Source organism: Streptomyces olivaceoviridis, from assembly GCF_014650115.1.
GTDB classification, from domain to species: Bacteria; Actinomycetota; Actinomycetes; order Streptomycetales; family Streptomycetaceae; genus Streptomyces; species Streptomyces olivaceoviridis.
The window spans coordinates 1-56,335 of the sequence record NZ_BMUI01000011.1; the positions used below are offsets into that span (position 1 = coordinate 1).

At 72.5% G+C, this 56,335-nt stretch carries 50 protein-coding genes and 2 pseudogenes (1 of these 52 cut by a window edge); 20 read left to right on the forward strand and 32 right to left on the reverse strand.

The features are described 5' to 3' along the window. Window positions 1-483 precede the first annotated feature (483 nt). Window positions 484-1,509 carry a tryptophan--tRNA ligase gene (gene trpS / locus IE273_RS21260; RefSeq protein ID WP_189816771.1) on the forward strand — a complete coding sequence of 342 codons (1,026 nt, stop codon included), beginning with the start codon at window positions 484-486 and terminating at the stop codon, window positions 1,507-1,509. A gap of 91 nt (window positions 1,510-1,600) precedes the next feature. Here the strand turns inward: trpS and proC are convergent, their stop codons facing one another. From proC to IE273_RS21290, 6 genes are all read right to left on the reverse strand, one after another. After that, entirely contained in the window at window positions 1,601-2,413 is an 813-nt protein-coding gene (gene proC / locus IE273_RS21265; RefSeq protein WP_189816772.1) for a pyrroline-5-carboxylate reductase, read from the reverse strand. A 78-nt stretch (window positions 2,414-2,491) separates the two neighbouring features. Further along, window positions 2,492-3,298, reverse strand: coding sequence for an ABC transporter permease (locus IE273_RS21270; RefSeq protein ID WP_189816773.1), 807 nt, complete (start codon window positions 3,296-3,298; stop codon window positions 2,492-2,494). Beyond that, window positions 3,295-4,122, reverse strand: a complete 828-nt coding sequence (locus IE273_RS21275; protein WP_189816774.1) for an ABC transporter ATP-binding protein — start codon at window positions 4,120-4,122, stop codon at window positions 3,295-3,297. Before IE273_RS21275 ends, IE273_RS21270 begins: the two co-directional genes overlap by 4 nt. Before the next feature lie 99 nt (window positions 4,123-4,221). After that, a complete protein-coding gene (locus tag IE273_RS21280) occupies window positions 4,222-5,019 on the reverse strand; it encodes a class I SAM-dependent methyltransferase (RefSeq protein WP_189816775.1) in 798 nt (265 codons plus the stop codon). A 93-nt stretch (window positions 5,020-5,112) separates the two neighbouring features. Beyond that, a complete protein-coding gene (locus tag IE273_RS21285) occupies window positions 5,113-5,658 on the reverse strand; it encodes an EamA/RhaT family transporter (protein WP_189816776.1) in 546 nt (181 codons plus the stop codon). A 247-nt stretch (window positions 5,659-5,905) separates the two neighbouring features. Then, window positions 5,906-6,250 carry an SH3 domain-containing protein gene (locus IE273_RS21290; RefSeq protein WP_189816777.1) on the reverse strand — a complete coding sequence of 115 codons (345 nt, stop codon included), beginning with the start codon at window positions 6,248-6,250 and terminating at the stop codon, window positions 5,906-5,908. A 154-nt stretch (window positions 6,251-6,404) separates the two neighbouring features. Between IE273_RS21290 and IE273_RS21295 the strand changes: the two genes are divergently transcribed. Next, a complete protein-coding gene (locus tag IE273_RS21295; RefSeq protein WP_189816778.1) occupies window positions 6,405-8,600 on the forward strand; it encodes a serine/threonine-protein kinase in 2,196 nt (731 codons plus the stop codon). Window positions 8,601-8,823: 223 nt separating this feature from the next. On the opposite strand, the gene ilvD is transcribed toward IE273_RS21295, so the two are convergent. From ilvD to IE273_RS21315, 4 genes are all read right to left on the reverse strand, one after another. After that, window positions 8,824-10,677, reverse strand: coding sequence for a dihydroxy-acid dehydratase (gene ilvD, locus IE273_RS21300; RefSeq protein ID WP_189816779.1), 1,854 nt, complete (start codon window positions 10,675-10,677; stop codon window positions 8,824-8,826). A 95-nt stretch (window positions 10,678-10,772) separates the two neighbouring features. Beyond that, window positions 10,773-11,408: a TetR/AcrR family transcriptional regulator gene (locus IE273_RS21305; protein ID WP_189816780.1), complete on the reverse strand. Its 636-nt coding sequence runs from the start codon at window positions 11,406-11,408 to the stop codon at window positions 10,773-10,775. Beyond that, window positions 11,405-12,226, reverse strand: coding sequence for a sugar phosphate isomerase/epimerase family protein (locus IE273_RS21310; protein WP_058083965.1), 822 nt, complete (start codon window positions 12,224-12,226; stop codon window positions 11,405-11,407). Before IE273_RS21310 ends, IE273_RS21305 begins: the two co-directional genes overlap by 4 nt. Window positions 12,227-12,354: 128 nt before the next feature. Continuing rightward, window positions 12,355-13,287 carry a Ppx/GppA family phosphatase gene (locus IE273_RS21315; protein ID WP_189816781.1) on the reverse strand — a complete coding sequence of 311 codons (933 nt, stop codon included), beginning with the start codon at window positions 13,285-13,287 and terminating at the stop codon, window positions 12,355-12,357. 71 nt (window positions 13,288-13,358) lie between these two features. Here IE273_RS21315 and IE273_RS21320 point away from each other — a divergent pair, with 71 nt between their 5' ends. Next, window positions 13,359-14,189 (forward strand): DUF3109 family protein, encoded by an 831-nt coding sequence (locus IE273_RS21320; protein ID WP_189816782.1) that lies wholly within the window; start codon window positions 13,359-13,361, stop codon window positions 14,187-14,189. 50 nt (window positions 14,190-14,239) lie between these two features. Here the strand turns inward: IE273_RS21320 and IE273_RS21325 are convergent. Then, window positions 14,240-15,598, reverse strand: a pseudogene (locus IE273_RS21325) (BACON domain-containing protein); the annotation flags it as partial. A gap of 591 nt (window positions 15,599-16,189) precedes the next feature. Further along, a pseudogene (locus IE273_RS45480) lies at window positions 16,190-16,588 on the reverse strand (RNA polymerase sigma factor); the annotation flags it as partial. Window positions 16,589-16,809: 221 nt separating this feature from the next. Between IE273_RS45480 and radA the strand changes: the two are divergent. Together radA and disA are read left to right on the forward strand one after the other, a co-directional pair. Next, a complete protein-coding gene (gene radA / locus IE273_RS21335; RefSeq protein WP_189816785.1) occupies window positions 16,810-18,219 on the forward strand; it encodes a DNA repair protein RadA in 1,410 nt (469 codons plus the stop codon). Window positions 18,220-18,299: 80 nt separating this feature from the next. Continuing rightward, complete coding sequence (gene disA / locus IE273_RS21340; RefSeq protein WP_030981816.1) at window positions 18,300-19,424, forward strand: DNA integrity scanning diadenylate cyclase DisA; 1,125 nt, start codon at window positions 18,300-18,302, stop codon at window positions 19,422-19,424. A 103-nt stretch (window positions 19,425-19,527) separates the two neighbouring features. On the opposite strand, the gene IE273_RS21345 is transcribed toward disA, so the two are convergent. Beyond that, window positions 19,528-20,361, reverse strand: coding sequence for a hypothetical protein (locus IE273_RS21345; RefSeq protein ID WP_189816786.1), 834 nt, complete (start codon window positions 20,359-20,361; stop codon window positions 19,528-19,530). 181 nt (window positions 20,362-20,542) lie between these two features. On the opposite strand from IE273_RS21345, the gene IE273_RS21350 reads away from it, so the two are divergent. The 5 genes from IE273_RS21350 to cseC all read left to right on the forward strand — a co-directional run bounded on the left by IE273_RS21350 (window position 20,543) and on the right by cseC (window position 25,050). Next, window positions 20,543-21,418, forward strand: a complete 876-nt coding sequence (locus IE273_RS21350; RefSeq protein WP_308437052.1) for an HhH-GPD family protein — start codon at window positions 20,543-20,545, stop codon at window positions 21,416-21,418. Between the two features lie 273 nt (window positions 21,419-21,691). Continuing rightward, a complete protein-coding gene (locus IE273_RS21355; RefSeq protein ID WP_014674153.1) occupies window positions 21,692-22,231 on the forward strand; it encodes a SigE family RNA polymerase sigma factor in 540 nt (179 codons plus the stop codon). Further along, window positions 22,219-22,872: a hypothetical protein gene (locus IE273_RS21360; protein WP_229887319.1), complete on the forward strand. Its 654-nt coding sequence runs from the start codon at window positions 22,219-22,221 to the stop codon at window positions 22,870-22,872. The genes IE273_RS21355 and IE273_RS21360 overlap by 13 nt, the downstream gene beginning before the upstream one ends. A gap of 62 nt (window positions 22,873-22,934) precedes the next feature. After that, window positions 22,935-23,639 carry a two-component system response regulator CseB gene (cseB, locus tag IE273_RS21365; RefSeq protein ID WP_014674151.1) on the forward strand — a complete coding sequence of 235 codons (705 nt, stop codon included), beginning with the start codon at window positions 22,935-22,937 and terminating at the stop codon, window positions 23,637-23,639. A gap of 13 nt (window positions 23,640-23,652) precedes the next feature. Next, window positions 23,653-25,050 carry a two-component system sensor histidine kinase CseC gene (gene cseC / locus IE273_RS21370; protein ID WP_189816787.1) on the forward strand — a complete coding sequence of 466 codons (1,398 nt, stop codon included), beginning with the start codon at window positions 23,653-23,655 and terminating at the stop codon, window positions 25,048-25,050. 641 nt (window positions 25,051-25,691) lie between these two features. Here the strand turns inward: cseC and IE273_RS21375 are convergent. Further along, a complete protein-coding gene (locus IE273_RS21375) occupies window positions 25,692-27,287 on the reverse strand; it encodes an MDR family MFS transporter (protein WP_189816788.1) in 1,596 nt (531 codons plus the stop codon). 125 nt (window positions 27,288-27,412) lie between these two features. On the opposite strand from IE273_RS21375, the gene IE273_RS21380 reads away from it, so the two are divergent. Further along, window positions 27,413-28,012, forward strand: a complete 600-nt coding sequence (locus tag IE273_RS21380; protein WP_103817331.1) for a TetR/AcrR family transcriptional regulator — start codon at window positions 27,413-27,415, stop codon at window positions 28,010-28,012. Window position 28,013: 1 nt separating this feature from the next. Here IE273_RS21380 and IE273_RS21385 read toward each other — a convergent pair whose 3' ends face one another. Beyond that, window positions 28,014-28,565 carry a M23 family metallopeptidase gene (locus IE273_RS21385; RefSeq protein WP_189816789.1) on the reverse strand — a complete coding sequence of 184 codons (552 nt, stop codon included), beginning with the start codon at window positions 28,563-28,565 and terminating at the stop codon, window positions 28,014-28,016. 457 nt (window positions 28,566-29,022) lie between these two features. On the opposite strand from IE273_RS21385, the gene IE273_RS21390 reads away from it, so the two are divergent. Further along, window positions 29,023-29,646, forward strand: a complete 624-nt coding sequence (locus IE273_RS21390) for an HAD family acid phosphatase (protein WP_189816790.1) — start codon at window positions 29,023-29,025, stop codon at window positions 29,644-29,646. A 119-nt stretch (window positions 29,647-29,765) separates the two neighbouring features. Here IE273_RS21390 and IE273_RS21395 read toward each other — a convergent pair whose 3' ends face one another. Next, on the reverse strand, window positions 29,766-32,288 hold the full coding sequence (locus IE273_RS21395; protein WP_189816791.1) for an ATP-dependent Clp protease ATP-binding subunit: 2,523 nt from the start codon (window positions 32,286-32,288) through the stop codon (window positions 29,766-29,768). 448 nt (window positions 32,289-32,736) lie between these two features. On the opposite strand from IE273_RS21395, the gene IE273_RS21400 reads away from it, so the two are divergent. Then, a complete protein-coding gene (locus IE273_RS21400) occupies window positions 32,737-33,411 on the forward strand; it encodes an SCO3374 family protein (protein ID WP_229887320.1) in 675 nt (224 codons plus the stop codon). Here the strand turns inward: IE273_RS21400 and IE273_RS21405 are convergent. From IE273_RS21405 to IE273_RS21450, 10 genes are all read right to left on the reverse strand, one after another. Beyond that, on the reverse strand, window positions 33,390-33,725 hold the full coding sequence (locus IE273_RS21405; RefSeq protein WP_014674143.1) for a histone-like nucleoid-structuring protein Lsr2: 336 nt from the start codon (window positions 33,723-33,725) through the stop codon (window positions 33,390-33,392). The two genes, IE273_RS21400 and IE273_RS21405, sit on opposite strands and share 22 nt — an antisense overlap. A gap of 204 nt (window positions 33,726-33,929) precedes the next feature. Next, on the reverse strand, window positions 33,930-34,463 hold the full coding sequence (locus IE273_RS21410) for an amino-acid N-acetyltransferase (RefSeq protein ID WP_030651520.1): 534 nt from the start codon (window positions 34,461-34,463) through the stop codon (window positions 33,930-33,932). A gap of 9 nt (window positions 34,464-34,472) precedes the next feature. Further along, window positions 34,473-34,895 (reverse strand): BlaI/MecI/CopY family transcriptional regulator, encoded by a 423-nt coding sequence (locus tag IE273_RS21415; RefSeq protein ID WP_189816793.1) that lies wholly within the window; start codon window positions 34,893-34,895, stop codon window positions 34,473-34,475. A 268-nt stretch (window positions 34,896-35,163) separates the two neighbouring features. Beyond that, complete coding sequence (locus tag IE273_RS21420) at window positions 35,164-35,343, reverse strand: hypothetical protein (RefSeq protein ID WP_189816794.1); 180 nt, start codon at window positions 35,341-35,343, stop codon at window positions 35,164-35,166. Window positions 35,344-35,399: 56 nt separating this feature from the next. Continuing rightward, window positions 35,400-36,056 carry a hypothetical protein gene (locus tag IE273_RS21425; RefSeq protein ID WP_189816967.1) on the reverse strand — a complete coding sequence of 219 codons (657 nt, stop codon included), beginning with the start codon at window positions 36,054-36,056 and terminating at the stop codon, window positions 35,400-35,402. 178 nt (window positions 36,057-36,234) lie between these two features. Beyond that, complete coding sequence (locus tag IE273_RS21430) at window positions 36,235-37,032, reverse strand: type III pantothenate kinase (RefSeq protein WP_189816795.1); 798 nt, start codon at window positions 37,030-37,032, stop codon at window positions 36,235-36,237. 5 nt (window positions 37,033-37,037) lie between these two features. Further along, window positions 37,038-38,015 carry a carboxylating nicotinate-nucleotide diphosphorylase gene (gene nadC, locus IE273_RS21435; protein ID WP_189816796.1) on the reverse strand — a complete coding sequence of 326 codons (978 nt, stop codon included), beginning with the start codon at window positions 38,013-38,015 and terminating at the stop codon, window positions 37,038-37,040. A gap of 28 nt (window positions 38,016-38,043) precedes the next feature. Then, window positions 38,044-39,741: an L-aspartate oxidase gene (locus tag IE273_RS21440; protein WP_189816797.1), complete on the reverse strand. Its 1,698-nt coding sequence runs from the start codon at window positions 39,739-39,741 to the stop codon at window positions 38,044-38,046. After that, window positions 39,738-40,730 (reverse strand): pantoate--beta-alanine ligase, encoded by a 993-nt coding sequence (gene panC, locus IE273_RS21445; protein ID WP_189816798.1) that lies wholly within the window; start codon window positions 40,728-40,730, stop codon window positions 39,738-39,740. Before panC ends, IE273_RS21440 begins: the two co-directional genes overlap by 4 nt. After that, window positions 40,727-41,710, reverse strand: a complete 984-nt coding sequence (locus tag IE273_RS21450) for a Rossmann-like and DUF2520 domain-containing protein (RefSeq protein ID WP_189816799.1) — start codon at window positions 41,708-41,710, stop codon at window positions 40,727-40,729. The genes panC and IE273_RS21450 overlap by 4 nt, the downstream gene beginning before the upstream one ends. Before the next feature lie 239 nt (window positions 41,711-41,949). Here IE273_RS21450 and IE273_RS21455 point away from each other — a divergent pair, with 239 nt between their 5' ends. Beyond that, window positions 41,950-43,122, forward strand: coding sequence for a threonine aldolase family protein (locus IE273_RS21455; RefSeq protein WP_189816800.1), 1,173 nt, complete (start codon window positions 41,950-41,952; stop codon window positions 43,120-43,122). On the opposite strand, the gene IE273_RS21460 is transcribed toward IE273_RS21455, so the two are convergent. Next, the gene (locus IE273_RS21460) at window positions 43,119-43,346 is read right to left on the reverse strand and encodes a hypothetical protein (RefSeq protein WP_189816801.1); all 228 of its coding nucleotides are present in this window, start codon (window positions 43,344-43,346) and stop codon (window positions 43,119-43,121) included. The two genes, IE273_RS21455 and IE273_RS21460, sit on opposite strands and share 4 nt — an antisense overlap. Before the next feature lie 162 nt (window positions 43,347-43,508). Here IE273_RS21460 and IE273_RS21465 point away from each other — a divergent pair, with 162 nt between their 5' ends. Continuing rightward, complete coding sequence (locus tag IE273_RS21465; protein ID WP_189816802.1) at window positions 43,509-44,612, forward strand: DUF5937 family protein; 1,104 nt, start codon at window positions 43,509-43,511, stop codon at window positions 44,610-44,612. A gap of 193 nt (window positions 44,613-44,805) precedes the next feature. Here the strand turns inward: IE273_RS21465 and IE273_RS21470 are convergent, their stop codons facing one another. Continuing rightward, the gene (locus tag IE273_RS21470; protein ID WP_189816803.1) at window positions 44,806-45,477 is read right to left on the reverse strand and encodes a response regulator; all 672 of its coding nucleotides are present in this window, start codon (window positions 45,475-45,477) and stop codon (window positions 44,806-44,808) included. Between the two features lie 31 nt (window positions 45,478-45,508). Next, on the reverse strand, window positions 45,509-46,714 hold the full coding sequence (locus IE273_RS21475; protein WP_189816804.1) for a sensor histidine kinase: 1,206 nt from the start codon (window positions 46,712-46,714) through the stop codon (window positions 45,509-45,511). Between the two features lie 118 nt (window positions 46,715-46,832). Between IE273_RS21475 and IE273_RS21480 the strand changes: the two genes are divergently transcribed. Next, window positions 46,833-47,960: an SAM-dependent methyltransferase gene (locus tag IE273_RS21480; protein ID WP_189816805.1), complete on the forward strand. Its 1,128-nt coding sequence runs from the start codon at window positions 46,833-46,835 to the stop codon at window positions 47,958-47,960. A 24-nt stretch (window positions 47,961-47,984) separates the two neighbouring features. Here IE273_RS21480 and IE273_RS21485 read toward each other — a convergent pair whose 3' ends face one another. Continuing rightward, window positions 47,985-49,136, reverse strand: a complete 1,152-nt coding sequence (locus IE273_RS21485) for an NADH-quinone oxidoreductase subunit D (protein WP_189816806.1) — start codon at window positions 49,134-49,136, stop codon at window positions 47,985-47,987. Between IE273_RS21485 and IE273_RS21490 the strand changes: the two genes are divergently transcribed. Together IE273_RS21490 and IE273_RS21495 are read left to right on the forward strand one after the other, a co-directional pair. Continuing rightward, a complete protein-coding gene (locus tag IE273_RS21490) occupies window positions 49,135-49,671 on the forward strand; it encodes a PH domain-containing protein (RefSeq protein ID WP_506005257.1) in 537 nt (178 codons plus the stop codon). The two genes, IE273_RS21485 and IE273_RS21490, sit on opposite strands and share 2 nt — an antisense overlap. Further along, window positions 49,656-51,047 carry a PH domain-containing protein gene (locus tag IE273_RS21495; protein WP_506005259.1) on the forward strand — a complete coding sequence of 464 codons (1,392 nt, stop codon included), beginning with the start codon at window positions 49,656-49,658 and terminating at the stop codon, window positions 51,045-51,047. Before IE273_RS21490 ends, IE273_RS21495 begins: the two co-directional genes overlap by 16 nt. 99 nt (window positions 51,048-51,146) lie before the next feature. Here the strand turns inward: IE273_RS21495 and IE273_RS21500 are convergent, their stop codons facing one another. Both IE273_RS21500 and IE273_RS21505 read right to left on the reverse strand, forming a co-directional pair. Further along, complete coding sequence (locus IE273_RS21500) at window positions 51,147-52,424, reverse strand: coiled-coil domain-containing protein (protein WP_189816808.1); 1,278 nt, start codon at window positions 52,422-52,424, stop codon at window positions 51,147-51,149. Window positions 52,425-52,521: 97 nt separating this feature from the next. Beyond that, window positions 52,522-53,649, reverse strand: a complete 1,128-nt coding sequence (locus IE273_RS21505; protein WP_189816809.1) for an alpha/beta hydrolase — start codon at window positions 53,647-53,649, stop codon at window positions 52,522-52,524. A 227-nt stretch (window positions 53,650-53,876) separates the two neighbouring features. On the opposite strand from IE273_RS21505, the gene IE273_RS21510 reads away from it, so the two are divergent. Then, entirely contained in the window at window positions 53,877-55,691 is a 1,815-nt protein-coding gene (locus IE273_RS21510) for a phosphatidylglycerol lysyltransferase domain-containing protein (RefSeq protein WP_189816810.1), read from the forward strand. A 145-nt stretch (window positions 55,692-55,836) separates the two neighbouring features. Next, window positions 55,837-56,335, forward strand: partial view of a dihydropteroate synthase gene (gene folP / locus IE273_RS21515; RefSeq protein WP_189816811.1) — the 5' portion only. Its footprint extends 416 nt past the window's final position; only the first 499 of its 915 coding nucleotides appear in the window; it begins with the start codon at window positions 55,837-55,839; its stop codon lies off the right edge, out of view.

Genomic DNA, 56,335 nt, shown 5'->3' on the forward strand with positions numbered 1-56,335 from the left:
CGGTGTCTGATCCCCAGTCAGCGGGGGTTGTCCTCCCGGCCGTTGGGCCGTTCCGACGAGTGAGACTTTAGCGGATTCCTGGCTCCCGAGCTAATCGGGGGCCGGCGTCCTTTCGAACGCGGATTCCTCATTTCGCAAATACGCACGCCGAAGCAGCCGACACCGAAAGTGTCGATTGAGTGGGTGGTGCTCGCGGAATGGCTGTCCGGGGACCGACCGGGGTCGGCGCTCACGTCGGACAACTCGGAGAACACTACGTATCGGCGCGGGTCGTGTCAACTCGCCGCCGCGAGGCACTCCGGAGGCGTACCGTGGAGGGCGTGATGACGCGTACGTGTACCCAGCTCTGGTGGGCCGCCTGACGGCGGCCGTACTCACGTATGCACTCAACGGCCGCCGCTTCGGCGGCCGTTCTCGTCTCTCCCTCCGGGTCTCGGGGGCCGGCCGCAGGGGCGGCGGTCCCGACCAGAAGGTGGAGTGGAGATGACTCGGGTCTTCAGCGGGATTCAGCCGACCGGGCACCTGACCCTGGGCAACTACCTGGGGGCCATGCGGCGCTGGGCCGAGGTGGACCAGCATCGGGCGGAGTCGCTGTTCTGTGTGGTGGATCTGCACGCGCTGACCATGGACCATGATCCGGCGCGCGTACGCAGGCTCAGCCGGCAGACGGCGACCTTGTTGCTGGCGGCCGGGCTCGACCCCGACGTGTGCACGGTGTTCCTGCAGAGCCATGTCGACGAGCACACGCGGCTGTCGTACCTGCTGGAGTGCGTGGCGACCGACGGTGAGATGCGTCGGATGATCCAGTACAAGGAGAAGGCCGCGAAGGAGCGGGGTCGCGGTGGGAGTGTGCGGCTGTCGCTGCTGACGTATCCGGTCCTGATGGCGGCGGACATCCTGGCGTACGGCACGGACGAGGTGCCGGTCGGCGAGGACCAGGCGCAGCATGTCGAGCTGACCCGGGATCTGGCGGTGCGGTTCAACCAGCGCTATGGGCAGGCGTTCGTGGTGCCGAGGGCGACGCTTCCGCAGGTGGCGGCGCGGGTGATGAACCTCCAGGACCCGACGAGGAAGATGGGGAAGTCGGACGACTCGGGGGCGGGGGTCGTCTATCTGCTGGACGAGCCGGACGTGGTGCGCAAGAAGGTGCTGCGGGCCGTGACGGACAGCGGGCGGGACGTCGTCCACGACCGGGCGGAGCGGCCGGGCCTCGCGAATCTGCTGGACATTCTCGCTGCGTGCACGGGTGGGAACCCTGAGTCACTGGCAGACGTTTACGACTCGTACGGCTCTTTGAAGAAGGACACCGCGGAGGCGGTGGTGGAGGTGCTGCGGCCGGTGCAGGCCAGGCACCGGGAGCTGTGCGCTGATCCGTCGTATGTCGAGGGGGTGCTGCGGGATGGTGCGGAGAAGGCGCGGGCGTTGGCTCGGCCGACGGTCGATACGGCCTATAGGGCGATCGGGCTGCTGCCGCCCGTGGCGGAGCCTTCGCTGAGCGCCGCGCGTTAGCCGGGCGGCGGCCCGCGGGCGGCGCTCTGCCCGGGTCGGTCCGCGGGCGGTGGGTGGGCCGCCGCCCGCGGACCGGCGTGGGGCGGTCGGTTCAGTCCTTCTTGCCGGAGGCGAGTTCGCGGCTGCGGTCGCGGGCGGCTTCGAGGGCGGCGATGAGGGCGGCTCGTACGCCGTGGTTCTCCAGTTCGCGGATGGCGTTGATGGTGGTGCCGGCCGGGGAGGTGACGTTCTCCCGGAGCTTGACGGGGTGTTCGCCGCTGTCGCGGAGCATCACGGCGGCGCCGATCGCGGACTGGACGATGAGGTCGTGGGCCTTGTCGCGCGGGAGACCGAGCAGGATGCCGGCGTCGGTCATGGCTTCGACCAGGTAGAAGAAGTACGCCGGGCCGGAGCCGGAGAGCGCGGTGCAGGCGTCCTGCTGGCTCTCGGGGACGCGGAGGGTCTTGCCGACGCCACCGAAGATCTCCTCGGCGTGTGCGAGGTGCTGTTCGGTGGCGTGGCTGCCGGCGGAGATGACCGACATGGCCTCGTCGACGAGGGCGGGGGTGTTGGTCATGACTCGGACGACGGGAGTGCCCGTGGCCAGGCGCTCCTCGAAGAAGGAGGTGGGGATACCGGCGGCTCCGCTGATGACCAGGCGGTCGGCGGGGACGTGCGGGGCGAGTTCGTCCAGGAGGGTGCCCATGTCCTGCGGCTTGACCGTGAGGATCAGGGTGTCGGCGGTCTTGGCGGCCTCGGTGTTGGTGGCCGGGGTGACTCCGTAGCGGGTGCGGAGTTCTTCGGCGCGTTCGGAGCGGCGGGCGGTGACCAGGAGGTCGTCGGGGGCCCAGCCGGCCCGGATCATTCCGCTGAGCAGGGCTTCGCCGATCTTGCCGGTGCCGAGGACTGCGACTTTCTGGCTCATGCGGTTCAGTCTGGCACCGGGGTGGGGTGCGCGGGCGGTTTGTCCGGTGGGCGGGACGTCGGCCGGTGGGGCGCCCGGTCACGCCGTGCGCCGTCGTAGCGTCGCCGCACCCAGGCCCAGGACGAGCAACGCGCAGCCGGCCACGATCAGGACGTCGCGGACGAAGGTCGCCGTCATGTCGGCGTGGTGGAGGACCTGGTTCATGCCGTCGACGGCGTACGACATCGGCAGGACGTCGGAGACGGCCTCCAGGACGGGGTGCATGTCGGAGCGGGGGGTGAACAGGCCGCAGAGGAGGAGCTGGGGAAAGATCACCGCGGGCATGAACTGGACCGCCTGGAATTCCGAGGCCGCGAAGGCCGAGACGAAGAGACCGAGGGCCGTGCCGAGCAGGGCGTCGAGGAGGGCGACGAGGAGGAGCAGCCAGGGGGACCCGGTGACGTCGAGGCCGAGGAGGCAGACCGCGAGTCCGGTGGCGAGGGCGGACTGGACGATGGCGAGGGCGCCGAAGGCGAGGGCGTAGCCGGCGATGAGGTCGGCCTTGCCGAGGGGCAGGGCGAGGAGGCGTTCGAGGGTGCCGGAGGTGCGTTCGCGCAGGGTGGCGATGGAGGTGACCAGGAACATCGTGATCAGCGGGAAGATGCCGAGCAGCGAGGCGCCGGTGTTGTCGAAGGTGCGCGGGCTGGCGTCGAAGACGTAGCGCAGCAGGATCAGCATCAGGCAGGGGATCAGGACCATCAGCGCGATGGTGCGCGGGTCGTGGCGGAGCTGGCGCAGGACCCGGGCCGCGGTGGCGGTGGTGCGGGAGGTGTTGAGGGCGCTGGGGCCTGTGGCGGGGGCCACCGGGGTCGTCGTCTTCACCGTGGTCAGGGGGCTCGGGCTCATCGGGTGCTCTCTTTCGTGCGGCCCGCGGTGGCCTCGTCGACCAGGCGCAGGAAGGCGGCCTCGACGGTGTCGGTGCCGGTGCGGGTGCGCAGGGCGTCCGGGGTGTCTCCTCCAGCCTCCGGCCGGGAGGTGCCCCCGGCGAGGAACTCGCCCTCGCGCATGAGGAGGAGGCGGTGGCAGCGCTCGGCCTCGTCCATGACGTGGGAGGAGACGAGGAGGGTGGTGCCGCGGGTGGCGGCGAGATCGTGGAAGAGCTGCCACAGGTCCCGGCGGAGGACGGGGTCGAGGCCGACGGTGGGTTCGTCGAGGACGAGGAGTTCGGGGGTGCCGAGGAGGGCGACGGCGAGGGAGACGCGGCCCCGCTGGCCGCCGGAGAGGTTGCCGGCGAGGGCGTCGGCGTGGCGGGTGAGGTCGACGTCGGCGATGGCCCGGGTGACGTGCTGGTGGCGGCGGTCGGCGGCGGCGCGGCCGGGGTCGAGGATCGCGGCGAAGTAGTCGAGGTTCTGACGGACGGTGAGGTCGTCGTAGACGGAGGGGGCCTGGGTGACGTAGCCGATGCGGCTGCGCAGGGTGGGGTGGCCGGCCGGGTGGCCGAGGACGTCGAGGGTGCCGGTGACCTTGGCCTGGGTGCCGACGATCGCGCGCATGAGGGTGGATTTGCCGCAGCCGGAGGGGCCGAGGAGGCCGGTGATCCGGCCGCGGGGGACGGTGAAGCGGAGGTGGTGCAGGACCGTGCGGGGGCCGCGGGTGACGGTGAGGTCGTCGGCGTGGATCGCGGGGGTGGAGGCAGCGGGGGGTGGAGGGTCCGGCTCGTAATTCATCATGTGATGAATACTTGGGCTGGAGGGGTCGGCGCGTCAAGGGACGAGGGCGAAGAGGGCGAGGGTGGGAGCCGGTGAAGGGTGTGGGGGCGGGAGGTGGGGTCAGGGCTTGCGGGCGACCAGGAGCCGGACGTCGTAGGTCTCCTCGACCGTGCCGTCCGGGAAGACCTCCAGCAGGTGGGCGCGCTCCTCGGCGAGGAAGGCGGTGGTGCGCTCCTCGGGGCTGGTGAGGAAGGCCGAGTGGCTGCCGATGTTGGCGAGGTGGGTGTCGACCGGGACGCGACGGCTCCAGCGGACCGTGCGGCGGACGAAGTCCAACCGCCCGCTGGGGTCGGCCAGCTCGATGCGGTCACCGGCCTTGCGCGCTTCGGCGGCGACGTCGACGCCCAGGAAGCGGGAGACGCGGCGGGCGGCGTCGGCGATCCACCCGACGTCCAGCGCATCGGTGTTCCACCACAGCGCCAGCGCACCGCCCGGACGCAGCACGCGCAGCGCCTCCGGCACCGAGTGGGCCGGGTCGGTCCAGTGCCAGGCCTGGGCGCAGGTGATGAGGTCGGCGTGGGCGTCGGTGACGGGGAGGGCGTTGCCGTTGCCCCGGACGAGCGGGATGTGCGGGAGCGCGCGGCGGAACTCGGCGGCCATGCCCGCGCCGGGTTCGACGGCGAGGACGTCGGCGCCCCGGGCGTGCAGGAGGGCGGTGGCGATGCCGGTGCCCGCGCCGACGTCCACCGTCCTGGCGCCTTGGAGGGGGCGGCCGGCCAGTTCCTCGACGGCGTCGAGGAGGGCGGGCGGGTAGGAGGGCCGGTTCGCGGCGTACTGGGCGGCGGCGGAGTTGAAGGACGCGGCGCGGGCGGCGTGGGAAGCGTGCGGGTCGGCGGGCGACGGCTCGGTGACGGTCATGGGTTCCTGTCTACGGCATCGCCGCGCGCCTGCCGTACCCCTGTTTCCGTCCTGCCGTCGCGGTTCCACCGTTGCCGTTCCGCTGGTGCCGTCCTACCGGCGGCGCTTCTTCTTCGACGGGTTGCCGGTGCGGCGGGTGGTGCGGCGCGCGTGGGCCTCGCGGGCCTGCTCGTACTCCTCGCGGTGCAGCTTCTCGCCCGGTGCCTCGGTGAGGGCGCGGAAGAAGTAGGCGAGGAGGGTGCCGACGAAGCCGATGGCCAGCAGACCGCGCAGGGAGGCCTGGCGCTGCGGGTCGTGGCGCTTGCCGAAGCCCTCCCAGGTGTTGCGGAAGGCGAGCGCGCTACAGATCGCGAACATGGCGACGACCAGCACGGTCACGAAGGAGCCGGACTCGGCGATCCGGATGCCCTCGTAGGCGAGGCGCAGCACCAGACAGGAGACGGCGGCGGCGGCGAGGGAGCCGACGGCGACGCCGGCGCGGCGCGCCGCGTAGCCGTTGTCGTGGTTCACCCAGGAGGTGCCGAAGAAGCGCAGGGGCTCGGGGCGGGGGCCGCCACCCTGCGGCGGCGCGCCGTCGCCCTCGGCCGCGCGGCCGGCGGAGCCCGCCGAGGTGTCCGGGGTGCCGGTTTCGTCGCTCACAGCACGATTATGGCGCCGACGGCGGACGAGCTTCCGGGCGGGGTGCGGTGCCTGCGGGGTGGCGGCGTCGGCAGGGCGGTGCGGGCGGGGTGGCGGTGCGGGCGGGAGGCGGTTCCGCGTCGGCGGCCCCCGTCCCGCCGAGGCATGGCCCTGGCGGGACGAGAGGGCTCACGGCGCCGGCCGTGGCGGGTGCGGTCCCGGCCGTGCACAGTCGGTGCGGGCCGGGGTCGGTGGGTACGGACTGGGGTCAGCCGCAGCGTGGGGCGATGTAGCCGTCGGTGCCTGTGTGGACGTAGGCGTCCGAGACGTACTCGCCGCTGTCGATGAGGTCCCAGATGTTCGTCGTGCCGTAGGTGCCCGTGACCGTCGTGCCGGGCGTCTGGCAGTAGATCGGCACCCGGACGTCCTCCGGCAGGACGCGGACCAGGTTGTACTGGGTGCCCGGGCCGCTGCGGACGTTCAGCCGGACACCGGGCGCGACGGCGTAGGTACGGACGGCTGCCGCCGCCTGCGTCACCACGTCCTCGGCACCGCCGGTGCCGTTGACGCCGTCGTCGATGGCCTCGGCCTCATGTGCGCGGTCGACTGACATGAAAATGGTCCTCCCCCGTCGTCTTCCTTGAACTCGGCGCGAAACGCAGGTGCGCGACGCGCACCCAGACGCTAGCAAGCCGCCTCTGTCTCGTACGAGTCATCGACTAGGCTCCGTGCGTCGCGCGCGCGGACGAAGAGCACGGGGGTGGTCCATGGCGCCACAGCGCAACACCGGAGCGGGCGCGGAAGCGGAACTTCCCGAGTACGCCGGGCACTACCGGCTGGAGTCTCGCCTGGGCTCCGGTGGCATGGGGGTCGTACACCTCGCCCGGAGCACCTCCGGGATGCGGCTCGCGGTGAAGCTCGTACACGCCGAGTTCGCGCGGGATCCCGAGTTCAGGGGCCGTTTCCGGCAGGAGGTGGCCGCCGCGCGCAGGGTCAGCGGGGCCTTCACGGCACCCGTCGTGGACGCCGACCCCGAGGCCGAACGCCCCTGGATGGCCACCCTGTTCATCCCCGGGCCGACCCTCTCCGACCATGTGAAGCGGAAGGGACCCATGCCCACGGAGCAGCTGCGTCGGCTGATGGCGGGGCTCGCCGAGGCGCTGCGGGACATCCACCGGGTCGGGGTCGTGCACCGGGATCTCAAGCCCAGCAACGTGCTGCTCGCCGAGGACGGGCCGAAAGTCATCGACTTCGGCATCTCCCGGCCGAAGGACAGCGAACTGCGCACCGAGACCGGCAAGTTGATCGGCACTCCGCCGTTCATGGCGCCCGAGCAGTTCCGGCGGCCCCGGGAAGTCGGCCCGGCCGCCGACATCTTCGCGCTGGGTTCGGTCATGGTGCACGCGGCCACCGGGCGCGGACCGTTCGACTCCGACAGCCCGTACGTCGTCGCCTACCAGGTGGTCCACGACGAGCCCGACCTGACCGGCGTACCGGAAGGGATCGCACCGCTGGTACGACGGTGTCTCGCCAAGGAACCCGAGGACCGGCCCACGCCGGACGAACTGATGCGGGAACTGCGCTCGGTGGCGGCCTCGTACGACACCCAGGCGTTCATACCGGCGCAGCGGACGGGTGCGGAGCAACGGGCGAGCGAGGACCGGGCTCCCGCGGAAGCCGCGGCTGGGGCAGGGGCTGGGGCTGGGGGCACTCCTGCTGGAGCCGGTCGTTCCGAGGGAGCCGGTCGTTCCGAGGGTGCCGGTCGGCGTACGGGCCGAGGCCCGGGGCGTCGGCGGGTGGTGGCGCTCACGGCCGGAGGCCTGGGGCTGGCGTTGCTCGGCGCGCTCGTCTCGGTGTGGGCGTCCGGAGGAAACGATCAGGCACCCAAGGGGGAGAGCGAGCCGGCCCTGACGGCGGCTTCCGGCAGTACGTGGACGGCGCGGCCGGCGGTCGGCGGCGAGGGCATGCCGCACTGCGCGTACGGGGCCGGGAAGGTCTTCTGCGCGCGGCCGGGTGTCGTCTTCGCGCTCTCCGCGAGCGACGGCGGGCTGCTGTGGCGGCGCTCGGTCGGCACCCGGTCCACGAGCGGGCCCCCGGCCCTCTCCGGCGGGCTGGTCCAGCCGTACACGGACGGCGGCTCACGGCTCGCCGGGCTGGATCCGGCCACGGGCAGGCAGGTGTGGCAGCGGCGGCTTCCGGCCGGGACGACCGTGCGGTACGCCGGTGACACGGCCCTGCTCACCAGCGCCGACGGCACGGTCACCGGCGTGGACGGCGCGAACGGCGGCACCCGCTGGCGGAGCGCGGTGCCCGGTCAGGCCATGCCGGCCCTCGACGCGCTCCCCGGCACCTCGACGGCCTTCGCGACGCGTACGTCCGCCGACGGGACGAGCACACAGGTGACCGCCGTGGACCCGGGCACCGGCCAGGTGCGGTGGGACGTACGGCTCGGTGGCTGGCTCAAGCCGTTCGCGGTACAGGGCGGTGCGGTGTTCTTCCTGGCCGTGGACAGCGCGTACGGCGCCAAGGAGATCGTCCGCTACACCCCCGGCACGGGTGCGACCCGGCGCGTCGCACTGCCCGCCGTCCTCGACGGCGCGCACGCGACGGTGCGCGGGAACGTGGTGTACGTACTGGCCACCGGTGGCTCCCTGGACGCCGTGGACATCGAGTCGGGGCGATCGGGCAAGCACCTGTGGCACCTGGAGACGTCGGTGAGCCGTGCTTCGGCGCCCGTCGTGCGGCGCGGGCGGGTGTACCTCACCGCGAGCGACGGCCGGCTGCTCGCCGTCGACGCCGGGAACGGCAGGCTCGTCGGGCAGACGCCGGCGCGGCTGGGCGCGAACTCGGCCGCGGTCATGAGCACCCCGCCCGCACCGGTACCGGTCGACGCCCGCGTCCTCGCCGCCGCGCCCGACGGCACGGTCTTCACCGTGGACGGCGGGAAACCGTCGGTTTGGTGACCCCGGAGGCCCGGGGGGGGCCGGGCGGCACGGGGGCAGCGGAGGCCCGCTGAGACTGGGACGGCGAACGGCCTGCGCAGGTGGGAGACGGGCGAACGGCACAGTCGAGCGGGAGACGGGCGAACGGCCCGGTGATCCGGCGAGGGACCCCGTGGAACGGCGGAGGCCCCCATGGAACGGCGAAAGGGCCGCCCCCGTCGGGAGCGGCCCCTGCTGCCGTGGGTCAGCCCAGGCGGGACACGTCGCGCACCGCGCCCTTGTCCGCGCTCGTCGCCATCGCCGCGTAGGCGCGGAGGGCGGCGGAGACCTTGCGTTCGCGGTTCTTCGGGGCGTAGACGCCGTTCAGGGCCTGCTCGCGGCGGGCCAGCTCGGCTTCGTCGACCAGCAGCTCGATCGTGCGGCCCGGGATGTCGATGCGGATGCGGTCGCCGTCCTGGACGAGGGCGATCGTGCCGCCGGAGGCCGCCTCGGGCGAGGCGTGGCCGATGGAGAGGCCCGAGGTGCCGCCGGAGAAGCGGCCGTCGGTGATCAGGGCGCAGCTCTTGCCGAGGCCACGGCCCTTCAGGTACGAGGTCGGGTACAGCATCTCCTGCATGCCGGGGCCGCCCTTGGGGCCCTCGTAGCGGATGACGACGACGTCGCCGTCCTTGACCTCCTGGGTCAGGATGCGCTGGACGGCCTCCTCCTGGGACTCGCAGACGACGGCCGGGCCCTCGAAGGTCCAGATCGACTCGTCCACGCCGGCCGTCTTGACTACGCAGCCGTCGACGGCGAGGTTGCCGCGCAGGACCGCGAGGCCGCCGTCCTTGGAGTAGGCGTGCTCGACGGAGCGGATGCAGCCGTTCTCGGCGTCGTCGTCCAGGGCCGCCCAGCGCTCGGACTGGGAGAAGGCCTCGGCGGAGCGGACGCAGCCGGGCGCCGCGTGCCACAGTTCCACGGCCTCCGGGGACGGGGAGCCGCCGCGCACGTCCCAGGTCTTCAGCCAGTCGGAGAGGGAGGGGCTGTGGACGGCGTGCACGTCCTCGTTGAGCAGGCCGCCGCGGTGCAGTTCGCCGAGGAGGGCGGGGATGCCGCCGGCGCGGTGCACGTCCTCCATGTAGTACGTGCGGTTCTTGGCGACGTTGGGGGCCACCTTGGCCAGGCAGGGCACGCGGCGCGAGACGGCGTCGATCTGGTCCAGGCCGAACGGGACGCCCGCCTCCTGGGCGGCGGCCAGCAGGTGCAGGATCGTGTTGGTGGAGCCGCCCATCGCGATGTCCAGGGCCATGGCGTTCTCGAAGGCCTGGAAGGTGGCGATGTTGCGGGGCAGGACGGTGTCGTCGTCCTGCTCGTAGTAGCGGCGGGTGAGGTCCATGACCGTGCGGGCCGCGTTCTCGTACAGGGCGCGGCGCGCGGTGTGGGTGGCGAGGACCGAGCCGTTGCCGGGCAGGGAGAGGCCGATGGCCTCGGTCAGGCAGTTCATGGAGTTGGCGGTGAACATGCCGGAACAGCTGCCGCAGGTGGGGCAGGCGTTCTCCTCGATCCGGAGGATGTCCTCGTCGGAGATCTTGTCGTTGACGGCGTCGGAGATCGCGTCGACCAGGTCGAGCGTGCGGACCGTGCCGTCCACCAGGGTGGCGCGGCCGGACTCCATGGGGCCGCCGGAGACGAAGACCGTCGGGATGTTCAGGCGCAGGGCCGCCATCAGCATGCCCGGGGTGATCTTGTCGCAGTTGGAGATGCAGACCAGGGCGTCGGCGCAGTGCGCCTCGACCATGTACTCGACCGAGTCCGCGATCAGGTCGCGGGAGGGCAGGGAGTACAGCATGCCGCCGTGGCCCATGGCGATGCCGTCGTCGACGGCGATCGTGTTGAACTCGCGCGGGATGCCGCCCGCCTCCTTGATCGCCTCGCTGACGATCCGGCCGACCGGCTGGAGGTGGGTGTGGCCCGGCACGAACTCGGTGAAGGAGTTCGCGACGGCGATGATCGGCTTCCGGCCGATGTCCGCACCGGGTACACCGGAGGCGCGCATAAGGGCGCGGGCGCCCGCCATGTTGCGGCCGTGGGTGACTGTGCGGGACCTCAGCTCGGGCATCGTCGCTCGCTCCTTCAGACGGATGTGGCTGTTGTCGAGCGTACGCCGGTCATCCAGTGGGCGGGACAAGGTGTCCGGATCGCGGGACGCGTGTTTCACGGATAGGTCAGGTGCCCCTGTACGACGGGGGCGACGCGGGCGATGATCCGCTCCAGGTCCGCCGACGCCAGCGGCTCCACTTTGATCACGTAACGGAGCATGGCACAGCCCACCAGCTGGGCAGCCGCCAGCTCGGCGCGCAGTTCGGCGTCCGGCAGCTCCAGCTGGGCGGCGATGCGGCGCAGCAGCTGGGTGGCGATCAGACGGCGGAAGACGGCGGCGGCCGTGTCGTTGTTGACGGCGGAGCGCACGATCGCGAGCAGCGGGGTGCGGGTGGTGGGGTTCTCCCAGATGCCGAAGACGAACCGGGTCAGCCGCTCGCCGACGGCGTCCTGGGGGCCCTCGGCGACCGCCTCCGGGGCGTTCAGCGCGGGGGCGAAGGCGACCTCGATGGCCGCCTCGAAGACCTGCTCCTTGGTGCCGAAGTAGTGGTGGACGAGCGCGGAGTCCACGCCGGCGGCCTTGGCGATGCCGCGTACGGACGTCTTCTCGTAGCCGCGCGCGGAGAACTCCTCGCGGGCGGCGGTGAGGATACGGTCCCGGGTGCCGGCGGACTCGGTGCGCGGGGGCCGGCCCCGGCGCCGGGCGGGCGGCTCGGGCGCGGTGTCGTCCGCCGGCGGGCCGGCGGTCATCGGCGGGCCACCCGCACGGCCGCCGCGGCCAGGTGCTTGCGCGTGTACTCCAAAGCCTCGGCGAGGTCGGCCTCGCGCTCGGCGCCGGACATCGCCCGCCGGGTGTTGACCTCGATCACGACATGGCCGTCGAAGCCGGTGTGCACCAGGCGCTCCAGCAGTTCGGCGCAGGGCTGGGTGCCCCGGCCGGGCACCAGGTGCTCGTCCTTGGCGGAGCCCCGGCCGTCGGCGAGGTGGACGTGCCCGAGCCGGTCCCCCATGCGGTCGATCATGCCGAGGGCGTCGGTGCGGGCCGTCGCCGTGTGGCTGAGGTCGATCGTGAAGTGCCGGTAGTCGTCGTTGGTGACGTCCCAGTCGGGGGCGTAGGCGAGCATCTCGCGGTCGCGGTAGCGCCAGGGGTACATGTTCTCGACGGCGAACCGTACGTCCGTCTCGTTCGCCATCCGCCAGATCCCGTCGACGAACTCCCGGGCGTACTGCCGCTGCCAGCGGAAGGGCGGGTGGACGACGACGGTGGAGGCGTCCAGCTTCTCCGCCGCCGCCCGGGCCCGCTGGAGCTTGACCCAGGGGTCGGTGGACCAGACGCGCTGGGTGATCAGCAGGCAGGGGGCGTGGACGGCCAGGATCGGGATGCCGTGGTAGTCCGACAGGCGGCGCAGGGCCTCGATGTCCTGGCTGACCGGGTCGGTCCACACCATGACCTCGACGCCGTCGTAACCGAGGCGCGCGGCGATCTCGAAGGCCGTCGCCGTCGACTCCGGGTAGACGGAGGCGGTCGAGAGCGCGATACGCACGTCTGCGTCCCTTGGTTCAGCCACGTCCGTCACCATACGGCGTCGGGCGGTGCCGGTGTTCGGTGCCTATTCGCCGTTGTGAGCTATGCCATCCGGGCGGGTGCGGGTCGTTCGCGGCTTGTCGCGCCGTTCCCCGCGCCCCTTCCCGGGCGCTATGCGGAACCCATGTGGTCGAGGCGCCGTAGGATCACGCCCTCCCTCAGGGCCCAGGGGCAGATCTCCAGTTTCTCCACGCCGAAGAGGTCCATCGCGCCCTCTGCCACCAGGGCGCCGGCGAGGAGCTGGCCGGCCCTGCCGTCCGAGACGCCGGGCAGTTCCGCGCGCTGTTCCGCCGTCATGCCGGCCAGGCGCGGGACCCAGGCCTCCAGGGACTCGCGTTTGAGTTCGCGCTGGACGTAGAGGCCGTCGGCGCTGCGGGCCGCGCCGGCGATGCGGGCGAGCTGTCTGAAGGTCTTGGACGTGGCGACCACGTGGTCGGGGGCGCCGAAGCGGCTGAACTCGCCGACCGTGCGGGCGATCTCCGTGCGGACGTGGCGGCGCAGGGCGCGGACGTCCTCGGGGGCGGGCGGATCGCCGGGCAGCCAGCCGACAGTGAGCCGGCCGGCGCCGAGCGGGAGGGAGACGGCCGCGTCCGGTTCCTCGTCCATGCCGAAGGCGATCTCCAGGGAACCGCCGCCGATGTCCAGCACCAGCAGTTTTCCGGCGGACCAGCCGAACCAGCGGCGTACGGCGAGGAAGGTGAGCCGGGCCTCCTCGGCTCCGGCGAGGACCTGGAGTCGTACGCCGGTCTCGTCGGCCACGCGCGCGAGGACGTCGTCGGCGTTGGTGGCCTCGCGGACGGCGGAGGTCGCGAACGGCAGCAGGTCCTCGACACCCTTGTCCTCGGCGGCCTGGAGCGCGTCGCGTACGACGGCGATCAGCTGGTCGATGCCTTCGTCGCCGATGGCACCGCTGTCGTCGAGGAGCTGGGCGAGCCGGAGTTCGGCCTTGTGCGAATGCGCGGGCAGCGGGCGCGCGCCGGGGTGCGCGTCCACCACCAGCAGATGCACCGTGTTCGAACCCACGTCCAGGACACCGAGTCTCATGTACGGAACGCTACTGCCAGAACGTCCGTCCCCGGTCCCCGATGCGGCACCCGGCCACTTACCCTGGACGGGTGCCAAAGACGAAAAAGGCGAAGGCCGATAAGGCGGGCAAAGTTCGCAAGGCCGCCAAAACCACCACGGAGGCGCTGATGGGCGACGAGAAGGGGCTCGACTTCGCCCGCGCCTGGGTGGAGTTTCCTGATCCGGCGGACGACGAGCAGGTCTTCCGCTGCGATCTGACATGGCTGACCTCTCGCTGGAACTGCATCTTCGGCAGTGGCTGCCAGGGCATTCAGGCGGGCCGTGCGGACGACGGGTGCTGCACGCTGGGGGCGCACTTCTCCGACGAGGACGACGAGAAGCGGGTCGCCGAGCACGTGGCGCGGCTCACGCCGGAGATCTGGCAGCACCATGACGAGGGCACGCGGGGCGGGTGGGTCTCCGAGGACGAGGAGGGTTCCCGGCAGACGCGGCCGTTCCAGGGGTCGTGCATCTTCCAGAACCGTCCGGGGTTCGCGGGCGGGGCCGGCTGCTCGCTGCACATCCTGGCGCTGAAGGAGGGGCGGGAGCCGCTGGAGACCAAGCCGGACGTGTGCTGGCAGCTGCCGATCCGGCGGACGTACGACTGGATCGACCGGCCGGACGACACGCGGGTGCTCCAGGTGTCCATCGGGGAGTACGACCGCCGGGGCTGGGGGTCGGGCGGGCATGACCTGCACTGGTGGTGCACCTCGGCGACGTCGGCGCACGGCGCGGGCGAGCCGGTGTACGTGTCCTACCGGGCCGAGCTGACGGAGCTGATGGGCAAGGCGGGGTACGACCGTCTGGTCGAGCTGTGCGAAGCGCGGCTGGCGTCGCGGTTGCCCCTGCTGGCGCCCCACCCGGCCGACCCGGAAGCGTAGGCCCTTCCCGGCTTCCCGGCTTCCCGGCTTCCCGGCTTCCCGGCTCCTGCCTAGCTGTCCGTCGGGGTCGGAGTCTCGGTGTCGGTCGGCGTGGGAGTAGGGGTCGGGGAGTCGGAGGGGGGCGGGGTCGTCGGGCTCGGCGTCGGGTCCGTGGGCGGTGGGGACTGCGTGGCGGGGGGCTCGGTGGGCGGTGTGCTCGGCGGGGGCGACGGGGGTGTCGGTGAGGCGTGGGGCGGGGTCGGGCGAGTCGGTGCCGTGCCGTAGCCGTCGATCGAGACCACCGCGCCCGCCGGTGCCACCGCCACCTGCGCGTGCCAGTGGCCGGACGGCTCGCGCAGGGGGTCGACGTACACCTTGACCGTCAACGTCCGACCGGGTCCGAGGGTTCCCGAGGACCGGCTGAAGTAGAGCCAGCCGGCCGACGTGGACACCGACCAGCGGACCTCGGATGTCCCGGACGCCGTGAGGGTGATCAGGGTGGTGTCGCCGTCGTTGGCGGCGCCGACTTCGAGCTGTCCCGCGCCCTTCCCGCCCGTGCCGCCGACGCTGACGACCTCCACCGAGACGTCCGCCTTGCCGTCCTTGCCCATGCGGACGCCCGGCTTCACGCTGGCGTTCCCCGCGTTCTCGTAGCCGCCGGACGTGTCGCCGCCGAGCGCCTCGGGACCCTGCGCCTCCCGCGCGGTCGCCGAGCGCCCGTCGTCCTCCCCGGCCGGCCCGCTCCGGTAGGCGGCCCAGAGGGCGAGGACCGGCGCGGCGACCACGGTGGCCACGACCGTCGTCGTGACCGCCCGCGCGCGGATGCGGTCACGGCGGGCCGCGCGGTCCTTGGGGTCCATCGGGAAGCCACGCCGGTCGAAGCGGGGTACGACCGCGCCCCGCGCGCGCGGGTGGCGTGCCAGGGCCGCGCGCGGGGCTTCCAGGACGGGCAGCTCGGCGGGGGTGACCGTGGCGCCGGGCCAGCGGCCGGGGACCGCGCGCTCGGCGGTGCGGCGGCAGCGCGGACAGTCGTCGACGTGCCGGACCAGCTCGCGGCGCAGGGCCGCGCTGAGGACCAGCCGGTTGTCGCCGGTGAGGTGGGCGACGCCGGTGCAACCGCCCGTCTCGACCACGGCGAGGGCCGCGCGCGTGCGCTCGACCTCGCAGGCGGCGGAGGCGAGCAGTTCCCGCGCGGCGGCGGGCGCCATGCCGAGGACGGCGGCGACCTCGTGGGTGGCGAGGTGGTGACGGACGGCGAGTTCGAGGGCCTCGCGCTGCTCGGGCGTGGTGCCGGCGGCCTCCGGCCAGGCCAGCAGCGCGAGTTCACGGCGCCGCTGCTCCTGGATCTCCGGGGGGAGGGCGGCTGACGCGGGGGGCTCTCCACCGGTGGACTTGCCACCGGTGGACCCGGGAGCCCGGGAACTCCCGGCCGCCCCGGAGGGCCACTGAGTTCCGACGGAGGGCCACTGAGTTCCCGGGGAAGGCCCGGCGGACCCGGAAGGCCCGGCGGACCCGAACGACCCTGGCGAACCGAATGGCGCCGCGGACCCGGCTGACCCTGGCGACCCGGCGGACCCGAGTGACCCTGGCGAACCGAATGGCCCGGCGGACCCGAACGACCCTGGCGAACCGAATGGCCCGGCGGACCCGAACGACCCTGGCGAACCGAATGGCCCGGCGGGCTGGACTGACCCGGCTGACCCTGCCGATCCAAGTGACCCTGCCGACCCAACTGACCCGGCAGACCCCACTGCCCCATCGGACCCGGAAGTCCCATGAGCCCAGAAAGGCCCGCCCGTCCCCGCACTCCCCCCAGCCGCGAAACCAGCCGCCCATGAAGTCCTGTCAGCGCCCGCGGTTCCGGCGGCGCCCCCCGCTCCGGAGACCCCGGTGCCCCGGACAGTGCCCCCGCCCCCGGCGCCGCCCCCGCCCGCGCCCCCGGCGCTCCGCCTCCCGGCAGCGCCGGACTTCCCCCTGCCGTTCCCGGCGTCCGCCCCCTTCCCGGCGCCCCCCGCCCCGCCGCGCCCCGCCGCATGTGTGGCCTGACGTTTCTGCTTGGTCTCGGCGAGCTTGCGGAGGCAGGCCCAGCGGGCCAGGGCGTACAGCCAGGCCCTGCGGTCTGCGGCCCCGGGGGCGCGGTGGCCGCGCCGTTCGGCCAGGGCGAGGACGTCACCGAGGGCGGCGGTGGCCGTGTCGTGGTCGCACAGGACGGACAGGCAGTAGGTGAACAGGCCGTCCAGGTACGGCTCGTAACGCGCCGGCGTGCGCTGGGCGACGGCGCGCGCGGCGGCGCGGTCGCGCGCCTCCTTCTCCTCACGGTTCTCGCGCGCTTCGCGTCGTGCGTCACGGGCCTCACGTGCCCCGCGATGCGCCCGGTGCGCGCCTGTCGTGCGGGTGGTCGTCTCCGGACTGCTGCTCATCACCCGTGCGACCGTAGGCGGCGGCGGAGTGCCCCTTCTGGAACCTTGAGCACTTTTAATCCGTACGGGTGAAACGATCCCTCATAAGGGGACAGGAGCCCTTTGTTCCGCGGCTGGATCCCGATGGACGGTGGCCAAGAACGGTTCACCCACACGCGCTCCCCGCTCCTTCGCACCCGACCGCCGGACCCGTTGTCAGTGCCCCGGGCTACGGTTTCCGCATGGCTGCCCGTACCAAGACGACCAAGGACCGCCCGTCCTACCGCTGCACCGAGTGCGGCTGGCAGACGGCCAAGTGGCTCGGCCGCTGCCCGGAGTGCCAGGCATGGGGCACGGTCGAGGAGTACGGCGCGCCCGCGGTCCGGACCACCACACCGGGCCGGGTGACCACCTCCGCCGTGCCCATCGGCCAGGTCGACGGCCGGCAGGCCACCGCCCGCTCGACCGGCGTGCCGGAGCTGGACCGGGTGCTCGGCGGCGGCCTCGTGCCGGGCGCGGTCGTCCTGCTCGCGGGCGAGCCCGGCGTCGGCAAGTCCACCCTGCTGCTGGACGTCGCCGCCAAGGCGGCCGGCGCCGAGCACCCCACCCTCTATGTGACCGGCGAGGAGTCGGCGAGCCAGGTGCGGCTGCGCGCCGACCGCATCGGCGCGCTCCACGACCACCTCTACCTGGCCGCGGAGACCGACCTGTCCGCCGTCCTCGGCCACCTGGACGAGGTCAAGCCGTCCCTGCTGATCCTCGACTCGGTGCAGACGGTGGCCTCCCCGGAGATCGAGGGCGCGCCCGGCGGCATGGCCCAGGTCCGCGAGGTGGCGGGCGCGCTGATCCGGGCGTCCAAGGAGCGGGGCATGTCCACCCTGCTCGTGGGCCACGTCACGAAGGACGGCGCCATCGCCGGGCCCCGCCTGCTGGAGCACCTGGTGGACGTCGTCCTGCACTTCGAGGGCGACCGGCACGCGCGCCTGCGCCTGGTCCGGGGCGTGAAGAACCGCTACGGGGCGACGGACGAGGTCGGCTGCTTCGAGCTGCACGACGAGGGCATCACGGGCCTCGCCGACCCCAGCGGCCTGTTCCTGACCCGCCGGGCCGAGCCGGTCCCCGGCACCTGCCTGACCGTCACCCTGGAGGGCCGCCGTCCGCTGGTGGCCGAGGTGCAGGCGCTGACCGTCGACTCCCAGATCCCCTCCCCGCGCCGTACGACGTCCGGCCTGGAGACCTCGCGGGTGTCGATGATGCTGGCCGTCCTGGAGCAGCGGGGCCGGATCAGCGCGCTGGGCAAGCGGGACATCTACTCGGCGACGGTCGGCGGCGTGAAGCTGTCGGAGCCGGCCGCCGACCTCGCCATCGCGCTGGCCCTCGCCTCGGCCGCCAGCGACACCCCGCTGCCGAAGAACCTGGTGGCGATCGGCGAGGTGGGGCTCGCGGGCGAGGTCAGACGGGTCACGGGCGTGCAGCGCAGGCTCGCCGAGGCGCACCGGCTGGGCTTCACGCACGCGCTCGTACCGGTTGATCCGGGGAAGGTGCCGCCCGGCATGAAGGTCCTGGAAGTCGCCGACATGGGCGACGCGCTCCGGGTCCTGCCGCGCTCCCGTCGCCGAGAGGCCCCACGGGAGGCGGAGGAGCGCCGGTAGACTTTGCCCAGGTCTCGCCCGTCCGTACGAACCGAGTGCGGGTGCGGGGGCGCGTCAGAACCTGCGACCGGAGGAGTGCAGTGGCAGCCAACGACCGGGCAGCGGCTCCCGGCAAGTCCGGTGGGAGTGCCGGTTCCGATGGTCTGATGCGCGCCTCGCTGAGCGCCGTGGCACCCGGTACGGCGTTGCGGGACGGCCTGGAGCGCGTCCTGCGCGGCAACACCGGCGGGCTCATCGTCCTCGGCTCGGACAAGACGGTCGAGGCGATGTGCACGGGCGGTTTCGTGCTGGACGTCGAGTTCACCGCGACCCGGCTGCGGGAGCTGTGCAAGCTGGACGGCGGCATCGTGCTGTCGTCGGACCTGTCGAAGATCCTGCGCGCGGGTGTCCAGCTCGTCCCGGATCCGACGATCCCGACGGAGGAGACGGGCACGCGGCACCGCACGGCGGACCGCGTGAGCAAGCAGGTCGGTTTCCCGGTGGTCTCGGTCTCCCAGTCGATGCGGCTGATCGCCCTCTACGTGGACGGTCAGCGGCGCGTCCTGGAGGATTCGGCGGCGATCCTGTCCCGCGCGAACCAGGCGCTGGCGACCCTGGAGCGGTACAAGCTCCGGCTCGACGAGGTCGCGGGCACGCTGTCGGCGCTGGAGATCGAGGACCTGGTCACGGTCCGGGACGTGTCGGCGGTCGCGCAGCGGCTGGAGATGGTCCGCCGTATCGCCACCGAAATCGCCGAGTACGTGGTCGAGCTGGGCACGGACGGCCGTCTTCTCGCCCTCCAGCTGGAGGAGCTGATCGCCGGGGTGGAGCCCGACCGCTCGCTGGTCGTCCGCGACTACGTGCCCGAGCCGACGGCGAAGCGGTCCCGCACGGTCGACGAGGCGCTGGCCGAGCTGGACGCGCTGACCCACGCGGAGCTGCTCGAACTCGGCACGGTGGCGCGGGCGCTGGGCTACACGGGATCTCCGGAGACGCTCGACTCGGCGGTGTCCCCGCGGGGGTTCCGGCTGCTGGCCAAGGTGCCGCGGCTGCCGGGCGCCATCATCGACCGGCTGGTGGAGCATTTCGGGGGCCTCCAGAAGCTGCTCGCCGCGAGCGTCGACGACCTTCAGACCGTGGACGGGGTCGGCGAGGCCCGCGCGCGGAGCGTGCGGGAGGGGCTGTCGCGCCTGGCGGAGTCGTCGATCCTGGAGCGCTACGTCTGATTCGGGGGCCGGGCGCCTACGGGCACGGTGCCGGATGCCGGGTGCCGTATGGCGGCTGCGGGTGCGTGGGGGTGTTCGCGCAGTTCCCCGCGCCGCCCCGTCCTCAGTCCGCCGACAGCACGAACGACGCCTGCGTCTTCCCGAACCCCGGGGTCTTGGCCTCCAGCAGGTACGTGCCCGGCTTCGCCGAACCCCCGGAGGGCGTCGCGCAGTGGGCCGCGCTCGGCTTGCGGTCCCACTTCACGGTGTAGGTGATGCTCTGGCCGGCGGGCACCCGGAACACCAGGCTGCCCGCGCCCTCGGGGCAGTCGGCGGACGACCAGAACGTGTCGTCGCCGTCCGCCGGCGTGACCGTCAACACCGCGTTCTTCGGACCGAGATCGACCTTGCAGTCGGCCGACGAGCTGTTCTTCGCGGTGAGTTCGAACGTCGGCGTCTGGTCCGGCGAGTAGGAGTTGTGCACACTGCGCAGGCTCAACGCCACCGCTCCGGCCGTGCAGTTGGGCAGCGTGGAGGACGCCGGGAGCGTGTCGCCCGTACCGACGCCGCCGCCACCGGAGGCCGTACCCGAACCCGGACCCGAGCCGTCACCGGAGCCCGAGGAACCGTCGGCCGAACCGCCGCCCCCGCCGGAGGCGGAACCGGACCCAGAGCCGGAACCGGAGCCACTGCCGCCGGAGTCCCCGCCGCCCGACTCGTCGCGTCCGCCGGGGTGTTGGCTGATGGCGGGACCGGACGAGCTCGGTCCGGGAGTGATGGTGTGCGTGGGATTCTTGCCGTTGGACCCGTCGGCGTTCTTCTTGCCGCCCCCGCCGCCGGCGGTGACGATCCACGTGATCACCAGCGCCAACAGGGCGACCACGGACAGCAGTACGGCCCTCCGTCGCCAGTAGATGGTGGAGGGAAGCGGCCCGACCGGATTGCGCAGAGATCCCACGGCGCAAACTGTACGAGAGATCGCCGCGCTTGCTCGCGCCACCCGCCGCGCCGGCGCCAACTTTTCCGGATCATCATCCCGGCAACTGCCGCGGGCGACGCGCTCCTTCGCGTTCCGCCACGCTCGGTGACCGTGCCGTCACCCATCGGGCCCGCCAACCCGTGGCAGGATCGGAAGGGCCATGACTGAGATGCTGCACGCCCCCGTGATCGCCTGGTTCGACACCCACGCCCGTGACCTCCCCTGGCGCCGCCCGGAGGCGGGCCCCTGGGGCGTGATGGTCAGCGAGTTCATGCTCCAGCAGACCCCGGTGAACCGGGTGCTGCCCGTCTACGAGGAATGGCTGGCCCGCTGGCCGCGCCCCGCCGACCTGGCGAAGGAGGCGCCCGGCGAGGCGGTGCGCGCCTGGGGCCGGCTCGGCTATCCGCGCCGCGCGCTGCGCCTGCACGGTGCCGCGGTCGCCATAACGGAGCGGCACGGCGGTGACGTACCGACGGATCACGCGCAGCTGCTCGCGCTGCCCGGCATCGGTGAGTACACGGCCGCCGCGGTGGCCTCCTTCGCGTACGGGCAGCGGCACGCGGTGCTGGACACCAATGTGCGCCGGGTGCTCGCGCGGGCGGTGACCGGGGTGCAGTACCCGCCGAACGCGACCACGGCCGCCGAGCGGCGCCTGGCGCGGGAGCTGCTGCCGCAGGACGAGCGGACCGCCGCGCGGTGGGCCGCCGCCTCGATGGAGCTGGGCGCGCTGGTGTGCACGGCGAAGAACGAGGGGTGCCCGCGGTGCCCGATCGCCGCGCAGTGCGCCTGGCGGCTCGCGGGCAAGCCGGAGCACGCGGGTCCGCCGCGCCGCGGGCAGACGTACGCCGGTACGGACCGGCAGGTGCGCGGCAAGCTGCTGGCCGTGCTGCGGGAGGCGCACGCACCGGTGCCGCAGGCGGTGCTGGACCGGGTGTGGCACGAGCCGGTGCAGCGGGCGCGGGCGCTCGACGGGCTGGTCGCGGACGGTCTGGTGGAGCCGCTTCCGGGCGGCCTCTACCGATTGCCACTCGGCTGACGCACAGCCAAGTCACCATCGCTCGGCATCCGTTACGGTACTCCAATCGGGCAAATCGCCCTATAACCCCACAAACTCCTCGCCTGCTTTACCCTGTTCCTCCGTCCGTTACACAACCGACGGATAGCTGATTGCCAGCCGCAGGCTGGTCCGCACAGCCCCGTGACAACCACTCCGTAGCTTCTTCTCCGTGCCCGGCGGACCACCGGGCGCGGGGAGAGCGGGACTTCGGGCAAGGGCCGGAAGCACAACGGGGAACGGAGGCGGTTGATCATGGCGCAGGGCGAGGTGCTCGAATTCGAGGAGTACGTCCGCAGCCGGCAGGACGCGCTGCTGCGCAGCGCGCGTCGGCTGGTCCCGGACCCGGTCGACGCCCAGGACCTGCTCCAGACGGCGCTGGTACGGACGTACGGCCGCTGGGAGGGCATCGCCGACAAGCGGCTCGCCGACGCCTATCTGCGCCGGGTCATGATCAACACGCGGACCGAGTGGTGGCGGGCGCGCAAGCTGGAGGAGGTGCCGACGGAGCAGCTGCCGGACGCCTCCGTCGAGGACTCCACCGAGCAGCACGCCGACCGGGCCCTGCTGATGGACGTCATGAAGGTGCTCGCACCGAAGCAGCGCAGTGTCGTGGTGCTGCGACACTGGGAGCAGATGTCCACTGAGGAGACGGCCGCTGCCCTCGGCATGTCGGCCGGTACGGTCAAGAGCACGCTGCACCGGGCGCTCGCCCGGCTCCGTGAGGAGCTGGAGGCCCGCGATCTGGACGCACGCGCTCTGGAGCGTGAGGAGCGGGAGCGTTGCGCGGCCTGACCGGGGCCGGGCCCGACCGGGCCCGAGGCAGTACACAGGCGGTGATCGCGGTGGGGACCGCGCTCGCCGCCCCCGCCCTATTCCTCGCCGCGTGCGGCAGCGGGGGCACGGGCGCGCGGGACGAGGGCCCGGCACACGCCTCGGCGGTGGCCGGGGCCGTCGCCTCACCCTCCCCCAGCCCGTCCGAGAAGTACCGGCGGGTGGACCCCGTCGCGCTGGTCAAGAGCGATCCCGAGGTGTCGCCGGCGGTCAAGCGGGAGCTGAAACCGTGCAACGGCGATGAGTACCCGGTCGACGTCTCCTACGGCAATCTGACCGGGGCCCCGGTGGACGATGTCGTCGTCAACGTGCTGACCTGCGCCGACGCGGTCGGCATCGGCTCGTACGTGTACCGGGACGACGCCGGCTCGTTCAAGAACGTCTTCAAGAGCGAGGAGTCCCCGGTCTACGCGGAGATCGACCAGGGAGTCCTCTCGGTGACCAGGCAGTATTACGAGAAGGGCGACCCGATCTCCAGCCCGTCCGGTGAGCTCGTGACCCCGTACACCTGGAAGGCGGGACGGTTCGCCCAGGGCAAGCCCACGCGCAACGAGTACAGCAAGTCCGCCGGCGGGGGCCCGACACCCGTACCGGACAGCTGACCGCCCCGCGCCCCCGCACACCTGACCGCCACACCTACCCCACGAGGACTGAGAGCACCGGGATGGCAGAGCAGACCCACGTCCTGTTCGTCGAGGACGACGACGTCATCCGCGAGGCCACCCAGCTCGCCCTGGAGCGGGACGGCTTCGCGGTCACCGCGATGCCCGACGGCCTGTCGGGCCTGGAGGCGTTCCGGGCCGACCGCCCCGACATCGCGCTGCTGGACGTCATGGTGCCGGGCCTGGACGGCGTCAGCCTGTGCCGCCGGATCCGGGACGAGTCGACCGTGCCGGTGATCATGCTGTCGGCTCGGGCCGACTCCATCGACGTCGTCCTGGGCCTGGAGGCGGGCGCCGACGACTACGTGACCAAGCCCTTCGACGGTGCCGTGCTGGTCGCCCGGATCCGCGCGGTGCTGCGCCGCTTCGGACACGCCGGCGGATCCGCGCAGGCCGAGGAGGCCGCGTCGACGGACGGCGGCGGCACGCTCGCCTTCGGGGACCTGGAGATCGACACCGACGGCATGGAGGTGCGCCGGGCCGGGCAGCCGGTGGCGCTGACGCCGACCGAGATGCGGCTGCTGCTGGAGTTCTCCGCCGCGCCGGGCACCGTGCTCTCCCGCGACAAGCTGCTGGAGCGGGTGTGGGACTACGGCTGGGGCGGCGACACCCGGGTCGTGGACGTGCATGTGCAGCGGCTGCGGCAGAAGATCGGCCAGGACCGGATCGAGACGGTCCGCGGCTTCGGCTACAAGCTGAAGGCCTGAGCGGAGCGGCGTCATGCGGGGGATTCTTCGGCATCCGGTCCGGCGCATGGAGCGCGCGGGCCTGCGCACCGGGCTCAGGTGGAAGGTCAGCGCGGCCATCGCGCTGGTGGCCGGGCTGGTGGCGATCGTCCTGAGCCTGGTCGTGCACAACGCGGCCCGGGTCTCGATGCTGGACAACGCGCGCGAGCTGGCCAACGACCGGGTCCTGATGGCCCAGCGCAACTACGAACTGAACCGGGGGCCGGTCTTCCCCTACGTCAAGGTCGACGACCCGGAGCTGCCGGCCGCGCTGCGCGAGAAGGTGGAGCGGGGCCGCCGGGCGAGCGATGTCTCCGAGCACCGCGGGGTGGCGGACATCTGGGCGGCCGTACCCGTGAAGGGCGGGCACGTGCTGTCCCTGCACAGCCATCTGCCCGACCGCAACACCGACATGCTGCAAGACCTGGACCAGGCTCTGATCATCGGCTCGGTCGCGGTGGTGCTCGGCGGCAGCGCGCTGGGCGTGCTGATCGGCGGGCAGCTGTCCCGCCGGCTGCGCAAGGCGGCGGCCGCCGCGAACCAGGCCGCGGCCGGTGAGACCGACGTCCGGGTGCAGGAGGCCATCGGCGGGGTCGTACGGGACGAGACCGACGAACTCGCGCGCGCGGTGGACGCCATGGCGGACGCGCTGCGGCAGCGCCTGGAGGCCGAGCGGCGGGTCACCGCCGACATCGCGCACGAGCTGCGCACGCCGGTGACGGGTCTGCTGACGGCCGCCGAGCTGCTGCCGCCCGGCCGGCCCACGGAGCTGGTCCTGGACCGGGCCAAGGCCATGCGCACCCTGGTCGAGGACGTCCTGGAGGTGGCCCGGCTGGACGGGGCCTCGGAGCGGGCGGAGTTGCAGGACATCATGCTCGGCGAGTTCGTCGCGCGCCGGGTGGCGGCCAAGGATCCGGACATCGCCGTACGGGTGGTGCACGAGTCGGAGGTCACCACCGACCCGCGGCGGCTGGAGCGGGTGCTGTTCAACCTGCTCGCCAACGCCGCCCGGCACGGCCGGCCGCCGATCGAGGTCACCGTGGAGGGGCGGGTCATCCGGGTCCGCGACCACGGCCCCGGCTTCCCGGACGAGCTGCTCGCCGAGGGGCCGAGCCGGTTCCGCACCGGCAGCAAGGACCGCGCCGGGCAGGGCCACGGCCTCGGGCTGACCATCGCGGCGGGGCAGGCGCGTGTGCTGGGCGCCCGGCTGACGTTCCGCAACGTACGGCCCGCGGGGGCGCCCGCCGGCGTTCCCGCGGAGGGTGCGGTGGCCGTCCTGTGGCTGCCGGAGCACGCCCCGACCAACACGGGCAGCTATCCGCTGCTGCCCGCGTCCGGCGGCACCCCCGCACCGCGGGCAGGCACCGCTCACCGCGCGACTCGGGACATGTGAGGATCCCGCGCCCGCCGAGGAAGTCCGCCGCCGCCGAGGAAGTCCCGCTCACCGAGGAGAGCCCCGCGCCCGCCGAGGAAGTCCCCCGCCGTCGAGGAGGGCCCGCGCCCGCCAAGGGGTTCCCGCGCCCGCCGACGCCCCCAGCCGAGGAGGGCCCCGCCCGCCGAGGAGACCGGGCCGGGCCCCGCTGTGCGGGCCCAGCGTGGAGAACCGGCCGCTCGGCCGGAGACGCGGCCCCGGCGTCGGCTCTCCGGCCGAGCGGCGGCACCGGTCCCGGCCCCCTCCCGCCACCGCACCGGGGTGCTCAGGTGGTCGCCACCCCCGGTTCCTCCGCTCTCGACGGCCGGAGCCCGTCCGACCGGCCGGCGAAGCAGCGGCGGGTGAGTTCCTCCGCCGGTACGTGGCGGGCGTCACGGAAGCCGGCCTCGCGGGTCAGGGCCACCATCCGCTGGGGCGTGAAGTGGCTGAGGAACGGTGTGCCGGACGCGCGCGCACCCCGCTCCGCCGCCTGCCGGCCAGACGCAGTCGGCGGATCTCGTCCATGAGCCGATGGTGGCACGCGGGTCTGACGACGATGCCGTGCGAGAACGGCCGTAGGCCCCGCTGCGCACGCCCACCGGGGCCTACGGGCTCAGGCAGGGTCAGACGGCCTCGACCACGGCCACCGGCGCCGCGTCGGCACCCTCCGCGGCCTTGGGACCGCCCTTGAGCGGCACCTCCTTGACGAACAGCGCCGCGAGCAGCACCAGCACCGAGATCCCGGCGCCGAGCAGGAACGCGGAGTGCGTGCCGGAGGACACCGCGTGCTGGTACGCCTCGCGGACCATCACCGGGAGCTTCGCCAGGCTCTTCGCGTCCAGCTGCGCCGACTGTTCGGTCATCTTGGCACCCGCCGCGCCGGCCCGCTCGGCCATGACGTCCTGGACCCGGTGGTTGAACAGGGCGCCCATGATGGCCACGCCGAAGGAGGAGCCGAGCGTACGGAACAGGGTGGTCGAGGAGGACGCGACACCCATGTCCTTCATCTGGACGCTGTTCTGCGCGACGAGCATGGTGATCTGCATCAGGCAGCCCATGCCCGCGCCGACCACGGCCATGTAGAGACCGGAGGTCAGGCGGGTCGTCTCGGTGTCCATCAGGGACAGCAGGTACAGGCCGACGGTCATCAGGACGCCGCCGACGATCGGGAAGATCTTGTACCGGCCGCTGTTGGTGGTGACCCGTCCGGCGATCATCGAGGTCACGAGCATCGCGCCGAGCATGGGCAGGAGCAGCAGTCCGGAGTTGGTGGCGGAGGCGCCCTGCACGGCCTGCTGGTACAGCGGCAGGAACAGGGTGGCGCCGAACATCACGAAGCCGGTGATGAAGCCGATGACCGACATCAGGGTGAAGTTGCGGCTCTTGAAGATGTGCAGCGGAACGACCGGCTCGGCGGCCTTGGTCTGCCAGAACACGAACCCGACCAGCGCGGCCACGCCGATGCCGGTCAGCTCCATGATCCGCGCGGAGGTCCAGGCGTACTCGGTGCCGCCCCAGGTGGTGACCAGCACGATGGAGGTGATGCCGACGGTCAGCAGCAGCACGCCCAGGTAGTCGATGCCCGCCTTGGACCGCTTCCTCGGCAGGTGCAGTACGGCGGTGACGAGCGCGAGGGCGACCGCGCCGAGCGGCAGGTTGATGTAGAAGGCCCAGCGCCAGCCCCAGTTGTCGGTGATGGTGCCGCCGACGAGCGGGCCGCCGATCATCGCCAGCGCCATCACGCCGGCCATCATGCCCTGGTACTTGCCCCGCTCCCGCGGCGGGATCAGGTCGCCGATGATCGCCATGACGCCGACCATCAGACCGCCGGCGCCCAGGCCCTGCACGGCCCGGAAGCCGATCAGCTGGCCCATGTCCTGGGCCATGCCGCTCAGCGCCGAGCCGAGGAGGAAGATCACGATCGAGCTGAGGAAGGCGCCCTTGCGCCCGTACATGTCGCCGATCTTGCCCCAGATGGGGGTGGAGGCCGCGGTGGCCAGGGTGTAACCGGTGACGACCCAGGAGAGGTGTTCCAGGCCGCCCAGTTCGCCCACGATCGTGGGCATCGCCGTACCGACGATCATGTTGTCCAGCATCGCGAGCATCATCGCGATCATCAGTGCGAGCAGCACCACCCGCACACTCCGGGGCTGTTTGCCCTCGTCCGCACTCTGGGGCTGTCCGCCCTCTGCTATGACACTTTCGACCGTGTCCGCCATCGTCTTCCCATTCCCCCTGCGGCAGATACTTACTTGCCGCCCGGCTAGTTACTACACTGCGGAAGGTAGACCCGCTACTAGCCGGGCGTCAAGTAAGTTTTCGCGGGAGCGCGAGGAGTACGAGGATGGGCCTCACCATGGACGGCACCAAGCAGCAGCGCCGCGGCAACACCCGCCAGCGCATCCAGGACGTGGCGCTCGAACTCTTCGCGGAGCAGGGCTACGAGAAGACCTCCCTGCGGGAGATCGCCGAGCGCCTCGACGTCACGAAGGCGGCCCTGTACTACCACTTCAAGACGAAGGAAGAGATCATCGTCAGTCTCTTCGCGGACCTGACGAAGCCGATCGAGGACCTGATCGAGTGGGGCGGACAGCAGCCGCACACCCTGGAGACCAAGCAGGAGATCGTCCGCCGCTACAGCGAGGCGCTGGCCGGCGCGGAACCACTGTTCCGCTTCATGCAGGAGAACCAGGCGACGGTTCGGGAACTGCGCATCGGCGACACCTTCAAGGACCGGATGCGCGGCCTGCGGGACATCCTCATCGATCCGGAGGCGGAGCTGGTCGACCAGGTCCGCTCGGTCAGCGCGATGTTCACGCTGCACGCCGGGATGTTCGTGATGCAGGACCTCGAAGGCGACTCCGAGAAGAAGCGCGAGGCCGTTCTCGAAGTCGCCTTGGACCTCGTCGCGCAGGCGCACGAGCACGCCCGCGAGAAGGACTAGGTCAGACCTTCACACCCTGGGCGCGCAGGAACGTGACCGGGTCGATGCCGGAGCCGTAGTTCGGGGTCGTACGGATCTCGAAGTGCAGGTGCGGACCGGTGGAGTTGCCGGTGGAGCCGGACAGCGCGATGTGCTGGCCGGTCGCGACGACCTGGCCGATCCGGACGTCGACCCGGGACAGGTGCGCGTACTGCGAGTAGGTGCCGTTGCCGTGCTTGATGACGACGGCGTTGCCGTAGGCCGGGCCGTCACCGGCGCCGTTGGGGCCGGCCTTGACGACGGTGCCGCCGTGCGCGGCGACGACCTCGGTGCCGGTCGGCACGGCGAAGTCCTGGCCGCTGTGCTTGTGCGCCCAGTGGTTGCCGGCCTGCGCGAAGCCCGCCGAGAGCGCGTACTTCTTCACCGGGTCGACCCAGGAGCCGGCGGACGCGGTGGCGGCGCTCGCGACCCCGGTGCCCAGCACGGCCGTGGCGCCGAGTCCGGCAGCCAGGACGGTCACACGGGCACGGAGCGAGGACGTACGGGAGGAACGGGACGTGAAGCGCTGGAACATCTGGACCTCGTGAACTCGGAGACACTTCCGCCACCCGGCGTACGGACGTCCATGGAGACGTTTCACCGAAGCGGCCATCCCTTGGTAACCGAGCACCCCATCCAGCCCAAAATGCCCCAAGTACGGCATCAGTTAGTAGAAGCCGCCAATACCACCCTCTTTCTTGACAACCGCACACCCCGGCCCGCACGGCCCTGACGACGCACTTCTCGCGCGCGACTTCGCGAGGTAAAGCTCCCTTTTTCGCCCCTTTTGCCCACCCGACGCATCCCACTATCACGGCTAGTACCGGACATTTCGCCTGTGCCGCATATCACCGGCTTCCCCCGTCGGTGAATAGGGAAATGTGACGCAGGCCCCTAGGTACCTACCCTCCAGTAACCCTACGGTTCCCCTCGCGCCACCCTCGCCTCAGATCATGCCCCTGACATTCAGAGCCGCGAGAGGACCCCCACCGATGACCAGACGCCCCTGGGCACGCCGCATCCGCGTGACCACCGTCTCCGTGGCCGCCCTGGCCGCGCTGGCCGCCCCGGCGGTGACGGCCGCCCCGGCCGAGGCCGCGACCACGAGCACCTCCTCCGCCAAGGTCGACTACGCCACCTGGCAGAAGGACTGCCAGGCGGTCATGGACCAGGCCCTCCCGTACCTGAAGGACCGCATCGCCGCCGCCAGGCCCGGCGAGAAGCAGGCGATCGTCCTCGACATCGACAACACCACGCTGGAGACCGACTTCGGCTTCAGCTACCCCCAGCCGGCCAACCGGCCCGTCCTGGACGTCGCCCGCTACGCCCAGGAGCACGGCGTCTCCCTCTTCTTCGTCACCGCCCGCCCCGGCGTCCTGTACTGGCCCACCGAGTACAACCTCGCACACGACGGCTACGACGTCTCCGGCCTCCGCGTCCGCGGCCTGGTCGACCTCTTCAAGGACGTCGCCGCCTACAAGACCGCCCAGCGCGTCGGCATCGAGAACGACGGCTACACGATCATCGCGAACATCGGCAACAGCGCCACGGACCTGTCCGGCGGCCACGCCGAGAAGACCTTCAAGCTGCCGGACTACGACGGACAGCTGTCGTAGCACCGGGCGCGCCCGGCACGGACCGCGTCATCGGCACGGGATCGCGCCGGGGAAAGCCGAAGGGGCCGGTGCCCGAAGGCACCGGCCCCTGATGTCCGGCTGGACCGCCGGAGGCCGACTTACTCCTTGCTCAGGTTGGGCCCAGCCCCACCCGCGGCCTGCTCGATCGGCGGGACGTCCGGCAGGGCCGACTTCTCCTCACCCCGGAAGGTGAAGGTGGCGGCGTCGCCCTCGCCCTCGGTGTCCACGACCACGATGTGACCGGGGCGCAGCTCGCCGAAGAGGATCTTCTCCGAGAGCGTGTCCTCGATCTCGCGCTGGATCGTGCGGCGCAGCGGCCGGGCGCCCAGCACCGGGTCGTAACCCTTCTTGGACAGCAGTTCCTTCGCGGACTGGGACAGCTCGATGCCCATGTCCCGGTCCTTCAGGCGCTCGTCCACCTTGCTGATCATCAGGTCGACGATCCGCAGGATGTCCTCCTGCGTCAGCTGCGGGAAGACGACCACGTCGTCGACGCGGTTGAGGAACTCGGGCCGGAAGTGCTGCTTGAGCTCGTCCGAGACCTTGTTCTTCATGCGCTCGTAGTTGGTCTTCGTGTCACCCGCGGCGGCGAAGCCGAGGTTGAAGCCCTTGGAGATGTCCCGGGTGCCGAGGTTGGTCGTCATGATGATGACCGTGTTCTTGAAGTCCACGACCCGGCCCTGGGAGTCGGTCAGGCGACCGTCCTCCAGGATCTGGAGCAGCGAGTTGAAGATGTCCGGGTGGGCCTTCTCGACCTCGTCGAAGAGGACGACCGAGAACGGCTTGCGGCGCACCTTCTCCGTCAGCTGGCCGCCCTCCTCGTAGCCCACGTATCCGGGGGGCGAACCGAAGAGACGCGACACCGTGTGCTTCTCGCTGAACTCCGACATGTCGAGGGAGATCAGCGCGTCCTCGTCACCGAAGAGGAACTCGGCGAGCGCCTTGGACAGCTCGGTCTTACCGACACCGGACGGGCCGGCGAAGATGAACGAACCACCCGGACGCTTCGGGTCCTTCAGGCCCGCACGCGTACGACGGATCGCCTTCGACAGCGCCTTGACGGCGTCGTTCTGGCCGATGACCCGCTTGTGGAGCTCCTCCTCCATGCGGAGCAGGCGGGAGGACTCCTCCTCCGTGAGCTTGAAGACCGGGATGCCGGTGGCCGTGGCGAGGACCTCGGCGATCAGCTCGCCGTCCACCTCGGCGACGACGTCCATGTCGCCGGCCTTCCACTCCTTCTCCCGCTTCGCCTTGGCGGCCAGGAGCTGCTTCTCCTTGTCGCGCAGGGACGCGGCCTTCTCGAAGTCCTGCGAGTCGATCGCGGACTCCTTGTCCCGGCGGACGCCGGCGATCTTCTCGTCGAACTCGCGCAGGTCCGGCGGAGCGGTCATCCGGCGGATGCGCATCCGGGAACCGGCCTCGTCGATCAGGTCGATCGCCTTGTCCGGCAGGAAGCGGTCCGAGATGTACCGGTCGGCCAGGGTGGCGGCCTGGACCAGCGCCTCGTCCGTGATGGAGACGCGGTGGTGCGCCTCGTAGCGGTCCCGCAGGCCCTTGAGGATCTCGATCGTGTGCGGCAGGGACGGCTCGGCGACCTGGATGGGCTGGAAGCGGCGCTCCAGGGCCGCGTCCTTCTCCAGGTGCTTGCGGTACTCGTCCAGGGTGGTCGCACCGATGGTCTGGAGCTCACCGCGGGCCAGCATCGGCTTCAGGATCGAGGCCGCGTCGATGGCGCCCTCGGCGGCACCCGCACCGACCAGCGTGTGCAGCTCGTCGATGAACAGGATGATGTCGCCGCGGGTGCGGATCTCCTTGAGCACCTTCTTGAGGCGCTCCTCGAAGTCACCGCGGTAGCGGGAGCCGGCGACCAGGGCGCCGAGGTCCAGCGTGTAGAGGTGCTTGTCCTTGAGCGTCTCGGGCACCTCGCCCTTGACGATGGCCTGGGCGAGGCCCTCGACGACGGCGGTCTTGCCGACGCCGGGCTCACCGATCAGGACCGGGTTGTTCTTGGTACGGCGGGACAGCACCTGCATGACCCGCTCGATCTCCTTCTCGCGCCCGATGACCGGGTCGAGCTTGGACTCACGAGCGGCCTGGGTGAGGTTCCGGCCGAACTGGTCCAGGACGAGGGAGGTCGAGGGGGTGCCCTCGGCCGGGCCGCCCGCGGCGGCGGTCTCCTTGCCCTGGTAGCCGGAGAGCAGCTGGATGACCTGCTGCCGCACCCGGTTGAGGTCTGCGCCCAGCTTGACCAGGACCTGGGCGGCGACGCCCTCGCCCTCGCGGATCAGGCCGAGCAGGATGTGCTCCGTGCCGATGTAGTTGTGGCCCAGCTGAAGGGCCTCGCGGAGCGACAGCTCCAGGACCTTCTTGGCACGGGGGGTGAAGGGGATGTGCCCGGACGGGGCCTGCTGGCCCTGACCGATGATCTCCTCCACCTGCTGGCGGACCGCCTCAAGCGAAATGCCGAGGCTCTCCAGGGCCTTAGCGGCGACACCTTCGCCCTCGTGGATGAGACCCAGGAGGATGTGCTCGGTGCCGATGTAGTTGTGGTTGAGCATCCGGGCTTCTTCCTGAGCCAGGACGACAACCCGCCGCGCGCGGTCGGTGAACCTCTCGAACATCGTTAATCGCTCCTCAGAGCGGTCAGGCAGTGGGGGGAACTTCCCCTCCCTGTCCTTCCGCAGCTTAGTCCCGCAAGCGGGGACCGCTCATTCCAACTGCCGACACCGTCGATGGCCTCCTGACCCGTGACGCCGACATCTGCTCCAACCCGATGGTGCGAGACGATGTTCCCGCAGGCCAGGCAGTTACCCCAGTCGCCAGTACGCCGATGGCGAACGTGAGACGGCCTTTCCTGCGTGTCGCCCCCTCCCACTAGGCATGTCTTACCCGCAGGGACTGACACTCCATGCGGCGCGCACCGGTTCCCTCCGCTATGGGCGAACAACCTTGCGCCTCCCCAGGCCCCCACACGCCCCCTCTTCCGGCACTCTGCGCAGCCGAAGGGGCACCCAGCGTAACCTGAAGGGGGGTCCGGCGGTTGCTCCTGGCATGGTTGGCTCGGTCCCCATGACCTCCACGGTCCCCCTTCCCCGCCGGCCCGTCGATCCGGGCGCCCCGGCCGCCGGACTCCGTACCGGCCCGGAGGTCCGGGCCCGGCACTGGTACGAGAACGATCTGGGGTGGCCGACCGTGCCCGGACGGCCGCTCCGGCTGCGTACGGGGGTGCGGTTCGACGTGCTGGACGTACCGGCCGAGGCGGGCGCGAAGGCGCTCCGGCATCTCGCGCCGGGCTCCCCGGCGGCCCTGCGGGGCGACCGGATGCAGCTCTGGGTGGCCGCGGGCAGCGCGGAGGAGCTGCCCGGTCTGCTGGCCTGGCTGGAGTGGGGCACGGTGGCCCTGGACCTACGCGCCCTCGGGGCGGGCGACACGATCCAGGCCCCGCCGCCCGCGGGGACCGCCGCCGTACGGACTGGATCCGTACGGGCCGGGATTCCGCGCGAGCCGTCCGCACAGGGGGCCGCCGTGTGGTTGCGGCCCCCCGGTCCGGAACGTGAGGTCGAGGCCTCGCTGCCCGCCATGCCGACCGTGCCGGCGGCGCCCCCCGTGGGGCGCGAGGGGGGCGTCCCCGATCTCGCGCGACTGGTGGACACGGTGGCAGCGCAGTGTCACCGGGTCCGGCTGCGGCGCGCGTGCGCCGGTCATCCCGCCGACCGGCGGGATCAGCCGTTGGCCTTCTCGTAGGCCTCGCGGATGGACGCGGGAACCCGGCCGCGGTCGTTGACCTCGTAACCGTTCTCCTTGGCCCAGGCGCGGATCGCCGCGGTGTCCTGGTTGCCGCCAGTGGCGGCACGCACCTTTCCACGACCGCCGGAGGAACGGCCGCCGGTACGACGCCCGCCCTTCACATAGGGGTCAAGAAGCGTGCGCAGCTTGTCCGCATTGGCAGTCGTGAGATCGATCTCGTACGTCTTGCCGTCCAGCGCGAACGTCACGGTCTCGTCCGCCTCGCCGCCGTCGAGGTCGTCGACAAGAAGGACCTGAACCTTCTGTGCCACCGCATTTCCTTTCATCGATAACGTTGAGGGCCAGGGGGTGTGCGGCGCCCGCCGTTTCGCCGCCCCTGTTATATGCAGTACTGCAGTACGTCGGAAAGCAAACCGCTTTTGCCGGAAAAACACAAACCCCCGGGAGTGACTCGGCGGACCGCCACCGTCCGGAAACATGCGCGTTTCGGACATAGGCCACCGGGGCAATGACGATCACAGATGCAGAAGCATCCGACTGTTGCCCAAGGTGTTCGGCTTCACTCGTTCGAGACCGAGGAACTCCGCGACGCCCTCGTCATAGGAACGCAACAGCTCCGCGTACACATCGGTGTCGACCGGCGTCTCCCCGATCTCCACGAAGCCGTGCTTCCCGAAGAAGTCGACTTCGAAGGTCAGGCAGAAAACGCGTCGAACGCCGAGCCAGCGCGCGGTCTGGAGCAACTTCTCCAGCAACTGATGACCGACGCCGGCACCCTTGAGGCCGGGCTTCACCGCCAGTGTGCGGACTTCCGCGAGGTCCTCCCACATGACGTGCAGTGCTCCGCAGCCGACCACCTCGGCGTTGTCGTCGCGTTCGGCGACCCAGAACTCCTGGATGTCCTCGTAAAGCGTGACCGTCGCTTTGTCGAGCAGGATGCGGTCGCGGACGTAGGCGTCGAGGAGGCGGCGCACGGCGGGGACATCGCTGGTCCGGGCCCGGCGGACGGTGATGGCTTTTGCGGAGACTTCGGGACGCTCTGCTGACATGAGCGGACGCTATCGCCCGTCGGTGCCCTCCGGCGCGCCGGGGTTCTCCTCTTGCCGGGCTTCGGCGGGTTCCTGTTGGCGGGCCTCGGGGGCTTCCCGGGTTTCTTCCGGTCCCTGGACGATGCGTACGGCGTCCCTGAGGGCCTGGCGCTGTTCCTCGCTCATCATGCCGAAGAAGGCGACGAGAGCGGCGGCCGGGTTGTCGCTCTGCGACCAGGCGTCGTTCATGAGGGCGGCGGCGTACGCGGCTCGCGTCGACACGGCCTCATATCGATAGGCCCGCCCTTCGGCCTCGCGACGCACCCAGCCCTTCTGATGGAGATTGTCCAAAACGGTCATCACGGTGGTGTAGGCGATGGAGCGTTCCCGCTGGAGGTCTTCCAGGACTTCTCGAACGGTCACCGGGCGGTTCCACTTCCACACCCGCGTCATGACCGCGTCTTCGAGTTCTCCCAATGGGCGAGGCACAACTCAGAACAATAGTGGGAGATCCCGGCAATGGCGTGCCGGACGTGCAGTAGGGCTACAAACGCGAACAAAAAGGGCGTACGACTCGTGTGGCGCCGGAGCGCGGGGAGCCGTACGCCGAGGGACGGCCGGGGTCGGCCGCGAGCTGGTCCGGTGGGCCCGCCGGGCGGCCCGAGAACCGAACCGAAGGGCTGTGACCTGCGGTGATCCGGCGAGCTCTGCCGTGGTCCGCTCAGGCGTCGCCGGCGGCGGAGGCATTGCGGGCGCCCTCCGCGCGGGCGAGGGCGGCGTCGACTGCCGCGTCCTCCTTGGCCTTGGCGGCTCCGCCCTGGGTCTTCACGATCACCCTGACCACACCGATGAAGAACACGGCCATGACGACCGGGGGCACGAGCGCGGAGATGACGTCCATGGCTCCAGAGTAGCCACACCGGAACGCCCGAAAGGGGCAGGGGCGCCCTTAAGTCCTCAGCCCGCGGCCAGCTGGTGCGGCGCGGACTCCGCCGGGGGCGCCGGCTTGCGGCGCGGGAAGACCTCTCCGGGCGTCGGGATGGGCCGCTTGGGGGCGACCGGTTCCGGAGCCGGCCGCTCCGAGGGGCCGGGCGACGGCTCCCGCCCGGGCTCCTGCGGGGGCCTGGAGGGCTCGTCGGCCCCTCCCTCGCCCTGTGCGGCCCCGGACTCCCCCGCGCCGCCCGCAAGCGCCAGCAGGCGCGTCCTGGCGGGCGGCACGGCGGGCGCAGGCACCTTCCGCCCGCCCTGCGCGAACCGCGCCCGGACGTCCTGCTCGGCCAGCTCCTGGCAGCGGTCCAGCAGCGCCGCCGCCGAGGGGTTCCCGCGCAGCGCCCGGAGCGCGGCCAGATCGTCCGGCGTCGGCCGGTGCCCGGCGCCGAGCACCTCCTCCAGGAGGGTGAGGTAACCGGCGGCGGTACCCGGCAGGGCGGCCCGGTAGCGGCCCAGGTCGGCCACCAGGAAGGCGCGCAGTCTGGCCCCCTCGCACATCGCCTCGTCGAGCGACTCGGCGAGGCGGAGACAGTCCTGCACGTCCTCGGCGGAGGCGTGGCCGGGGTGAAGGGCGAGGGCGAGGGCGCGGCGGAGCACACGCAGCTCCTCCACGCCGAACGCCATGCCGCCGCGGGATCCGTATGGCGTGGGCATGCGGCGACGCTACCCACTAATCGGACAAAAGTGACGATTCCGCATCGCATTCCCCCCGCGTGTCGCTCCGGCTTCCCTCATCCGGTGCCACCGGCGGTCGGGGGCGTTCGCGGGACGGCCCGGCGCCCGGTCGGGCGCCGGGCCTCGCTCACAGCCGTGACACGTTTCGTTCGTAGACCAGGCGGAGGCCTATCAGGGTCAGCCACGGCTGGTGCTCGTCGATCACCGACGACTCGCCCAGCACCATCGGCGCCAGACCGCCCGTGGCGATCACGGTCACGTCCTCCGGGTCGTCGGCCAGCTCCCGTGCCATCCGGCCGACGACCCCGTCGACCTGCCCGGCGAACCCGTACACGATGCCCGCCTGCATCGCCTCGACCGTGTTCTTGCCGATCACGCTGCGCGGCCGGGCCACCTCGATCTTGCGCAGCTGCGCGCCCTTGACGCCGAGCGCCTCCACGGAGATCTCGATGCCGGGCGCGATCACCCCGCCGACGTACTCCCCGCGCGCGGAGACCGCGTCGAAGGTGGTCGCCGTACCGAAGTCCACGACGATCGCCGGACCGCCGTACAGGTCGACGGCCGCGACCGCGTTGATGATCCGGTCGGCGCCGACCTCCTTGGGGTTGTCGGTGAGGATCGGCACGCCCGTCTTGACGCCCGGCTCGACCAGGACGGCGGGTACGTCGCCGTAGTACCGCCGGGTGACCTCGCGCAGTTCGTGCAGCACCGACGGGACGGTCGCGCAGATCGCGATGCCGTCGATGCCGTCGCCCAGTTCCTCGCCGAGCAGCGGGTGCATGCCCATCAGGCCCTGGAGCAGTACCGCCAGCTCGTCCGCCGTGCGGCGCGCGTCCGTGGAGATGCGCCAGTGCTCGACGATGTCCTCACCGTCGAACAGCCCGAGGACGGTGTGCGTGTTGCCGACGTCGATCGTGAGCAGCATGGCCGTTACTCCGCCTCGCGCAGGTCCAGGCCGATGTCCAGGATCGGCGAGGAGTGGGTCAGCGCGCCGACGGCCAGGAAGTCCACGCCGGTCTCGGCGTACGCGCGCGCGTTCGCGAGCGTCAGCCGCCCGGAGGCCTCCAGCAGCGCCCGCCCGCCGACGATGCCGACGGCCTCCGCGCACTCGCCGGGCGTGAAGTTGTCCAGCAGGATCAGGTCGGCGCCCGCGTCCACGACCTCGCGCAGCTGGTGCAGGGTGTCGACCTCGACCTCGATCGGCACGTCCGGGAAGGCTTCCCGTACCGCCTTGAATGCCTGCGTGACGCCACCGGCGGCGACCACGTGGTTGTCCTTCACCAGGGCCGCGTCGGACAGCGACATGCGGTGGTTGACGCCCCCGCCGCACCGGACGGCGAACTTCTCCAGCGACCGCAGGCCCGGCGTCGTCTTGCGGGTGTCCCGCACGCGCGCCTTGGTGCCCTCCAGCGCGTCCGCCCACGCGCGTGTGGCGGTCGCGATGCCGGACAGCCGGCACAGGATGTTCAGCGCGCTGCGCTCGGCGGTGAGCAGGTCACGCGTGCGCGTGGTGACCGACAGCAGCTTCTGCCCGGCCTCGACGCGGTCGCCGTCCTCCACGTGCCGCTCGACCTCGAACTCGTCCGTGCACACCACGGAGAGCACGGCCTCGGCGACCCGGAGGCCGGCCACGACGCCCGCCTCGCGCGCGGTGAAGTCGGCGGTGGCCACCGCCTCCTCCGGGATGGTCGACACGGTCGTCACGTCCACACCGCCGTCCAGGTCCTCCTGGATGGCGACGTTGGCGATGTCCTCGACCTCGATCGGGTCGAGTCCGGCAACGGCCAGCAGTTCGGCGAGCGCGGGGTCCAGCCCGCACTCCAGGTACTCCTCGTCGCCCTCGGCGCCGCAGGTGCAGCCGTCGCCGCAGCCGCCGGTCGAGGCGAGGGGAAGGTCGTCGGTGCTCACGTCTGTCACTGCTCCTGGGGCGCTGGTGTTACCGGACAGGGGGGAAGTCTGCGGTGTCGGTGGTGCGTACGGCCAGCGACCGGTCCGGATTGAGCCGTACGACGATGTGGCGCCGCCAGTTCGCGTCGTCGCGCTCGGCGCGGTCCTCGCGCCAGTGGCAGCCGCGGGTCTCCTCGCGCAGCCGGGCGGCAGCGACCAGGACCCGGGCCACGCACAGGAGGTTCGTGGCCTCCCAGGTGTCCACGCCGGGCTCGGCGGTCTTGCCGTTCTCCTCCAGCGCGTCCCGGGCCTCGGTGCGCAGCCTCTGGAGCTGGTCCGCGGCCCTGGCGAGGGACTCCTCGGAGCGCAGCACGCCCGCGCCCTCGGTCATGGTCCGCTGGATGGCGAACCGGGTCTCGGGGGTGAGCAGCGGATGGGCCGGCTTCTCGGGGTCCGGGACCGGTACGGGCACGCGCGCGTGCAGGCCGTCCGCCGCGCGGGCGGCGGCGATGTCGGCGGCGATCCGCTCGGCGTAGACGAGACCTTCGAGGAGGGAGTTGGACGCGAGCCGGTTGGCGCCGTGCACGCCGGTGCAGGCGACCTCGCCGCACGCGTACAGGCCCGGGACCGTGGTGCGTCCCCGCGCGTCGGTGCGGACGCCGCCGGAGGCGTAGTGGGCGGCCGGGGCGATCGGGATGGGCTCGGTGACCGGGTCGATGCCGTTGGCGCGGCAGGCGGCCAGGATGGTCGGGAAGCGGTGCTCCCACATGGCGGCGCCGAAGTGCCGGGCGTCGAGGTACATGTGCTCGGCGCCCTGCTCCAGCATCCGCCGCGTGATGCCCTTGGCGACGATGTCCCGGGGCGCCAGCTCGGCCAGTTCGTGCTGGCCCGCCATGAAGCGCACGCCGTCCCCGTCGACCAGGTACGCGCCCTCGCCGCGCACCGCCTCGGAGACGAGCGGCTGCTGGCCCTCGGCGTCCGCGCCGAGGAACAGCACGGTCGGGTGGAACTGCACGAACTCCAGGTCGCTGACCTCGGCACCCGCGCGCAGCGCCAGCGCCACGCCGTCGCCGGTCGACACGGACGGGTTGGTGGTCGCCGAGAACACCTGGCCCATGCCGCCGGTCGCGAGGACCACGGCGGGCGCGTGCACGGCGCCCACGCCGTCGTGCTGGCCCTCGCCCATCACATGCAGGGTGACCCCGGCCGTACGGCCCTCGGCGTCCGTCAGCAGGTCCAGGACCAGCGCGTTCTCGATCGTGCGCAGCCCACGCGCGCGTACGGCCTCCACGAGCGCCCGGGAGACCTCCGCGCCGGTCGCGTCGCCGCCCGCGTGCGCGATGCGGCGCCGGTGGTGGCCGCCCTCGCGGGTGAGGTGGATGTCGCCCTCGCCGTCGGTGTCGAAGTGGGCACCGGTGGAGATCAGCCGCCGGACCGCGTCGGGGCCTTCGGTGACGAGGGTGCGCACGGCCTCCTCGTCGCACAGGCCCGCTCCGGCCACCAGGGTGTCCTCCAGGTGCTGCTCGGGGGTGTCGCCCTCGCCGAGGGCCGCGGCGATGCCGCCCTGCGCCCAGCGCGTGGAGCCGTCGTCCAGGCGGGCCTTGGTGACGACGACCGTGGTGAGCCCGGCGGCCTCGCAGCGCAGCGCCGCGGTCAGGCCGGCCACTCCGGAGCCGACGACGACCACGTCCGCGGAGATGCTCCACCCGGGGGCGGGCGCGTGCAGTCGTATGCCTGTGCTGGTCACGAGGCGGCTCCGAAGGTGAGGGGAAGATTGTCGATCAGCCGGGTCGTGCCGACCCGGGCGGCGACGGCGAGGACGGCCTCGCCGGTGAAGTCGTCGCCGATCTCGGTGAAGTCGGCGGGGTCGACCAGCGCCAGGTAGTCCAGCCGGAGGGGCGGGTCGAAGCGGGCGGCCTCGTCCAGGACCTGGCGGGCGGCGGCGCGGACGGCCGCCGGGCCGCCGGGCGCGGCGGTGGCCACCGCGTGCGCGTCGGCCGCCGCGCGGGACTCCCCGATGGCGCTCAGCGCCTCGGCACGCGCCTGCGTGGAGGGCACTTCCCGGGCCCGCGCGCGCAGCGCCTCCTGTGCCGCGTGCCGGTCCCGGCCGGCGAACAGCGCGCCGGACAGCGCGAGGGCGGTACGACGCTCGCCCGGCGAGAGGTAGCGGTTGCGGCTGGACAGGGCGAGCCCGTCCTCCTCGCGGACGGTCGGTACGGCGACGATCTCGACGCCGAAGTTCAGGTCCCGCACCATGCGCCGGATCAGGGCCAGCTGCTGGGCGTCCTTCTGGCCGAACAGGGCGGCGTCGGGGCGGGTGAGGTGCAGCAGCTTGGCGACGACGGTGAGCATCCCGTCGAAGTGCCCGGGCCGCGAGGCACCCTCCAGGCGCTCGCCCATGGGGCCCGCGGAGACGCGTACCTGGGGTTCGCCGCCCGGGTAGACCTCGTCCACGGCGGGCGCGAACACGGCGTCCGCGCCCGCCTGCTCGGCAAGCTTGAGATCGGCGTCCAGGGTGCGCGGGTAGCGGTCCAGGTCCTCGCCCGCGCCGAACTGCAACGGGTTGACGAAAACGGTGACGACGACCTCGCCGTCGGGACCGGCGGCCTCCCGCGCGGCACGGATGAGCGTCGCGTGGCCCTCGTGCAGGGCGCCCATGGTCATCACGACGGCGCGGCGGCCGTGGCGCGCACGCGCGTGCAGCTCGTCGGCGGTGCTCAGCAGGGCGGTGCTCATCGGTCGTTCCCCTCGGTGCCGTTCGTGCCGTCGGAGCCGTTCGTTCCGTCGGTTCCCTCGCCTCCCTGGCCGGCGTGGTCTCCGTCGGCGAGTACCCCGAGGAGGTCCTCGGCCAGTTCCGGCTTCAGCAGACCGTGGGCGAGCGCGCGGTCGGCGGTCGCGCGGGCCATCGCGAGGTAGCCCGCCACGGTCTGCGGGGCGTGCTTGCGCAGCTCGGTGACGTGCGCGGCGACCGTACCGGCGTCCCCGCGCGCGACCGGGCCGGTCAGGGCGGCGTCGCCGGAGCGCAGGGCGTTGTCCAGGGCGGCCCCGAGCAGCGGGCCGAGCATCCGGTCGGGCGCCGCCACACCGGCGGTGCGCAGCAGTTCCATGGACTGCGCGACCAGGGTCACCAGGTGGTTGGCGCCGAGCGCGAGGGCCGCGTGGTACAGCGGGCGGTTCTGCTCGCTGATCCACTCCGGTTCGCCGCCCATCTCGATCACCAGGGCCTCGGCGGCCAGCCGCAGCTCCTCGGGCGCGGTGACGCCGAAGGAGCAGCCCGCGAGCCGCTGGACGTCCACCGGCGTGCCGGTGAAGGTCATCGCCGGGTGCAGGGCCAGCGGCAGCGCGCCCGCGCGCAGGGCCGGGTCGAGCACCTTCGCGCCGTACCGGCCGGAGGTGTGCACGAGCAGCTGTCCCGGCCGTACCGCGCCGGTCTCGGCGAGGCCGGCGACCAGGCCGGGCAGGACGTCGTCGGGGACCGTGAGCAGCACCAGGTCGGCGCGCTGGAGCACCTCGGCGGGCGGCACCACCGGGACGTCCGGGAGCATGGTCTCGGCGCGCCTGCGGGAGGCGTCGGAGACTCCGGAGACGGCCACCGGGCGGTGCCCGGCGAGCTGGAGGGACGCGGCCAGCGCGGGGCCCACGCGACCGGCGCCGACGACGCCGACGGTGAGCCGCGCGGGGCGGTCCTTGAGGTCTGGTTGGTGGACTGTACTCACGCGACGGTGGCCTTCCCGTTCCAGTCCGCTCTGGGTACCGGACGATTTCTCGTCATGTTAACGCTATCGGGTGGGGCGGCGGCCGGTTGTCCACAGGCTGTGGGTTTCACCACGCCCTCGCCCGCTTCCTCGCCTCGTCCCCGCCTCGTCCCCGCCTCGTCCTCGCCTCGTCCTCGTCCGGTCCTCGTCTCAGGAAACCCGGCTGCCGCGCGGAGGCCGTGCGGGGCATGATCCACGGCATGACTGATGTGGCTGAGCAGGACGACGGACGATCGGCTGAGGAACGGCTGCGGGAGCGGCTCAGGGTCGCCCAGCGGAAGGCGCGGCGCGTCCTGGCGCGCGCGACCCCCCGGGACTCGATCCGCGAACGGCTCGCGCTGCTCCAGGAGGCCGGTGCCGAGGTGTACGACCTGGACGAGCCCGGGGACGTCTACGGCGACCGGATCGTGGCCGCCCTGGAGGAGCGGGTCGCCGCGCTGCTCGGCACCGAGGCCGCCGCGTTCTTCCCGACGGGCACCATGGCCCAGCAGGTGGCCCTGCGCTGCTGGGCGGCCCGCACCGGGAACCCGGCGGTGGCCCTGCACCCGCTGGCCCACCCGGAGGTGCATGAGCGGCAGGCTTTCAGCCAGGTCAGCGGGTTGCGTCCGGTCAGGGTGGGCGGTGAGCGCCGGCTGCCCACGGCGGCCGAGATACGTGACCTCGAAGAGCCCTTCGGGGCGCTGATGCTGGAGCTGCCCCTGAGGGACGCCGGTTTCGTGCTGCCCACCTGGGAGGAGCTGACCGAGGCCGTCGAGGCGGCGCGGGAGCGCGACGCGGTGGTGCACTTCGACGGCGCGCGCCTGTGGGAGTGCACCGAGCACTTCGGGCGCCCCCTGGCGGAGATCGCCGGCCTCGCCGACAGCGTCTACGTGTCGTTCTACAAGTCCGTCGGCGGCTTCGGCGGCGCCGCGCTCGCCGGTCCCAGGACGCTGGTGGAGGAGGCGAAGACCTGGCGGCACCGGTACGGCGGCATGGTCTTCCAGCAGTTCCCGACCGTCCTGTCCGCGCTCATCGGCCTGGACCGCGAAGTGCCCCGGCTGCCCGAGTACGTGCGGCACGCGCGCGTGGTGGCCGCCGCGCTGCGCGAGGGCTTCGCGGCGGCCGGGGTGCCCTGGTCCCGCGTCCACCCGGAGGAGCCGCACACCCACCAGTTCCAGGTCTGGCTGCCGTACGAGCCGGAGGTGGCCGCCGAGGCGGCCCTCCGCCAGGCCGAGGAGACCTCGGTGATGCTCTTCGCGAGCGTCTGGAACACCGGCGGGCCCGGCCTCGCGTTCACGGAGGTCGGCGTCCAGGCCGCGGGACTGGAGTGGACGGCGGACGACGTCCGGGCGGCCGTACGGGACTTCGTGGACCGCCTGCCGGACAGGGCCTAGAGGGGGCGGGGGCGCAGCCGGCGGGCCAGGGAGCGCAGCCGGTGGGTCAGGGCCCGCCGGAGCCGTCCGTGCGCCGGGCGTCCGGCGATGACCGCGTGGAAGCGCCGGTGGTCGCGCACCTCGCGGAGGAGGCCGAGGTCGTGGCGGCCCGGAGCGGGCGGCCCGGGCTCGCCGTGCAGGCGGGCGCGGTAGCTGTCGAGGAGGTACTGCTGGGTGATGCTCATGGCGGATCGCCTTCTGGGGACGTGGCTGACCGGTGACTGATCGGGCTCCGCGGCTGCCCCGGTGTCCCCAACACTGCCCCTGACCGGCACGGATGTCCCGTGGATTGACGGCTGACGTCAATCCACGGGGGCACTGTCAGTGGCCCGGTGCACCATGGGGGCATGAGCGTGACCATCGACATCACCGGACTGCCCCTGGAGAGGGTCTCCGTCGTGCCCTCTCCGCTGGCGGAGCTGGGGATGGCGCTGCACGCGCTGAGCGAGCCCGGGCACCACCCGGAGCTGCGGGGCTGGGCGACCGCCGTCTCCTCCCGGCTGGAGCCCTGCCTGGCCGACCGGCTGTGCGAGGCGGACTTCCTGTGGCGCACGACGTTCTCGGACGTCTTCGCCCCGTTCGCCGGCCTCCCGGGCGGGCGCGCGCTCCCCGGCGCGACGCTCGCCGAAGAGCTGGACCAGCTCGACGAACTGACGGACGAGCAGTTCGTCAACGCGGCCCTGGAGTTCACCTGCCAGCTCCGCTACGACGTCCAGGAGCCCGGCCCGCTCGACGACCCCGAGCTGCGCCGCCGCTCCCTGGAACTGGCCGCCGCGCGCGGTGCCGTGCAGGAGCGGTTCACGCGCCGCCTGCTGACCGATCCGCCGGCCGTGCGCGCCTGGTTCCGCGATCTGATGCTCGACTGCGACGAGGCCTTCTTCGCCGACACCTGGGCCCGCATCCAGCCCCAGCTCGCCGCCGACGCCCGGCACAAGACCGAGCTGCTGCGCCGCAAAGGACTCGGCGAGGCCCTCGCGTCCCTGTCCGCAGCCGTCTCGCTGGACGAGGAGGCCGGGCTCGTCACGGTCGACAAGCTGCTGGTGGGCCGCGCCGCCACCGGTGACGGCGGCCTGGTGCTGGTGCCGACCAGCCTCGGCTGGCCGCACGTGATGGTCCTGCACCGGTACGGCTGGCAGCCCTCGATCACCTACCCCGCGAGCGGTCCCCGGCCGCAGGCCCCCTCCGTCGAACAGCTCACGCGCCGGCTGGAGGCCCTGGCGCACCCGGTGCGGATGCGGCTGTGCCGGCACCTGGCGCGCGCCCCGCACACCACGAGCGAACTGGCCGACGCGCACGGCATGTCGGCGCCCGAGATATCCCGGCACCTGACGGTGCTGAAGAAGGCGGGCCTGGTCACCGACTGCCGGCGCGGCCGGTACGTCCAGCACCAGCTGGACCTGTCCGCGGTGGCCCGGCTGGGCAGCGACTTCATCGAGGGCGTCCTGCGCTGAGGCAGCGGGGCCCGGGGCCGGCGGACCGCGCTGAGGAAGCGGAGCCCCGGGCCAGCGGACCGCGCTCAGGAAGGCGGAGCCCCAAGCCGGCTGACCGCGCCAAGAAATCGGGGCCCGTGCCCGGCTGACCTCGCTGAGGAATCGGGGCCGGCCCTGCGGACCGCGCCGGTGGAGCGGGCCCGAGTCGTCGCCGTCAGCCGTGGCCGCCGGCGCGTACCAGCCCCGTCTCGTACGCCAGCACGACCACCTGCACCCGGTCGCGCAGCCCGAGCTTGGTCAGGATGCGGCCCACATGGGTCTTCACGGTCGCCTCGCTCAGCACCAGCCGGGCCGCGATCTCGCCGTTGGACAGGCCCTGCGCGACCAGCACCATGACCTCGCGCTCCCGCTCGGTGAGCCGTTCCAGCTCCTTGTGCTGGGGCTCCCTGCCGACGGAGGGCAGCATCGGCGCGAAGCGGTCCAGCAGGCGCCGGGTGGTGGAGGGTGCCACGACCGCGTCGCCGCTGTGCACGGCCCGGATGGCGGCGAGGAGATCACCGGGCGGCACGTCCTTGAGCATGAAGCCGGAGGCGCCGGCCTTCAGCCCGGAGAAGGCGTACTCGTCCAGGTCGAACGTGGTCAGGATGAGGACCTTGGGCGCGTCCGGCTCCGCGCAGATCCGCCGGGTGGCCTCCACACCGTCCAGCTTCGGCATCCGGACGTCCATGAGGACGACGTCGACGGCGGTGGACCGCAGCACCTGGAGGGCCTCGACGCCGTCGCCCGCCTCCGCGACGACCTCCATGTCCGGCTGGGCGGCTAGCACCATCCGGAACCCGGTGCGCAGCAGCACCTGGTCGTCGACGAGCATCACGCGGATCGTCATCGGGCCTCTTCCGTTCGGGATCATGGGTCGGTCAGTGCGCCGGCTTGAGCGGCAGCAGGGCGCTGATGCGGAATCCTCCGCCCGGGCGCGGGCCGGCGTCCAGGGTGCCGCCGACCATGCCGACGCGCTCCCGCATGCCGATCAGGCCGTGGCCCTGTCCGTCGGCGCCACCCTCCTCGTACAGCTCGTGCGGGGCGCCCTTGCCGTCGTCCTCCACCAGCAGGCCGAGACCGTCGTCGAAGTAGACCAGGCGGACGCTCGCGCCCGCATGGGGCCCGCCGTGCTTGCGGGTGTTGGTGAGCGCCTCCTGCACGATCCGGTACGCGGTGAGCTCCACGCCGCTGGGCAGTGGCCGCGGGGTGCCCTCCACCTTGAAGTCGACCGGGAGGCCGGAGCTGCGGCACTGCTCGATGAGGTCGTCGATCTGCTCGACGTCGGGCTGCGGGACGTACTCCCCGCTCTCCTGGTGCTCCCCGGTGCGCAGCACGCCCAGCAGGCGGCGCATCTCGGCCAGCGCCTGACGGCCGGTGGAGGAGATCGTCTCCAGGGCATTTCTCGCCTGGTCGGGGGCGGTGTCCATGACGTACGCGGCGCCGTCGGCCTGCACCACCATCACCGACACGTTGTGCGCGACGACGTCGTGCAGCTCGCGCGCGATGCGGGCGCGCTCGGCGGCGACCGCGACCTTCGCCTGCGCCTCGCGCTCCTTCTCCAGGCGGGCCGCGCGCTCCTCCAGCTGGGCGAAGTAGGCCCGCCGGGTGCGCATGGAGTCGCCGAGGACCCAGGCGAGGGCGAAGGGCACCGTCTGGAAGACCGTTATGGCGGCCTGCCCGAGCAAGCCGGTGTCCTCGGCCGGCCAGCGGATCTGGGCCACGGCCGCGGCGCACAGGCTGACCGCGAGCGCCAGCCGGGAGGCCCAGCGCGCGCCGACGGTCGCGACCGTGTAGGTGATCACCAGCATGGCGAAGTCGGCGACGGTCGTCTCGATGTCCAGGAGCAGCTGCACCAGCCCGGCCACGAGGGCGAGCAGCAGCATCGGCTCCGGGAACCGGCGGCGCAGCGCCACGACGACGCACAGGACGGTGGACACGGCGATACCGCCGGCGATCGTCCCGTGGTGGCCTGGCACCCCGTCCAGATTGACCACGCTCAGCGCGGACAGCCCGAACAGGACGACGGCCCAGGAGGAGTCGACCCAGGTCGGGTGGCGGCGGAGGAAGTCGTAGAGGCGCTGCACGTAACCCAGAGTAGGGAAACCAGATGCGTGCAGGGGTCAACCGGAGGACCGATCCGCGCCCGGCGCGCGTACTCCCCAAGGTGGATGCCGTGATCACCGGTGTGCCTAGTCTGGTGCGGTGACGGATGGGACGACGGCGGAGGGCTCCCGCCGGAACAGCGGGGATCGCGCCCCGCGCGGCTGGCTCGCGGCGGCCGGTGCGGCCCTGTACGGGCCCGGCGGCTTCTACCGGCGCCCGGAGGGCCCGGCGGGCCACTTCCGCACGTCGGTGCACGCCTCCCCGCTGTTCGCGCGGGCCGTGGCCCGGCTGCTGTGCCGGGTCGACGCGGCGCTCGGGCGGCCCCCGGTGCTGGACTTCGTCGACATGGGTGCCGGGCGGGGGGAACTGGTCAGCGGGGTGCTCGCCGCCCTGCCGGCCGACGTGGCCGCACGCGCGCGTGCCTACGCCGTCGAGATCGCCGACCGCCCGGCCGCCCTGGACGAACGGATCAGCTGGCTGAGCGAGCTCCCGGACGCGGTCACCGGGCTGCTGTTCGCCAACGAGTGGCTGGACAACGTGCCCGTGGACGTCGCGGAGGTGGACTCCGCGGGCGTGCCCCGGCTGGTGCTCGTCGCGGAGGACGGCTCCGAGCGGCTCGGGGAGCCCGTGACGGGCGCGCCGGCCGACTGGCTCGCGCGCTGGTGGCCGCTGCCGGCCGAGCAGGGGCTGCGGGCGGAGATCGGGCTGCCCCGGGACCGGGCCTGGGCGTCGGCCGTGGACCGGGTGGTACGAGGGCTCGCGGTGGCCGTGGACTACGCGCACACGGTGGACGCGCGCCCCCCGTTCGGCACCCTCACCGGCTTCCGCGAGGGACGGGAGACGGCGCCCGTCCCGGACGGCTCCTGTGACATCACGGCCCATGTGGCACTGGACGCGTGCGCGGCGGCGGCCGGTACGGCACACCCGCCCACCGGCACGCTGCCTGCGCCTTCATACACGGCGCGTTCATGCACGGCGCGGGAGCTTCCCAGCGCGCGTCTGCTCACGCAACGCGCTGCTCTGCGCGCCCTCGACATCACCGGCGCACGCCCCCCGCTCGCGCTCGCCTCCTCGGACCCCTCCGCCTATGTGCGCGCCCTCGCGAGCGCCGGTGAGGCAGCCGAGCTGACGGCACCGGGCGGCCTCGGCGACTTCGGCTGGCTGCTCCAGCCGGTGGGCGTCCCGGACCCCCTGGAGCCGGACCCGCGGGCCGCGCCCGGGCCGTGAAGCCCTGCTTGCCGATGCCGCCGGCTACTTGTCGATGTCGCCGACCACGAAGAACATCGATCCCAGGATCGCCACCATGTCCGCCACCAGCGTCCCCGGCAGCAGCTCGGTCAGCGCCTGGATGTTGTTGTACGAGGCCGAGCGCAGCTTCAGCCGGTACGGGGTCTTGTCGCCCTTGCTCACCAGGTAGTAGCCGTTGATGCCGAGCGGGTTCTCGGTCCACGCGTACGTGTGCCCCTCGGGCGCCTTCAGCACCTTCGGCAGCCGCTGGTTGATCGGCCCGGGCGGCAGCTCGGCGAGCCGGTCCAGGCAGGCGTCGGCGAGGTCCAGCGCGTTGTGGGTCTGCGTCAGCAGCACCTCGAACCGGGCGAGGCAGTCGCCCTCGCTCCGGGTGACGACCTTCAGGGTGTCCTGGAGATCGCCGTAGGCCAGGTACGGCTCGTCGCGGCGCAGGTCGAAGTCGACGCCCGAGGCGCGCGCGACGGGCCCGCTCACGCCGTAGGCGTGCACCGCCTCCGGTGCCAGCACGCCCACCCCGCGGGTGCGCCCCCGGAAGATCTCGTTGCCGAGCACCAGGTCGTCGAAGACGTCCATGCGCGAGCGCACCGCGGCGACGGCCTCACGCGCGCGTGCGGTCCAGCCGGCCGGCAGGTCCTCCTTGAGGCCGCCGACACGGTTGAACATGTAGTGCATGCGCCCGCCGGAGACCTCCTCCATGACGTTCTGGAGCACCTCGCGCTCCCGGAACGCGTAGAACACCGGCGTGATCCCGCCCAGCTCCAGCGGGTAGGAGCCGAGGAACATCAGGTGGTTCAGCACCCGGTTCAGCTCGGCGAGCAGCGTGCGCGTCCACACCGCCCGCCCGGGGACCTCCATGCCGAGCATCCGCTCCACCGCGAGGACCACGCCCAGCTCGTTCGAGAACGCCGACAGCCAGTCGTGGCGGTTGGCGAGCACGATGATCTGCCGGTAGTCGCGCGCCTCGAAGAGCTTCTCGGCACCCCGGTGCATGTAGCCGATCACCGGCTCGGCGCGCACGATGCGCTCCCCGTCCAGCACCAGCCTGAGCCGCAGCACACCGTGCGTGGACGGGTGCTGGGGCCCGATGTTGAGCACCATGTCGGTGCTCTCCGCCGCGCCGCCGATACCGACCGTGGTCTCCGTCGTAGGAGTCATGGGCCCAGTTTCCCCTACGTACGCTGGGCTCATGGAAACGGGGAGTCCCGAAGGGACCGGAGCGCCGGCGGACCGGCCGGTGTGGCGCGCGCTGGGGCCCGGGCTGCTGCGGGTGCGCCGACTGCTGCTGGTGGTGTGGACGACGGTGCTCGCGCTCGCCGCGGGGCTCCTGCCGGGCCTTCTCGTGGGGCCCGCGTGGGCGGTCTGGGCGCTGCTGCCGCCGGCGTGCGCCGTCTGGTGCTGGTGGCTGCTGGAGCGCAACTGGCGCTCGTGGCGGTACGCCGAGCGCGCCGACGACCTGCTGATCAGCCGGGGTGTCCTGTGGCGTGAGGAGACGGTGGTGCCGTACGGGCGGATGCACCTGGTGGAGGTGACCTCCGGGCCGTTGGAGCGGCGCTTCGGGCTGGCCACCGTGCAGCTGCACACGGCCGCCGCCGCGACCGACGCGACCATCCCCGGCCTCGACCCGGCCGAGGCGGAGCGCCTGCGCGACCGGCTGACCGAGCTGGGCGAGGCACGATCGGCGGGCCTGTGACCGCCCCCGACGGCACCGACGGCATACCCGGCGACGGCATACCGGCCGGTGGCACACCGCACGACGGCACACCGCAGCACCCGCCCGTCACCGAGCGCCGGCTGCACCCGGTCACGCCCTTCCGCCGGGCGTGGGCGCCGCTCGCGGTGCTGGCCGGCTGGGCCGCGCACGACCCGAACGGCGCCCAGGAACAGCTCAACCGGCTGACCGGCACCGTGCTCCTGCTGGGGCTCGCGGTACTGGTGCCGGCGGCCGGCCTCTACGGCTTCCTGTCCTGGTGGTTCACGCACTACGCGGTCACCGACACCGAACTGCGCATACGCACCGGGCTGCTGTTCCGGCGCACCGCGCACATCCGGCTGGAGCGCGTCCAGGCCGTGGACGTCTCGCGTCCGCTCCTCGCGCGCGTGGCGGGCGTGGCGAAACTGCGGATCGACGTCGTCGGCGCCGAGAGAAAGGACGAGCTGGCCTTCCTGGGCGAGCGGGAGGCACGCGCCCTGCGCGCGGAACTGCTCGCGCGCGCGGCGGGTTTCGCGCCCGAGACGGCGCGCGAGGTCGGAGAGGCACCGGCGCGTGTACTGCTGCGCGTGCCCCCGCGCGAGCTGGCACGCTCCCTGGTGCTGACGGGCGCCACCTGGGGCTCGCTGTGCGCCGCCCTGGTGGTCCCGACCGTGCTGTGGCTCATCACCCACAGCCTGTGGACGGTCGTCGGGACCGCCCTGCCCCTGGTCGGCGCGGCCGGTGCGAGGAGCGTGGGCCGGTTCGTCGCGGAGTTCGACTGGACGATCGGCGAGTCCCCGGACGGGCTCCGCATCGACCACGGGCTGCTCGACCGTACGCACGAGACGGTGCCGCCCGGCCGGGTGCAGACGGTGCGGATCGTGGAGCCGCTGCTGTGGCGGTGGGCGGGCTGGGTGCGGGTGGAACTGGACGTGGCCGGATCCGCCAACTCCGTGCTGATCCCGGTCGCCCCGCGCGCGGTCGCCGAAACCGTCGTCGCGCGCGTGCTGCCCGGCGTGACCGTGCCCCGGGAGCTGTCGCGGGTGCCGCGCCGCGCGCGGTGGTGCGTGCCGTTGTGGTGGCGCGGGCACGGGCTGGCGGTCACCGGCGCGGTGTTCGCCGCCCGCAGCGGCCTGATGTGCCGTCGGCTTTCGCTCGTTCCGCACGCCAAGGTGCAGAGCGTACGGCTCACCCAGGGGCCCTGGGAGCGGCTCTGGGGCCTCGCCGACGTCCATGTGGACACCGGCGCCAACAAGACCGTGACGGCCCGGCTGCGCGGCGCCGAGGAGGCCGCTCGGCTCCTGGACGAGCAGGCGGACAGGTCCCGCACGGGCCGCCGGGACGCCCTCCCGGACCGCTGGATGACCACCGGCTGACCGGCGCGGCCTCGACGCCCCACCGCACCGACGCCTCGGGCCCGGCTCCCCTCGCGGGAAGGCCGGGCCCGGTGCTCGGTCCGTACGGCTGACGTCGGCTCAGGAGGCCGCGCTGCGCAGACCCTGGATGTCGATCTGCTCGGTCTCGTCGTGCGCGGTCAGGTCGATGACCTGGCCGATCCCCCGGGACCGCGCGTCGGCGGCCTTGAACCCGGCCTCGGACTCGGCCTTGTGCACGGCGAGCGCCTCGGGGCCGACGACGTCGGCGAGGTCCTCGTTCTGCACGGAGTCCAGCGTGGTCTTCGGCGCGCCCTTCTGGGTGCCGAAGAAGTCGAAACCGCCCTCGACCACCGGGCGCCGCACGGGCGCCGCCGGTACGACGGCCACCGCGGTCGGCACGGTGAAGTGCCCGGCGGGAGGCCGGCCCACGGACGCGGCTTCGGTGGCCGGCGCGGGGTCGGCGCCCTCCGTCACGCCGTCCGCCGCGGGTTCTCCTTTGGCGACGGCGGCCTCGACGGCGGCCTCCTCGGGAGCCGGGTGGGCCTCCGGCCCGGACGTCTGCGACGCGACGGCGACGGACTCGGCGGAATCGGCCGCCTCAGCAGCGTCAGCGGACTCGGTGGCGCCGGCGGGCTCGGCGGACGCAAGCCGCGCGGCCCGGAACTCCGCCGCCTCGGGCTCGTCCCCCTGGACGTCGGCGTCGGCGTCGGCCTCGACCCCGCCCTCCCCCTGGTCCGGACCCTGCCGGTCGAACCGCGCCAGGGCCGTCAGCGCCCGCCGGTACAGCTGGGCGCCCCCGGGTGAGAACGCCGCCGGCCGCTCCTCGGTGCCGGGCACCTCCGGACGCGCGGCGGCCGCGGGTTCGGCGCTGCGCGCCGGCGGCAGAGCGCGCGCCGAAGACACGGGCTCCGGCTCGGGCACCGCCGCTTCGATCTCCAGCAGCCGCCGTCCCTCCAGGGCGCTGGCGCGCTCGGTCTCCGCCGTGGCGTACCGGCGCAGCAGGGCCGCGTGCTCGTTGCGCAGGCCCGCGAGCTCCGCCCGCTTGGCGCGCAGCCGCTGCTCCAGCTTCGCGCGCAGTTCGCGGGACTCCTCCAGGTCGGTCTCCAGTTCGGCGACCCGTTCCTCGTGCCGCCATTCGTCGCCCGCACGCGCGCGTGTGAGTTCGGCGACCTGCTTGCCCGCCTGCGCGTCCCAGCGGCGCATCACGACCGCGCCGACGACCGCCGTCGCGGCGGCCGCCGCGGCCAGCGCGCGCAACACGGTGGCCTCGGAGAACACCCACGGACCCAGCGCGCAGGCGACGGAGACGCCGGCGATCGCCGACAGGGGCAACAGCCGGTGCAGAGGCGGGGAATGGCGGTGGCGTCCACGTGGCATGGCCAGAAACTTACCGCGCGTAGGGGAATCGTGGGCCCCCGCCCCGTAAAAACACGGCCACACCGTGGGCTTCACGGGGCGTCGGGGCCGAAACGGCTCAGCGGTCGGTGAGCCGCCCACTGAGCCACTGGAGCGTCGGCGGGATCTCGCGCCGCCAGGTGTTGAAGTTGTGCCCGCCGCTGCCGAGGATGATCGACGAGACCCGGGTCAGATTCGTGGCCTGGACCCGCTGGATGAACTTCAGCGTGGCCTTGTAGTTCTGCTCGCCGACCTTGCTGCTGGTGACGAGCAGTGAGGTGTCCGGCGCGTCCTCGTGCTCCAGCAGCCAGAACAGGTCGGCACGGTTGCGCAGCTTCTCGTCGCCGTGGAAGAGGTCACCGGTGGTCGGGTCGATCGGCGCCTTGTAGTACGGCGAGAGGCCCGCGCCGGCCGCGTACACGTTCGGGTGGTGCATGGCGAGCTTGAGGGCGCAGTAGCCGCCCGTGGAGTCGCCGACGAGGCCCCAACTGCCCGGCCGCTTGCCGGCCCGGTAGTGCCCGAGGACGGCCTCCGGCAGATCCTTGGCGAAGAACGTCTCGGCTTGCGGCCCGCCCGGCACGTCGACGCACTCGGTGTCCCGCGGCGGTGCCACGGTCGGCCGCAGCATCACCAGGATCATCGGCTGCACCCGCCCGTCCTTGGCCAGCCGCTGCGCAGTGCTCGGGTAGTCCAGCTTCTCCACCAGCGCCCGCGCGGTGCCCGGGTAGCCGGTCAGCACGACCGCCACCGGGAACGTGCGCGTGCGGTACTGCGGCTGGAAGTACTCCGGCGGCAGGTACACGTACGCCGGTGTGGCGATGCGGGTCGTACGGCCCACGATGTCGACCTTCTGTATCTGCCCGCCGGTCTCCGGCCGCGCGGCCTTCACGCCCGGCACGTCGGAGGTGGAGACCACCTGGAGCGGGCCGCCGGTGCTGCCGTTGGCCGAGTGGTCGACCACGATCCCCTGGTCGGTCTCCTGGCCGAACAGGTCCGCCCAGCTCGCGTAGAAGCCGAAGGCCTGGTTGGCGGCGAGCCCGACGCAGGCGAAGAGGGCCATCTGGGTGAACAGCAGTAGACCGACCCGCCCGCTGACGGCCCGCCAGCTCGAACGGGCCAGGCGCGGCCACAGCCATACCGTGCCGATGAACAGCACGACGGCGATCAGAATCGCCAGCACCAGCACTTTGTTGCTCGTGAGACCCATGGGCTGTTACCTGCCTGTGCTTTCCGCCCGTGTCGTGCCCGCGCGAGATTGCGAGGGCTTGCCCGGGGCTTTCCTTGGCCTTTGACCCGACTTTCCGGTGGGGAGTGAACCTCTCTCCCCGCGACACCGTCCTAGAGGGCGCAATGTCGCCGGATGCCCGATCGGGCCCGGGTTCAAGGTCTCTCGCAGAACTACGGGATGCGATGTCTGTCAGGATAGATGGGGAAATGTCGGGCGAGGTTCCGGGCCGATCAAGCCGGGCGCGGCGCATACTGCGCGGCCCGCGCCCCGAGGCCGTCCCCGCCGTGGTCGGCAGGGCCGCCGCGCTCGTGGGCGTCCTGGACATCGCCGCGGGTGTGTTCCCGCGCTTCCGTCACAGCCGCATGCACGCCATAGCGGAGGTGCTGCCGGGCTCCTTCGGGCCGTTCGCGGCGGCGCTCTCACTCAGCGCGGGCGTGCTGTTGCTGCTGCTCGCGCACGGGCTCAAACGGCGCAAGCGCCGGGCCTGGCGCGCGGCGGTCGCGCTGCTCCCGGCGGGTGCGGTGGCGCAGTTCGCCTACCGTCACTCGGTCGTGGGCATGCTGATCTCGGTCGCGCTGCTGGTGCCGCTGCTGCGCCACCGCGACCAGTTCGCGGCCCTGCCCGATCCGCGCAGCAGGTGGCGCGCGCTCGCCAACTTCGTGCTCATGAGCGCCGGTTCCCTCGCCCTCGGCCTCGTCATCGTCAGCGTCCACCCGCACCGGACGATCGGCGACCCGAGCCTGGCCGACCGGCTGACGCACGTCATCTACGGCCTGGCCGGCTTCGAGGGCCCGGTCGACTACCAGGGCAACACCTCCTGGACGGTCGCCTTCTCCCTCGGCGCCCTCGGCTGGATCACCGCCGTCACCACGATCTACCTGGCCTTCCGGCCGGAGCACCCCGCCGCCCGCCTCACCGAGGACGACGAGGTCAAGCTGCGCGCGCTGCTGGAGAAGCACGGCCGGCGCGACTCGCTCGGCCACTTCGCGCTGCGCCGCGACAAGGCCGTGGTGTTCTCGCCGAGCGGCAAGGCCGCGGTCACCTACCGGGTCGTGTCCGGCGTGATGCTCGCCAGCGGCGACCCCATCGGCGACGTCGAGGCCTGGCCGGGCGCCATCGAGCGCTTCATGGACGAGGCCAGGGCCCACTCCTGGACGCCCGCGGTCATGGGCTGCTCGGAGACCGGTGGCGAGGTGTGGACCCGTGAGACCGGCCTGGACGCCCTGGAACTGGGCGACGAGGCGGTGGTGGACGTGGCGGATTTCTCGCTCGCCGGACGCGCGATGCGCAACGTGCGACAGATGGTCAAGCGCATCGAGCGGGCCGGCTACGAAACCCGGGTACGGCGCATCCGTGACGTCGGCGAGGCCGAGTTGGAGCGGATCCGCCGGGCGGCGGAGGACTGGCGCGGCACGGACACCGAGCGCGGCTTCTCCATGGCGCTCGGCCGCATCGGCGACCCGGCCGACGGCGACTGCCTGATCGCCACCGCCCACAAGCAGGATGACGCGCAGGGTGAGTACGGCGACCTGAAGGCGATCCTCCACTTCGTCCCGTGGGGCGAGGACGGCGTGTCGCTGGACCTGATGCGCCGCGACCGCAGCGCCGACCCGGGCATGAACGAACTGCTGATCGTCGCCGCCCTGCAAGCCGCCCCGAGGCTGGGCATCACCCGGGTCTCGCTGAACTTCGCGATGTTCCGCTCCGCCCTCGCACGCGGCGAGAAGATCGGCGCCGGCCCGGTGCTGCGCGCCTGGCGCGGACTGTTGGTGTTCCTCTCGCGCTGGTTCCAGATCGAGTCGCTGTACAAGTTCAACGCCAAGTTCCAGCCGCGCTGGGAACCGCGGTTCGTGGTCTACCGGGCCTCCGCCGACCTGCCCCGCATCGGCTTCGCCGCCATGCAGGCGGAGGGCTTCGTCAACCTCGCCGTGCCGCTGCCGCGCTTCCTGCGCCGGCGCCGGTCGACGGCCCAGCGCGCGTGCGCGCACGCGGTGACCGAACGGGACGTCCGGGCGGCCTGAGCCGCCCACCTGCCTCCCGAGCCCCGACACGCCGAACGGTACGGCCCCGGGACCGGCCCGGGAGGACGCCGCATCCCCTCCGGCCCCGGGGCCTGCGCCCGGGGCGCAGCGCGTTCCGGCATGGGCTGGGGCCTACGCTGAACGTATGAACAACCTCAGCGGGCGCGGCCGAGTCGCCGGCCTTCCGGCATGGGACCGGTGCGCGGTCATGGGGGTCGTGAACGTGACCCCCGACTCCTTCTCCGACGGCGGCCGCTGGTTCGACACGACCGCCGCCGTCAAGCACGGCCTGGATCTGGTCGCCGAGGGCGCGGATCTGGTCGACGTCGGCGGCGAGTCCACCCGGCCCGGTGCCCCGCGCGTGGACGAGGCGGAGGAGTTGCGACGGGTCATCCCCGTGGTGCGGGGCCTCGCCTCCGAGGGCGTCGTCGTCTCCGTCGACACCATGCGCGCCTCCGTCGCCGCACAGGCCCTCGCGGCAGGCGCCGCCCTCGTCAACGACGTCAGCGGCGGCCTCGCCGATCCCGCGATGGTCCCGGTGGTCGCCGACGCGGGCGCCCCCTTCGTCGTCATGCACTGGCGCGGCTTCCTCCAGGGCGGCAACGTCAAGGGCGTCTACGAGGACGTCGTCGGGGAAGTCGTGG

Excerpts from the sequence above, each read along its gene's own strand:
- IE273_RS21280 (WP_189816775.1), bottom strand. The coding sequence starts at position 5,019 with ATGACCGTCACCGAGCCGTCGCCCGCCGACCCGCACGCTTCCCACGCC.
- IE273_RS21420 (WP_189816794.1), bottom strand. The coding sequence starts at position 35,343 with ATGGACGTCATCTCCGCGCTCGTGCCCCCGGTCGTCATGGCCGTGTTC.
- IE273_RS21415 (WP_189816793.1), bottom strand. The coding sequence starts at position 34,895 with ATGACGCGGGTGTGGAAGTGGAACCGCCCGGTGACCGTTCGAGAAGTC.
- ilvD (WP_189816779.1), bottom strand. The coding sequence starts at position 10,677 with ATGCCCGAGCTGAGGTCCCGCACAGTCACCCACGGCCGCAACATGGCG.
- IE273_RS21350 (WP_308437052.1), top strand. The coding sequence starts at position 20,543 with ATGACTGAGATGCTGCACGCCCCCGTGATCGCCTGGTTCGACACCCAC.
- IE273_RS21485 (WP_189816806.1), bottom strand. The coding sequence starts at position 49,136 with ATGACTCCTACGACGGAGACCACGGTCGGTATCGGCGGCGCGGCGGAG.
- IE273_RS21465 (WP_189816802.1), top strand. The coding sequence starts at position 43,509 with ATGAGCGTGACCATCGACATCACCGGACTGCCCCTGGAGAGGGTCTCC.
- IE273_RS21470 (WP_189816803.1), bottom strand. The coding sequence starts at position 45,477 with ATGACGATCCGCGTGATGCTCGTCGACGACCAGGTGCTGCTGCGCACC.
- IE273_RS21400 (WP_229887320.1), top strand. The coding sequence starts at position 32,737 with ATGACCTCCACGGTCCCCCTTCCCCGCCGGCCCGTCGATCCGGGCGCC.
- IE273_RS21390 (WP_189816790.1), top strand. The coding sequence starts at position 29,023 with ATGACCAGACGCCCCTGGGCACGCCGCATCCGCGTGACCACCGTCTCC.
- IE273_RS21505 (WP_189816809.1), bottom strand. The coding sequence starts at position 53,649 with ATGGGTCTCACGAGCAACAAAGTGCTGGTGCTGGCGATTCTGATCGCC.
- IE273_RS21270 (WP_189816773.1), bottom strand. The coding sequence starts at position 3,298 with ATGAGCCCGAGCCCCCTGACCACGGTGAAGACGACGACCCCGGTGGCC.
- IE273_RS21375 (WP_189816788.1), bottom strand. The coding sequence starts at position 27,287 with ATGGCGGACACGGTCGAAAGTGTCATAGCAGAGGGCGGACAGCCCCAG.
- IE273_RS21315 (WP_189816781.1), bottom strand. The coding sequence starts at position 13,287 with ATGAGACTCGGTGTCCTGGACGTGGGTTCGAACACGGTGCATCTGCTG.
- IE273_RS21355 (WP_014674153.1), top strand. The coding sequence starts at position 21,692 with ATGGCGCAGGGCGAGGTGCTCGAATTCGAGGAGTACGTCCGCAGCCGG.
- IE273_RS21395 (WP_189816791.1), bottom strand. The coding sequence starts at position 32,288 with ATGTTCGAGAGGTTCACCGACCGCGCGCGGCGGGTTGTCGTCCTGGCT.
- cseB (WP_014674151.1), top strand. The coding sequence starts at position 22,935 with ATGGCAGAGCAGACCCACGTCCTGTTCGTCGAGGACGACGACGTCATC.
- IE273_RS21385 (WP_189816789.1), bottom strand. The coding sequence starts at position 28,565 with ATGTTCCAGCGCTTCACGTCCCGTTCCTCCCGTACGTCCTCGCTCCGT.
- panC (WP_189816798.1), bottom strand. The coding sequence starts at position 40,730 with ATGAGCACCGCCCTGCTGAGCACCGCCGACGAGCTGCACGCGCGTGCG.
- IE273_RS21460 (WP_189816801.1), bottom strand. The coding sequence starts at position 43,346 with ATGAGCATCACCCAGCAGTACCTCCTCGACAGCTACCGCGCCCGCCTG.
- IE273_RS21275 (WP_189816774.1), bottom strand. The coding sequence starts at position 4,122 with ATGATGAATTACGAGCCGGACCCTCCACCCCCCGCTGCCTCCACCCCC.
- IE273_RS21425 (WP_189816967.1), bottom strand. The coding sequence starts at position 36,056 with ATGGCGTTCGGCGTGGAGGAGCTGCGTGTGCTCCGCCGCGCCCTCGCC.
- IE273_RS21430 (WP_189816795.1), bottom strand. The coding sequence starts at position 37,032 with ATGCTGCTCACGATCGACGTCGGCAACACGCACACCGTCCTCGGGCTG.
- proC (WP_189816772.1), bottom strand. The coding sequence starts at position 2,413 with ATGAGCCAGAAAGTCGCAGTCCTCGGCACCGGCAAGATCGGCGAAGCC.
- IE273_RS21510 (WP_189816810.1), top strand. The coding sequence starts at position 53,877 with ATGTCGGGCGAGGTTCCGGGCCGATCAAGCCGGGCGCGGCGCATACTG.
- trpS (WP_189816771.1), top strand. The coding sequence starts at position 484 with ATGACTCGGGTCTTCAGCGGGATTCAGCCGACCGGGCACCTGACCCTG.
- IE273_RS21490 (WP_506005257.1), top strand. The coding sequence starts at position 49,135 with ATGGGCCCAGTTTCCCCTACGTACGCTGGGCTCATGGAAACGGGGAGT.
- cseC (WP_189816787.1), top strand. The coding sequence starts at position 23,653 with ATGCGGGGGATTCTTCGGCATCCGGTCCGGCGCATGGAGCGCGCGGGC.
- IE273_RS21500 (WP_189816808.1), bottom strand. The coding sequence starts at position 52,424 with ATGCCACGTGGACGCCACCGCCATTCCCCGCCTCTGCACCGGCTGTTG.
- IE273_RS21455 (WP_189816800.1), top strand. The coding sequence starts at position 41,950 with ATGACTGATGTGGCTGAGCAGGACGACGGACGATCGGCTGAGGAACGG.
- IE273_RS21290 (WP_189816777.1), bottom strand. The coding sequence starts at position 6,250 with ATGTCAGTCGACCGCGCACATGAGGCCGAGGCCATCGACGACGGCGTC.
- IE273_RS21295 (WP_189816778.1), top strand. The coding sequence starts at position 6,405 with ATGGCGCCACAGCGCAACACCGGAGCGGGCGCGGAAGCGGAACTTCCC.
- IE273_RS21305 (WP_189816780.1), bottom strand. The coding sequence starts at position 11,408 with ATGACCGCCGGCCCGCCGGCGGACGACACCGCGCCCGAGCCGCCCGCC.
- IE273_RS21380 (WP_103817331.1), top strand. The coding sequence starts at position 27,413 with ATGGGCCTCACCATGGACGGCACCAAGCAGCAGCGCCGCGGCAACACC.
- IE273_RS21410 (WP_030651520.1), bottom strand. The coding sequence starts at position 34,463 with ATGTCAGCAGAGCGTCCCGAAGTCTCCGCAAAAGCCATCACCGTCCGC.
- radA (WP_189816785.1), top strand. The coding sequence starts at position 16,810 with ATGGCTGCCCGTACCAAGACGACCAAGGACCGCCCGTCCTACCGCTGC.